This is a genomic window from Sphingobacterium sp. LRF_L2, from assembly GCF_965644235.1.
Taxonomy (GTDB): Bacteria; Bacteroidota; Bacteroidia; order Sphingobacteriales; family Sphingobacteriaceae; genus Sphingobacterium.
On the sequence record NZ_CBFFRI010000008.1, the window covers coordinates 230,687 to 288,357 of the forward strand.

Annotated in this window: 44 protein-coding genes and 1 tRNA gene (2 of these 45 running past the window's edge); 12 read left to right on the forward strand and 33 right to left on the reverse strand. The window is 39.4% G+C overall.

Features of this window, described 5'->3' with window-relative positions; translation table 11 throughout:
• A protein-coding gene (locus ACSZOX_RS17115; protein ID WP_437921371.1) for an alkaline phosphatase crosses the window boundary here: on the reverse strand, nucleotides 1–1,351 show its 5' portion. The gene continues 62 nt to the left of window position 1, outside the view; the window shows 1,351 of its 1,413 coding nt (coding positions 1–1,351); its start codon is at nucleotides 1,349–1,351; the stop codon falls past the left edge of the window.
• 340 nt (nucleotides 1,352–1,691) lie between these two features.
• On the opposite strand from ACSZOX_RS17115, the gene ACSZOX_RS17120 reads away from it, so the two are divergent.
• On the forward strand, nucleotides 1,692–1,997 hold the full coding sequence (locus ACSZOX_RS17120; RefSeq protein ID WP_437921372.1) for a hypothetical protein: 306 nt from the start codon (nucleotides 1,692–1,694) through the stop codon (nucleotides 1,995–1,997).
• Between the two features lie 12 nt (nucleotides 1,998–2,009).
• Nucleotides 2,010–2,083 (forward strand) — tRNA-Ala (locus ACSZOX_RS17125).
• Nucleotides 2,084–2,151: 68 nt separating this feature from the next.
• Here ACSZOX_RS17125 and ACSZOX_RS17130 read toward each other — a convergent pair.
• Nucleotides 2,152–2,688: a lipocalin family protein gene (locus ACSZOX_RS17130; protein WP_437921373.1), complete on the reverse strand. Its 537-nt coding sequence runs from the start codon at nucleotides 2,686–2,688 to the stop codon at nucleotides 2,152–2,154.
• Nucleotides 2,689–2,759: 71 nt separating this feature from the next.
• Here ACSZOX_RS17130 and ACSZOX_RS17135 point away from each other — a divergent pair, with 71 nt between their 5' ends.
• From ACSZOX_RS17135 to ACSZOX_RS17145, 3 genes are all read left to right on the forward strand, one after another.
• Complete coding sequence (locus tag ACSZOX_RS17135) at nucleotides 2,760–3,224, forward strand: DUF4268 domain-containing protein (RefSeq protein WP_437921374.1); 465 nt, start codon at nucleotides 2,760–2,762, stop codon at nucleotides 3,222–3,224.
• Between the two features lie 64 nt (nucleotides 3,225–3,288).
• Nucleotides 3,289–4,086: a S1/P1 nuclease gene (locus ACSZOX_RS17140; protein WP_437921375.1), complete on the forward strand. Its 798-nt coding sequence runs from the start codon at nucleotides 3,289–3,291 to the stop codon at nucleotides 4,084–4,086.
• 128 nt (nucleotides 4,087–4,214) lie between these two features.
• Nucleotides 4,215–5,420, forward strand: a complete 1,206-nt coding sequence (locus ACSZOX_RS17145; RefSeq protein WP_437921377.1) for a pyridoxal phosphate-dependent aminotransferase — start codon at nucleotides 4,215–4,217, stop codon at nucleotides 5,418–5,420.
• 68 nt (nucleotides 5,421–5,488) lie between these two features.
• On the opposite strand, the gene ACSZOX_RS17150 is transcribed toward ACSZOX_RS17145, so the two are convergent.
• The 5 genes from ACSZOX_RS17150 to ACSZOX_RS17170 form a co-directional block, all read right to left on the reverse strand.
• A complete protein-coding gene (locus tag ACSZOX_RS17150) occupies nucleotides 5,489–6,760 on the reverse strand; it encodes a glucose-1-phosphate adenylyltransferase (protein ID WP_437921378.1) in 1,272 nt (423 codons plus the stop codon).
• A gap of 7 nt (nucleotides 6,761–6,767) precedes the next feature.
• Nucleotides 6,768–8,180: a glycogen synthase gene (locus tag ACSZOX_RS17155; protein ID WP_437921379.1), complete on the reverse strand. Its 1,413-nt coding sequence runs from the start codon at nucleotides 8,178–8,180 to the stop codon at nucleotides 6,768–6,770.
• Nucleotides 8,181–8,188: 8 nt separating this feature from the next.
• The gene (glgB, locus tag ACSZOX_RS17160) at nucleotides 8,189–10,093 is read right to left on the reverse strand and encodes a 1,4-alpha-glucan branching protein GlgB (protein ID WP_437921380.1); all 1,905 of its coding nucleotides are present in this window, start codon (nucleotides 10,091–10,093) and stop codon (nucleotides 8,189–8,191) included.
• Nucleotides 10,094–10,102: 9 nt separating this feature from the next.
• The gene (locus ACSZOX_RS17165; RefSeq protein WP_437921381.1) at nucleotides 10,103–12,559 is read right to left on the reverse strand and encodes a glycoside hydrolase family 31 protein; all 2,457 of its coding nucleotides are present in this window, start codon (nucleotides 12,557–12,559) and stop codon (nucleotides 10,103–10,105) included.
• A gap of 109 nt (nucleotides 12,560–12,668) precedes the next feature.
• Nucleotides 12,669–13,916 carry an ABC transporter permease gene (locus ACSZOX_RS17170; RefSeq protein WP_437921382.1) on the reverse strand — a complete coding sequence of 416 codons (1,248 nt, stop codon included), beginning with the start codon at nucleotides 13,914–13,916 and terminating at the stop codon, nucleotides 12,669–12,671.
• A 160-nt stretch (nucleotides 13,917–14,076) separates the two neighbouring features.
• Here ACSZOX_RS17170 and queA point away from each other — a divergent pair, with 160 nt between their 5' ends.
• A complete protein-coding gene (queA, locus tag ACSZOX_RS17175; RefSeq protein WP_437921383.1) occupies nucleotides 14,077–15,126 on the forward strand; it encodes a tRNA preQ1(34) S-adenosylmethionine ribosyltransferase-isomerase QueA in 1,050 nt (349 codons plus the stop codon).
• A gap of 453 nt (nucleotides 15,127–15,579) precedes the next feature.
• On the opposite strand, the gene rpmA is transcribed toward queA, so the two are convergent.
• From rpmA to ACSZOX_RS17210, 7 genes are all read right to left on the reverse strand, one after another.
• Complete coding sequence (gene rpmA / locus ACSZOX_RS17180; protein WP_437921384.1) at nucleotides 15,580–15,846, reverse strand: 50S ribosomal protein L27; 267 nt, start codon at nucleotides 15,844–15,846, stop codon at nucleotides 15,580–15,582.
• A gap of 48 nt (nucleotides 15,847–15,894) precedes the next feature.
• Nucleotides 15,895–16,206 carry a 50S ribosomal protein L21 gene (gene rplU / locus ACSZOX_RS17185; RefSeq protein ID WP_437921385.1) on the reverse strand — a complete coding sequence of 104 codons (312 nt, stop codon included), beginning with the start codon at nucleotides 16,204–16,206 and terminating at the stop codon, nucleotides 15,895–15,897.
• A 150-nt stretch (nucleotides 16,207–16,356) separates the two neighbouring features.
• Nucleotides 16,357–18,267 carry an amidophosphoribosyltransferase gene (locus ACSZOX_RS17190; RefSeq protein ID WP_437921386.1) on the reverse strand — a complete coding sequence of 637 codons (1,911 nt, stop codon included), beginning with the start codon at nucleotides 18,265–18,267 and terminating at the stop codon, nucleotides 16,357–16,359.
• Between the two features lie 142 nt (nucleotides 18,268–18,409).
• Entirely contained in the window at nucleotides 18,410–20,368 is a 1,959-nt protein-coding gene (locus tag ACSZOX_RS17195; RefSeq protein ID WP_437921387.1) for a tetratricopeptide repeat-containing sensor histidine kinase, read from the reverse strand.
• A 58-nt stretch (nucleotides 20,369–20,426) separates the two neighbouring features.
• Nucleotides 20,427–21,071 carry a hypothetical protein gene (locus ACSZOX_RS17200; protein ID WP_437921388.1) on the reverse strand — a complete coding sequence of 215 codons (645 nt, stop codon included), beginning with the start codon at nucleotides 21,069–21,071 and terminating at the stop codon, nucleotides 20,427–20,429.
• A 243-nt stretch (nucleotides 21,072–21,314) separates the two neighbouring features.
• Nucleotides 21,315–22,106, reverse strand: a complete 792-nt coding sequence (locus tag ACSZOX_RS17205; RefSeq protein ID WP_437921389.1) for a GLPGLI family protein — start codon at nucleotides 22,104–22,106, stop codon at nucleotides 21,315–21,317.
• Nucleotides 22,107–22,117: 11 nt separating this feature from the next.
• On the reverse strand, nucleotides 22,118–24,829 hold the full coding sequence (locus ACSZOX_RS17210; RefSeq protein ID WP_437921390.1) for an outer membrane beta-barrel protein: 2,712 nt from the start codon (nucleotides 24,827–24,829) through the stop codon (nucleotides 22,118–22,120).
• 155 nt (nucleotides 24,830–24,984) lie between these two features.
• Here ACSZOX_RS17210 and ACSZOX_RS17215 point away from each other — a divergent pair, with 155 nt between their 5' ends.
• Entirely contained in the window at nucleotides 24,985–25,590 is a 606-nt protein-coding gene (locus ACSZOX_RS17215) for a Crp/Fnr family transcriptional regulator (RefSeq protein ID WP_437921391.1), read from the forward strand.
• A gap of 61 nt (nucleotides 25,591–25,651) precedes the next feature.
• Nucleotides 25,652–26,452: an SDR family NAD(P)-dependent oxidoreductase gene (locus ACSZOX_RS17220; RefSeq protein WP_437921392.1), complete on the forward strand. Its 801-nt coding sequence runs from the start codon at nucleotides 25,652–25,654 to the stop codon at nucleotides 26,450–26,452.
• A 101-nt stretch (nucleotides 26,453–26,553) separates the two neighbouring features.
• Here the strand turns inward: ACSZOX_RS17220 and metA are convergent, their stop codons facing one another.
• The 4 genes from metA to ACSZOX_RS17240 all read right to left on the reverse strand — a co-directional run bounded on the left by metA (nucleotide 26,554) and on the right by ACSZOX_RS17240 (nucleotide 31,394).
• On the reverse strand, nucleotides 26,554–27,498 hold the full coding sequence (metA, locus tag ACSZOX_RS17225; protein ID WP_437921393.1) for a homoserine O-acetyltransferase MetA: 945 nt from the start codon (nucleotides 27,496–27,498) through the stop codon (nucleotides 26,554–26,556).
• 180 nt (nucleotides 27,499–27,678) lie between these two features.
• Entirely contained in the window at nucleotides 27,679–28,911 is a 1,233-nt protein-coding gene (gene rocD, locus ACSZOX_RS17230) for an ornithine--oxo-acid transaminase (RefSeq protein ID WP_437921394.1), read from the reverse strand.
• A gap of 129 nt (nucleotides 28,912–29,040) precedes the next feature.
• Nucleotides 29,041–29,946 (reverse strand): citrulline utilization hydrolase CtlX, encoded by a 906-nt coding sequence (ctlX, locus tag ACSZOX_RS17235; protein ID WP_437921396.1) that lies wholly within the window; start codon nucleotides 29,944–29,946, stop codon nucleotides 29,041–29,043.
• A 2-nt stretch (nucleotides 29,947–29,948) separates the two neighbouring features.
• Nucleotides 29,949–31,394: an arginine deiminase family protein gene (locus ACSZOX_RS17240; RefSeq protein ID WP_437921398.1), complete on the reverse strand. Its 1,446-nt coding sequence runs from the start codon at nucleotides 31,392–31,394 to the stop codon at nucleotides 29,949–29,951.
• Between the two features lie 254 nt (nucleotides 31,395–31,648).
• Between ACSZOX_RS17240 and ACSZOX_RS17245 the strand changes: the two genes are divergently transcribed.
• On the forward strand, nucleotides 31,649–32,122 hold the full coding sequence (locus ACSZOX_RS17245; protein ID WP_437921399.1) for an NUDIX hydrolase: 474 nt from the start codon (nucleotides 31,649–31,651) through the stop codon (nucleotides 32,120–32,122).
• A gap of 302 nt (nucleotides 32,123–32,424) precedes the next feature.
• On the opposite strand, the gene ACSZOX_RS17250 is transcribed toward ACSZOX_RS17245, so the two are convergent.
• The 15 genes from ACSZOX_RS17250 to ACSZOX_RS17320 all read right to left on the reverse strand — a co-directional run bounded on the left by ACSZOX_RS17250 (nucleotide 32,425) and on the right by ACSZOX_RS17320 (nucleotide 54,783).
• On the reverse strand, nucleotides 32,425–33,402 hold the full coding sequence (locus tag ACSZOX_RS17250; RefSeq protein WP_437921400.1) for an alpha/beta hydrolase fold domain-containing protein: 978 nt from the start codon (nucleotides 33,400–33,402) through the stop codon (nucleotides 32,425–32,427).
• A gap of 137 nt (nucleotides 33,403–33,539) precedes the next feature.
• Nucleotides 33,540–34,751 (reverse strand): PepSY-associated TM helix domain-containing protein, encoded by a 1,212-nt coding sequence (locus ACSZOX_RS17255; RefSeq protein ID WP_437921401.1) that lies wholly within the window; start codon nucleotides 34,749–34,751, stop codon nucleotides 33,540–33,542.
• Between the two features lie 9 nt (nucleotides 34,752–34,760).
• The gene (locus ACSZOX_RS17260) at nucleotides 34,761–35,900 is read right to left on the reverse strand and encodes a hypothetical protein (RefSeq protein WP_437921402.1); all 1,140 of its coding nucleotides are present in this window, start codon (nucleotides 35,898–35,900) and stop codon (nucleotides 34,761–34,763) included.
• A 70-nt stretch (nucleotides 35,901–35,970) separates the two neighbouring features.
• On the reverse strand, nucleotides 35,971–38,352 hold the full coding sequence (locus ACSZOX_RS17265; RefSeq protein ID WP_437921403.1) for a TonB-dependent receptor plug domain-containing protein: 2,382 nt from the start codon (nucleotides 38,350–38,352) through the stop codon (nucleotides 35,971–35,973).
• A 101-nt stretch (nucleotides 38,353–38,453) separates the two neighbouring features.
• On the reverse strand, nucleotides 38,454–39,098 hold the full coding sequence (locus ACSZOX_RS17270) for a hypothetical protein (protein ID WP_437921404.1): 645 nt from the start codon (nucleotides 39,096–39,098) through the stop codon (nucleotides 38,454–38,456).
• Between the two features lie 61 nt (nucleotides 39,099–39,159).
• Entirely contained in the window at nucleotides 39,160–39,684 is a 525-nt protein-coding gene (locus tag ACSZOX_RS17275) for an RNA polymerase sigma-70 factor (RefSeq protein ID WP_437921405.1), read from the reverse strand.
• Nucleotides 39,685–39,753: 69 nt separating this feature from the next.
• Nucleotides 39,754–40,881: a hypothetical protein gene (locus ACSZOX_RS17280; protein ID WP_437921406.1), complete on the reverse strand. Its 1,128-nt coding sequence runs from the start codon at nucleotides 40,879–40,881 to the stop codon at nucleotides 39,754–39,756.
• Between the two features lie 341 nt (nucleotides 40,882–41,222).
• On the reverse strand, nucleotides 41,223–41,699 hold the full coding sequence (locus tag ACSZOX_RS17285; RefSeq protein WP_437921407.1) for a hypothetical protein: 477 nt from the start codon (nucleotides 41,697–41,699) through the stop codon (nucleotides 41,223–41,225).
• Between the two features lie 171 nt (nucleotides 41,700–41,870).
• Nucleotides 41,871–43,274: a sulfatase-like hydrolase/transferase gene (locus ACSZOX_RS17290; RefSeq protein ID WP_437921408.1), complete on the reverse strand. Its 1,404-nt coding sequence runs from the start codon at nucleotides 43,272–43,274 to the stop codon at nucleotides 41,871–41,873.
• Nucleotides 43,275–43,324: 50 nt separating this feature from the next.
• Nucleotides 43,325–44,758, reverse strand: coding sequence for a sulfatase family protein (locus ACSZOX_RS17295; protein ID WP_437921409.1), 1,434 nt, complete (start codon nucleotides 44,756–44,758; stop codon nucleotides 43,325–43,327).
• Nucleotides 44,730–46,358 (reverse strand): arylsulfatase, encoded by a 1,629-nt coding sequence (locus ACSZOX_RS17300; RefSeq protein WP_437921410.1) that lies wholly within the window; start codon nucleotides 46,356–46,358, stop codon nucleotides 44,730–44,732. The genes ACSZOX_RS17295 and ACSZOX_RS17300 overlap by 29 nt, the downstream gene beginning before the upstream one ends.
• A 46-nt stretch (nucleotides 46,359–46,404) precedes the next feature.
• Complete coding sequence (locus tag ACSZOX_RS17305; protein ID WP_437921411.1) at nucleotides 46,405–47,595, reverse strand: DUF5000 domain-containing lipoprotein; 1,191 nt, start codon at nucleotides 47,593–47,595, stop codon at nucleotides 46,405–46,407.
• A complete protein-coding gene (locus ACSZOX_RS17310) occupies nucleotides 47,589–49,496 on the reverse strand; it encodes a RagB/SusD family nutrient uptake outer membrane protein (RefSeq protein WP_437921412.1) in 1,908 nt (635 codons plus the stop codon). The genes ACSZOX_RS17305 and ACSZOX_RS17310 overlap by 7 nt, the downstream gene beginning before the upstream one ends.
• Nucleotides 49,497–49,507: 11 nt before the next feature.
• Nucleotides 49,508–52,624: a SusC/RagA family TonB-linked outer membrane protein gene (locus ACSZOX_RS17315; protein WP_437921414.1), complete on the reverse strand. Its 3,117-nt coding sequence runs from the start codon at nucleotides 52,622–52,624 to the stop codon at nucleotides 49,508–49,510.
• A 635-nt stretch (nucleotides 52,625–53,259) separates the two neighbouring features.
• Complete coding sequence (locus tag ACSZOX_RS17320) at nucleotides 53,260–54,783, reverse strand: sulfatase (protein ID WP_437921415.1); 1,524 nt, start codon at nucleotides 54,781–54,783, stop codon at nucleotides 53,260–53,262.
• A 369-nt stretch (nucleotides 54,784–55,152) separates the two neighbouring features.
• On the opposite strand from ACSZOX_RS17320, the gene ACSZOX_RS17325 reads away from it, so the two are divergent.
• The 3 genes from ACSZOX_RS17325 to ACSZOX_RS17335 form a co-directional block, all read left to right on the forward strand.
• Nucleotides 55,153–55,746, forward strand: coding sequence for an RNA polymerase sigma factor (locus ACSZOX_RS17325; protein WP_437921416.1), 594 nt, complete (start codon nucleotides 55,153–55,155; stop codon nucleotides 55,744–55,746).
• A 99-nt stretch (nucleotides 55,747–55,845) separates the two neighbouring features.
• Nucleotides 55,846–57,081, forward strand: a complete 1,236-nt coding sequence (locus ACSZOX_RS17330; RefSeq protein ID WP_437921417.1) for a FecR family protein — start codon at nucleotides 55,846–55,848, stop codon at nucleotides 57,079–57,081.
• A 258-nt stretch (nucleotides 57,082–57,339) separates the two neighbouring features.
• On the forward strand, nucleotides 57,340–57,671 hold the start of the coding sequence (locus tag ACSZOX_RS17335; protein ID WP_437921418.1) for a SusC/RagA family TonB-linked outer membrane protein. It continues 3,199 nt past the right edge of the window; 332 of the gene's 3,531 nt are visible here — the first part of the coding sequence; the start codon lies at nucleotides 57,340–57,342; the stop codon falls past the right edge of the window.

The following is a 57,671-nucleotide window of genomic DNA, read 5'->3' on the forward strand; positions in this document are numbered from 1 at the left end:
TATGCGTGAATTTATCAGCACCTACACCTATTGCAAATACTGGAATATAAGCTGCGGAATGATTACCCGATGCCCATGCGATGGACCCTGCTTTATTCAATAATTTAACAGCTTCGCTAGCCAATTTATCGTCCGTAGCATATAAGCTCTTGGATGTCTCAGACTCGTGATTAACGAAACTTTTCTTGTAAATTTCCATTAAAACGTCTTCGTCTTCCTTTGAAACCACCACTTTACTAAACAAGCCTAGATTATCGCTTAATACGTTCTTGACTTCGTCCCAGCTTACTTGCTTTTTGGAATCTCGTAAACCAGCTACAAGTTTAGAAAGCTCACCCTGTGAAATCACTTGATTTGCCAATAACTTTGTATTCAATCGACTACTTCCATTTCCGATAGCAATCCCACCCGTTTCATGGTCAGCTGTTACTATAATTAATGTTTCATCTGGATGCTGCTTGTAAAACTCATAAGCCCTTTTAACGGCCTTATTAAAATCAAGCATTTCACGAATGGTAGTTGTCGCATCATTCGCATGGGAAGCCCAATCTATTTTCCCGCCTTCTACCATCAAAAAGAATCCGCTATCATTCTTCTTCGACAACGATTCTATGGCCGCATCCGTAATTTGCTCTAAGGTTAGATCGCCTTCTTTCTGATCTATCGCATATTTTAACGACTCTTGATCTGCCGCTTTTTCATTCATCAAAATAATTCGATCTGCTGTTTGCTTTACAGACTGGTATTCCTTTAATCCACGAGCTAATTTATAGCCCGCTTTCTCAAATTGCGGATAGAGTGAGGTTACACTCTTTTTATCCGAATTCTTATCCGGGCTCAAGAAGCCTGATCCTGCAAAGAAATCGAAATTAGAAGAAATTAAGTCTAATCCTATCTCGTAATATCTTCCTCTGTTAGGTTGCTTTGCATAAAATGATGCCGGAGTCGCATGATCAATACTCACAGACGTGGTTATTCCAACTTTCATACCGGCCTCTTTTGCAGCATAGGCTACACTTTTATAGGAGATTGTACCTGTACTGTCCATCGCCAAAACACCATTTTTAGTTTTCTTTCCAACCGCTAAGGCGGTACCTCCAGCGGCAGAATCCGTAACTCCGTGAGACAAAGAATAGGAAGTAGCAAAAGTTGCATGCGGAAAAGTAGAAAAGACCAATGGGAATACCGTATTTCGATCTTGTTGCGCGGCTAGAAATACTTCCGTCAGATTAATTTGGTTCAAGCCCATGCCATCACCGATCATAAAAAAAATGTACTTCGGTTTCTGTTGGGCAAATAACCCTTGTGCAGCAAAAATAAAAAGTGTAAAAATTAAAAAAATCTTCTTCATTTCATCTGTAAATTATTATTTATAAGTATTATATTCCTATGGAATAAATGAGCTCGCGTTTCACTCCGTTTGTTCGTAATGGTCATATGGAATATTATTCGTGTTACTTTTGTTTTCACTGGCACTCATACTACTTCGTGGTCATATGTGTTTGTGTTTTGTCTAACATGAACATTTCATATAATTTTATCGAGCAAAGATAATATGTTAATGTAAACTCATTGTTAAGTTCGAGCTCTACAAACAAAACTCAATATACGATTATTTGTGTTATGCCCTACTCGTAAATCCAAAAAGACAGATTCTTCTATATTTCTAGCAAAAAGGTTATGTTTGCAACATGAATACAGGACAACAGGAGATGATCGTTGGCGATTTTGAAAAATTTATGCGCTATATGCTTGCGCAGCACAAGCCATTCTCCCTAGAAATATTTGTTTCCTTTGCGACTTCCTTAGTTAACTTTTACCAAGGGTCGAATTTAATCCGTGCGGAACAACGCCATGAAGCAGCATTTATCCTGGCACATTCCTTCAACGCAGGTATCGGACAGCAAATTTCTACAGAAGATTTACAGCAAATTGTTGAAATAATAATTACAGATCTGACGGTTGATTATTCCATATTAAATCCTATATTTGGATGATTTACAAAAAAGGGGGGATTAGCTCAGCTGGCTAGAGCGTTTGGCTGGCAGCCAAAAGGTCATCGGTTCGACTCCGATATTCTCCACTACAAAAAAAGAGACGTTATAACGTCTCTTTTTTGTATCTCCACAATGGGCACGCCTTGTATTTTATCTAATCCTGCTGTGTCCATACCAAATTATCTGTCGCATAGCCACATTGCACGGCATATCCTAAATAATCGTTCTTGATCGTTTCCGGTATGCTTTTCTCACGAGAAAGTATCCACATATAATCCAGATTCTCCCCGAATACCAAAGCATATTTATAATCTTCGTCTATCTTAACAACATTGTACCCCGAGTAAAAAGGTCCAAAAAAGGAAACTTTCAATGCGCCTTCATCCTCCGAACCGATAAATAATGCCTTCCCAATACTCTGCTTGTTCTTACCTGTCACGGTATTCACTCCTTGGTTATTAACCTTTATACTTCCATCCTTATTTAAGGAATAATGAGCCGTCACATTTTTCAGATTTTTCTCCCAATGAAAATCTAAACGCGCAATCTCAAACCATTTTCCTAAGTAACGTTCTTTATCAAATTTTTGGACAACTGAAACAGTTGATTTAATCGGTTTAAAAAGGTTATAAAGCGCAGTTCCCGCAGCTACCGCGGCAACCAATAGTAATGTTTTCTTTTTGTCCATCATACTTATAAAACAAAACTACATATACAAAAGTTTGCCTTTTAATCTTTAGTTTTGAGGAAAACACAACGACATTGTATTCACGCGACGAAGCTAAACAATTAAAAGAACGATTTTGGACAAGTTTTGGTCAATTCATGACCTTGGTTCCAAGTGAAGAAGGATTAAAGATCAATTGGATAAATTATAAAACAGGAATCAAACATCTGTTTTTCCGTATGGAAGCGGATAACAAGACTGCGCGCATCTTCATCGAAATCAGTCATCCCGATGAGGGAATCCGTGCATTAATGTATGAACAATTTCATAGTTATAAAACAGTGCTCGAGGGGGAATTGGAGGAAAAATGGATCTGGTTACCAACGGTTGATAACGATTTTGGAAAAAGCAGCGCTCAAATAATATGCACTTTTGAAGAACGTATATCGATCTTCAATCAAAACGATTGGCCAACATTAATATCGTTTTTTAAACCTCGGATAATAGCCCTAGATCGTTTTTGGTCAAATGCCAAATATGCTTTTGAGATATTTAAATAGGAAAAGTACAATTTAACGTATAAAGTTGACTAGCTTTGTGATAAAGTTTTAAAAATTAGAGCACATGAAAAATCTTTTAAAGCTTGCCTTATTCTGTATGTTGTTACTTCAATACGAATGGGCAAGTGCATGGGGCACGACCGGGCATAGGGTAATTGCAGAAATCGCCGAAAACCACCTCAACAAAAAGGCAAAGAAAAACATTCAAAAAATCATCGGTAACCAAAAATTGGCCTATTGGTCCAACTGGGCCGATTTCATCAAGTCAGATCCGGATCCAGCATTAAACAGTACAGGGTCATCCCATTTCATCAATACAGCTGCTAATCTTAGTTTCGATGACTTTACCCTTGCTTTAACCAATTCTCCGGCGAATAACCTGTACAAATCTTACTTGCGTATCAAGGAAAATGCGAAGCAAAAAAATCACCCGCTTAAGGAGCAACAGCAAGATCTGTATTTTATTATACACCTGCTTGCAGATGCACACCAACCTATGCATGTGAGTCGTGCAGAAGATTTGGGTGGAAATAAAATCAACGTAGATTTTTTTGGTAAGAAAGGGAATATACATCGCGTTTGGGATTCTGATTTAGTTGATAACGAAAAATATAGCTATACAGAATATGCTCGCGTACTCGATATTTATGATGCGTCTACCTATAAAAATTATGCATCGACAAATTTTGAACAATGGCTTTTTGAATCACATCAATTGGCTAATGTTATATACGCGGACGTTGCTCAAAATACGGATTTACGTTACGAATATATCTACCAGTTCAAATATAAAATGGAAGAATGCCTATTAAAAGGGGGAATACGTTTAGCTAAAGAACTTAACGAAATCTACGGTTATTAAACACAAATAAAAACTTTTCGTTATTATTCTTCTTTTATTAATAAATTTTCGATTTTTGAATCCATAAATTTCTTTTTTCTTAGCAATTAACGAATAATAATAGAGAGATATAATATCTTTACAAGATCATGAGTACGACATCATATTTATCAGATAGGATTAACAATTTATCCGAATCAGCGACTTTGAAAATGACAAAACTCGGTCGCGAGCTTGCCGCAAAAGGCATCAATGTTATCAGTTTAAGCGTAGGCGAACCTGACTTCAATACGCCTGATAATGTTAAAAATGCCGCTAAACTGGCTTTAGATGAAAACTACACACGTTATTCACCTGTACCAGGATATCCTGAGTTGCGCCAAGCTATAGTGAATAAACTCAAGTCAGAGAATGGACTTGACTACGAACCATCACAGATTGTCGTATCCACTGGAGCCAAACAGTCTCTTTCTAACGTTATCCTCACGTTGATCAACCCAGGTGACGAAGTCATTATTCCAACACCTTACTGGGTTTCTTATTCTGAAATGGTTGTTTTAGCAGAGGGAAAATCGGTATTTATCAATACAGATATTGAATCTGATTTCAAAATTACACCAGCGCAATTGGAAGAAGCTATCACACCGAAAACTAAATTATTCATGTTTTCATCCCCATGTAATCCAACAGGGTCGGTGTATAGCAAAACGGAATTAGAGGCTCTGGTTAAAGTCTTCGAAAAACATCCTGATATCTTCATTCTTTCGGATGAAATCTATGAACATATTAACTTCGTGGATAAACATGAATCTATCGCCCAATTCGACAGTGTAAAAGACCGTGTCATTATTGTCAATGGTTTTTCTAAAGCTTATGCAATGACTGGTTGGCGCTTGGGATATATCGCCGCTAATAAAGAGATTGCAGCTGCTAACGATAAACTCCAAGGACAAACGACTTCAGGTACATGTTCTATTGCACAACGCGCAGGTATTATTGCTTATCAAGACGGCTTAGAGAGTGTACAAAAAATGAAAGAGGCTTTCATACGTCGTCGTCAATTGGTATACGATTTATTGAATGATATTCCGGGTGTTAAGACGAACCTTCCTGAAGGAGCATTCTACTTTTTCCCAGAGATCAGTTCATTCTTTGGTAAAAAAGATGCACAAGGGAATGTGATTAAAGATTCCTCAGACTTGGCATTATATTTATTGAATGAAGGCCATATCGCTACCGTAGGAGGAGATTCATTTGGTAACAACAACTATATACGCCTGTCTTATGCTGCTTCGGACGAAAATCTAAAAGAAGCTTTGAGACGCATGAAAGTTGCTTTAGGAAACCTATCCTAAACGATACATTATAAAAAAACGGCTGTCAAAAATTGACAGCCGTTTTTTTATAATGTTATTTATGAAACTTAGCAGCCAATTGTTACGCCATTTGGTATTACCGCATTTTTCTTTACGACCACAATTCCGTCGCGAATGGTATGGGTATCGAAATCACCATCTGGTAAATGATCTCCCCCTTTAATACGAACATCATTACCTATGCGGCAGTTTTTATCCAAAATTGCGTTTTCAATATAACAACGTTCACCAACACCAACCGGAGGGGGTTGCTGGGTATTTCCCAAGGTCAACACATCTTCCAACGGTTCGTAATAATCTATTCCCATCATATAGGTTGATTTTATAACCGTCCCCTTCCCAATTCTGGAACGTATTCCGATGACGGAGCGTTCCAATTTATCACCGTTCAAAATACAGCCATCTGCAACAATAGTATTATTCAGCAGCGTTCCCGAGATTTTGGAGGGAGGCAACATACGCGCTCTTGTAAAGACCGTTTCATTAAATAAATTGAAATCCGGCACATCATCCGTTAAGCCTATATTGGCATCGAAGAAAGATTTAATCGTTCCAATATCTGTCCAATATCCGTCAAATTGATAGCTCAGTACACGTTTGGCCTCTATCGCATCTGGAATAATTTCCTTTCCAAAGTCCATTCCCGGATTGTCGGTCAACAAACTTTTAAGTACACCTTTGGTGAAGACATAAATCCCCATCGAAGCGAGATACCGACGACCTTTCACCTCCATATCGTCAGACACCTCTGAAGACCATTTAAGCACCTCTTCACTGTTAGGCTTTTCCGTAAAAGAAGTGACTTCATTATTCTCATTTGCCTTGAGAATACCAAAACCAGTGGCATCTTTCGCATTCACTGGAATAGTCGCAATGGTTACATCCCCACCATTCTCGACATGAAAATCGATCAGGGCCGAATAGTCCATCTGATAAAGCTGATCGCCCGAAAGAATAAGCACATACTCGTAATCAACATTCAGTAGATTCTTTTGCGTACGACGTACAGCGTCCGCAGTTCCCTCAAACCAACGGTCGCCTTCGATAGTTTGTTCAGCCGCAAGAATATCCACGAACCCTTTACTAAAAATGCTAAAATTGTACGAGTTTTTGATATGCTTATTCAGCGAAGCCGAATTAAACTGCGTTAAGACGAAAATCTTATTATAACCGGAGTTTAAACAATTCGAAATAGGAATATCCACCAATCGATACTTTCCTGCAATAGGAACAGCTGGTTTTGATCGCTGTTCTGTCAGAGGAGAAAGACGTGTTCCACGTCCGCCCCCTAATACAATGGAGACTACTTTATGTGCCATAATGAACCTATAATTGGTTATACAATTTTATATATTGTTGCGCTGACTTATCCCATGAAAAATCCAGTTCCATTTCCCTCTGCCGAATCTTATGCAGTGCTTTTGGATCCTCGATAACTTGTAAAGCTCGTTCTACCGCTTCCGTTGCTTCGTTAACCTCTGCATTTAGAAAGACAAAGCCATAACCGCCATCCTCCGTTATGTCTAGTACCGTATCTTTCAATCCACCTATTTTTCTGACAATAGGAATAGTACCATATTTCATCGCGTATAATTGATTTAAACCACAGGGTTCAACACGAGAAGGCATCAACAGCAAATCTGCAGCGGCGTAAACCTGATGCGCTAGGGTTTCATTATATCCAAAGAATACAGCGAAACGGTCTTCGTATCGATCGAGCAGAGCGGAAAGACTTTCCTGAATTCTTTCGTCTCCCGATCCTAAAATAAATATACTGATTTTGTTATCCTGATTCGTAAAAATATGTTCTAAAATCTGCGGTAATAAATCAGCTCCTTTTTCCAGTGCAAAACGTCCTATAAAAGCAAGTAGCGGGACGGTAGAATCAATTTTATATCGTTCACAAAATTCTTTTTTATTCGTTTTTTTACCTGACTTTACGGTAGATCTCCGATAGGTCTTATCGATCAACGTATCCAATTCTGGATTCCAGTAAAGATCATCTATGCCATTAACTATGCCGTATCCTTTTGCTTGTTCAGCCTGTATGAGGTCTTCTAATCCATTTGCTTGTTCAAATAGCTCTTGTAAATAACCTTCGCTTACTGTACTAAAAGCATCACAACATTTAATCGCGGCAGCGAATGGATTAATCACCCCTGCCCAATCCAACAACCCCCATTTCCAAGTATCAAATTTGGGAAGAAGAATGCCCTTGTTCCAGTTCATCCATCCTTGGTATTGTCCATTATGAATGGTGAACAATGTCTTGACTTCCGAAAACCCCTTGTATTCCAAAGAATGACGCATAAAAAACGGGAGCAGACCTACGTGATGGTCATGGCAGTTGACGACATCGGGCATGATTTCCGCAGATTTCATCCAATGCAAAAAAGCATGTTGAAAAGCGATCCATTGCTCCGCCTCGTCTGGATAACAATAAACTTCCTCCCGATCAAGTTTTCCTGGTATACGAATAAGATATAACGGGAATCCCAAAGGGTCTCCTTCTTCTTTTAAAACTTCATATCGCAGGTGCTCTGACCCTTGCATAAAGTCACCTTCGTGAATCAACGATAGCGATCGATCTTGTGTAAAGGGTTTATCATAAAAAGGCGATACAACCCAGGCGTCTACACCGAACTTCCTTTGATAACGAGGGAGAGCCCCTAAAACATCTGCTAAACCGCCTACTTTAGCTAAAGGAAAACATTCTACACTAACATGTATTACCAGCATATATCTATCTAAATTCGTTTCAAAACTAACCCTCCTAAAGGGGGTAATTCTATCGGTATTGAGTCTCCGCAATTCATCCAATAAATTGGTTCAGAAGTGACATCGATCGGATTCACACCACTACCATAATAACTGACATCATCAGAATTCAAAATCACTTTCCAACGTCCAGCGGTCGGTACACCTATACGATAGTTTCGAACGACCGGCGTTAAGTTGAGAACAATCAAAACATCATCTTCGATCCGATAGCCTTTACGTAGGTAAACGAAAATACTGTTTTCATGATCGCCCAATTCTATCCATTGAAAGCCCTCTGCACTAAAGCCTTTTTCGTATAATGCAGGTTCAGCACGATAAAGTCTATTTAAATCCTTGACGAACCTCTGCATTCCCTTATGTGGTTCATATTGTGTAAGATGCCAGTCTAGAGACTGATTGACATTCCATTCTGAGGTTTGCGCAAACTCGCCTCCCATAAAAAGCAATTTCGTACCAATAAAGGTATACATGTATAGATACAACGCTCTTAAATTGGCAAATCGTTGCCAATCGTCACCGGGCATCTTATAAATCAGCGCTTGTTTTCCATAAACAACCTCATCGTGAGATAAAGGCAACATAAAATTTTCATGAAACCCATATACGGTGGCAAAGGTCATTTGATCATGGTGATACTTCCGATGGATAGCATCCTCTTTAAAATAATTCAACGTATCATGCATCCATCCCATCATCCACTTCATTCCAAAACCAAGTCCACCTTCAAAAGTTGGTCGACTGACCCCTGGCCAAGAAGTAGATTCCTCAGCAATAGTCTGCACATCTGGAAAATGGGCATAGACAGCCTCGTTAAGTTCCTTTAGAAAATGAACAGCATCAAGATTTTCTCTTCCTCCAAATCCATTCGGTACCCATTCGCCTTCGTTACGCGAATAATCAAGATAGAGCATAGATGCAACGGCATCAACACGCAGCCCATCAATATGATAACGCTCTAACCAAAAGAAAGCATTCGATATCAGAAAAGAACGGATCTCATTTCTTCCGTAGTTAAAGATGTAAGATTTCCAATCCGGATGGTATCCTTTCCTTGGATCCTCATGTTCAAACAGATGTGATCCATCAAAACGATACAGACCATGTGCGTCTCCAGGAAAATGAGATGGAACCCAATCTAAGATTACACCTATACCGGCAACATGAAAACACTCGATAAGGTACATCAAATCTTGTGCATTGCCGTATCGCGATGATGCGGCAAAATAACCTGTGATCTGATACCCCCATGAAGGGTAATATGGATGTTCCATAATGGGCATTAATTCCACATGTGTGAACCCCATATCCTTTACATAAGGTACGAGTCGATCGGCTATTTCACGGTAAGTTAGAAACCGTTCACTGTCTTCCGAATCTCTCGCCCAAGAACCGATATGAACCTCATAAACAGAAAAAGGTTTATCTAATGCATTTTTATCAGGTCGGGACAACATCCAAGCATCATCCTGCCAGGCGTACCAGGTCGTAGCGACGACGGAAGCTGTACGAGGCGGCGTTTCGTGAAGTAGTGCAAATGGATCTGCCTTCTCCAATTGCTCGCCCGTTGCCGTGCGAATATGGTATTTATAGACTTCCCCCATTTCCAGACCTTCTATAAAACCTTCCCATATTCCGCTGCTATCCCATCTTACAAACAGCTGATGGCTGTGAGGATTCCAACCGTTAAAATTTCCAATCACAGATACGGCTTCCGCATTCGGAGCCCAAACTGCAAAATACACGCCTTGTTTTTCGTTCTGAATTAGTGCATGTGATCCTAGTTTCTCATAAAGTTTATAGTGTTTGCCTGAACGAAACAGGTCAATATCAAACTCCGTAAATAAAGAATAAACGCTTACCGCTTGGCCCATTATTATTTTCTATTCTATCGTTAATTTTCTGAATTCTTTTTCTACAGAGACATAAGGCAATTTTTCCTCGTCTAATAACACTTGAATTATAACACCATCCACTTCAACTTTGTTCACTGTAAATGGCAATCCGATAAAATAAATTTTATAGGTGTCAAACCTTTCATTGTACAGTCCTTCTTGGTGCTGCATAACGGTTAAACAGTCCGTTTTACTTTCCACAATGAAATGTTTTTCATTATACACACTTTGTTCATAGGCGAATGTATCCCCGTGATCTATATAAACATCCGAATCTTGTCGCCCATTTCCCCAATAGATATTCAATCGTAAGGATTCAATATTTTTCTCACTCGAATGTTGCATTACAGGATATTCTGGAATAACACTTCCTCCACGGATAAAAACAGGCATCTCATCCAACGGTGTATCGACTTGGTGTTCTTGGCTGCCTTCATACATGGTATTATCAAAATAATAGTACCAGCTTCCTTCGGGCAAATACACAATTTTAGATTGTTGCCCTGGATGCAAAATAGGAGAAACTAAAATATGATTTCCAAATGCAAACTCCTCCTCTCGCTGAAGGTTCTGAGGTTTATGCTGTTCTAGCAGTGATATGGGGCGTAGTATAGGTTCACGGTACTTATGTTGCCGCCAAAAGATCGTATAGATATATGGTAGTAACTTATAACGAAGCTCTATAAATTTCTTACAGATGGCCTCCCACTCTGGCCCAAAGCTCCAAGGCTCTCTGTCGCGCGTGTCGCCCGCAGAATGCACCCTCATGAATGGAGAAAAAACACCAAACTGCATCCATCTTGTATACAGTTCCCCATCAGGCTCTCCCGTGAAACCGCCGATATCTGTACCACAGAAAGACAAACCAGAAACCGATAAACGCTGCAATTGTAAAACACCAATACGCAAGTGCTCCCATGTTGCTATATTATCACCTGTCCATACCGATGAATAACGCTGTGTACCAGCATAGGCCGCTCTCGTAATGGTGAATGGTCTTTTGTTCTTTTGTAATTTCTTAAGCCCATCGTAAGTGGACCTTACCATCTGCATTCCGTAAATATTATGGGCTTTTCGATGCGAACCTCTAAAGCTTTCGTAATAATGCCTCACATCATCAGGAAAAGTTCCCCTACCGAAAACTGCAGGCTCATTCATATCATTCCAAACTCCAGCTACCCCATCTTCAACCAAACCTTTATACAATGTGCCCCACCACTCGCGAACCTTAGGATTGGTATAATCCGGAAATTGACAGCGGCCAGGCCAAACATAGCCCTCCATAAAATAATCGTCTCCTCGACGGCAGAAATAACGATTTTCCTTTCCCTCTTTGAAAACCCAGTAGTCTTCGTCCACCTTAATTCCCGGATCAATCATTACAACCGTCTTAAAACCTTCGGCAGCCAAATCGGAAATCATCTTCCTAGGATCTGGAAAATACCGCTTATTCCATGTAAAACAGCGGTAGCCATCCATATAATCAATGTCCAAGTAGATTGCATCACAAGGAATTTGGCGTTGACGAAATTGACGAGCGACTTCCCGTACATTTGACTCTGGATAATAACTCCAACGGCATTGATGATAACCTATCGCCCAAAGTGGTGGCATAAAATGTGTTCCCGTTAACTCATGATAGCGTTTGACCACATCCATAATTAACGGCCCATGTATATAATAATATTGCATCTCTCCACCTTCTGACCAGTAACTTGTACGATCATTTTTTTCGGCGGCAAAGTCAAAATAGGTTTTAAAAGTATTGTCGAAGAAGATTCCGTACGCATCACCTCCCGTTACACCAATATAAAAAGGGATGGTTTTATAGAGCGGATCCTGATTGAATCCAAATCCGTAAGTATCCGAGTTCCAGTTTTTATAGCGGCGACCTCTTAAATTGAGATTAGCTGATTTGTCTCCCAATCCATAAAATACTTCATCTTCCGTTGTTTTTTTGGTACAGTAAACATAATATCCCCCAAAATCTGGATTTTCCTCCCAGTGCATAGGTACTTGATCGGCGTTGAAGACCTTGCCTTGGATGTTTTCAAATGATACCAAAAAGTTCTCCTTTTGTATACGACATACAACTGCACTCGTTTTAATCAAAAATGCCACATCGGTTTCCTCAAAGAAAAAAGAAGTCGGACGAACATCCAAATCCTTTTTTATCGCATAGGAAAAATCGTCTAAAAATGAACTTTGAGGAGCTAAACGTACACGAATGATTTCGTCGGTAAATACCTTAACTTCTACCGTCGCTTTACCATCGGTGAAGAAAAAAGAATTTCCATCTTTTGTATAAGAAAAAGCGCTTGACAAATACTTCTTTTCGATAATAGGAACATCAAGAACAGGATTATTAACGTGATGTATGTTGTCTAATGTATCTCCAGCAACCAACTCATTCGCAAACTCTTCTTTTTTTTCAGATTCGGCCATAATCTTCTCTTTTTAAATCTACAATCATTTTAGTTGCAATTAAATTACAACTATTTTCCAACAATAGCTACCAAGAAAGAAATAAAAAAAGAAAATAGTCAGCGAACTGCTACTTGCTACGAATAGCCTCAACAGGATCTAATTTTGCCGCATTGATAGCGGGAACAATTCCTGCGATTAAACCAATAAGTGTAGACAGAATACTGGTAAGCATAACCATCTTAATACTCACCAATACAGCAAAACCCAACATGAGTTTAACAATTGCAGCCAAACCATAGACAATAAGTAAACCGATCCCACCGCCTATTAAGCAAAGAAAAATGCTCTCAAAAAGAAATTGAGATAATATAAAAAATTGTTTCGCACCAAGCGCTTTCTGTATCCCTATTAAATTCGTTCGTTCTTTCACGCTAACAAACATAATATTGGCTATTCCAAAACCGCCGACTAGGATAGAAAAAACACCAATACAGGCTCCTGCAAGGTTGATAACCACAAACATTTGATCCAATTGTTTGGTGATAAGTGTAGTCTTATTAACCGAAAAATTGTCTTCCCGTTGTGGAGGAATTCTTCTCACAGATCGCATAATACCGATCAATTCGCTTTCCGCCTCTTCCAGTGTGACTTCCGGCTTAACTTCTATGGATATACTTGGCTGATAGTTTTCATAATTTACCATATTACGTGCCAAAGTAAAAGGGATATAAGCAACATCATCATTCGAAACATTGATCAACATACCCGAGCCCTCCTTTTTTAAAACCCCGATCACCTGCAACTTCCGTCCCATCAAAGTAATATATTTACCCACCGCATTCTCCGAGGGAAACAACCCTTCCGCAATCGTCGCACCGAGTATGACACTGTTGCCGCCAGAACGAGACTCTTGCTCTGTAAAATACCGACCTTCAACAATATCCAAATTCCTTATGCTATAAACTTCATGTGTAGCAGCCGCTACCGTAATATTGGACGCCGAATTATTCTTGTATTTAGCCGTGCTATTGGAGATGTTAATCGAGTAAGCCACATCGAGTGCTGTAGTCATACGATCTTTCACCGATTCGAAATCTAGATATTTTGGTTCTGGACGACTTTCGTATTTCCAAAATGGAAAATCCGGACCACCATCCCAAGGCCATTTCTCGACATACAGCGTACGACTCCCTATTTTTCGTACGGATTCTTCCAAGTTATTGCGGAGGGTGTCCACAGCTGAGAAAACGCCAATGATCGTCATAATACCAATGGTCACTCCAAGCAACGACAAAACCGTTCTTGTACGATTATCGCGCAATGCCGAAATTGCAAATGCAAAACTCTCTTTAACCAGTCTGAGAAACAAAAACATATCCGCCTATAAATATAGAATAATAATTGACTTCTACGAATTAATAAGGCTAAAAATAGTATTTTTTAGATTAATAATACGTAACTTTGTAAGCCTTTTTGAAACCTTAACTTTCTTTATTTGTTAAGGTTTCGATAGAACAAAACATACGTAGAATAAGATGAAATTATCACAGTTTAAATTCAATTTACCAGAATCACTGTTGGCATCCGAACCTTCGGAACAACGAGACGAGTCCCGCCTTATGGTATTACACCGTGATTCAGGAAAAATAGAACACAAGATCTTCAAAGATGTCTTGGATTATTTTGATGACAAAGATGTTATGATCTTGAATAACACTAAAGTTTTCCCTGCCCGTATGTACGGCAATAAGGAGAAAACAGGTGCAACTATTGAAGTGTTTCTTCTAAGAGAATTAAACAAAGAGTTACGCCTATGGGATGTATTAGTTGACCCGGCGCGGAAAATACGTGTAGGAAATAAATTATATTTCGGTGATGACGATTTATTAGTTGCTGAGGTTGTTGACAATACCACTTCTAGAGGTCGTACCATCCGTTTCCTATTCGATGGCACCGATGAGGAGTTCCGTCGTAATATCGAAATTTTAGGCGAAACGCCTCTTCCAAAATACATTAAACGCAAAGCGACACCAGAAGATAAATTCAGGTATCAGACAATTTATGCGAAAAATGAAGGTGCTGTTGCTGCACCTACGGCTGGTCTACATTTCTCGCGCGAACTCATGAAGCGTTTAGAACTGAAAGGTGTTGACTTCGCCGAAGTAACATTACACGTTGGTTTAGGCACGTTCCGCACTGTGGAAGTAGAGGATTTAACTAAACACAAAATGGATTCAGAACAATTCATCATCACCGATGAGGCTGCTCGTACAGTAAACAAGGGGATCGATGCAAAAAGACGCATTTGTGCCGTAGGAACTACTTCGATGAGAGCCATAGAATCTTCTGTATCTGCCGACAGACACCTGAAAGCAGCAAACGATTGGACAAGTAAATTCATTTATCCGCCATACGATTTCAGTATTGCGAACTCGATGATTACGAACTTTCACACACCAGAGTCTACGCTATTGGTTATGATTGCAGCATTTGCAGGATATGAAAACACAATGAATGCGTACGAAGTGGCTGTAAAAGAAAAATACCGCTTCTATTCTTACGGCGACGCGATGTTGATCATCTAATCAGATCAATACTTTATAAAAAACAAGGCCAAATCTTTTGATTTGGCCTTGTTTTTTATAAACAAACCAACTTTTTTAAAAATATTTTATATTTTTAAAAAAAACAACTTGAAATCATGAGCAATATTGGAAAATTACTGATGGCAACCGCCATAATAATGTGCTTCGTTTGGATTTCTCAATTAGACAGCTCCGTATTTATCGCTTTTGATAAACTTACACACTTTTATCTTTTTACGGCATTCCCTTTATTTACTGTTGGGATTTACCTCTATCTGAAAGCAAAAAACAGGAGCGTTAATTAAGCCTTCATCCTATTATACAACACACAATAATCCTACCCCTATACAGGCTCTATCTATCCAATAGAATTACCCAACTCATCCAAAGTCTCTTAAACAAAAAAACGTGAAGAGAATGACCCCTTCACGTTTTTCTTAAAACTTTATTGTCTTAGTTCTGCTCTACAGCAGGAACTACAGATACATAAGATTTGTTGTTTGCTTTCTTACGAAAAACAACAGTACCATCAGTCAAAGCATACAATGTATGATCTTTACCAATACCAACATTTGCATCAGCATTATGTTGTGTACCACGTTGACGAACGATGATGTTTCCAGCGATAGCTTTCTGACCACCGAAAATTTTGATACCTAATCTCTTACTATGTGACTCACGGCCGTTCTTGGAACTACCCGCACCTTTTTTATGTGCCATTTCTTTATATTAATTTATGACTATGAAAAAGTCAGATTAAAAATTCAATTATAAACTGATTCCTGTAATAAGAATCTTAGTGAACTGTTGACGGTGACCGTTTTTCTTCTTGTAACCTTTACGGCGTTTCTTTTTGAAAACGATAACTTTATCACCTTTCAAATGAGACAAAATCGTAGCTGAAATTTTAGCACCAGCAATACTTGGTGTGCCTACAGTGAATTTACCACCGTCTTCTGCTAACAATACATTGTCAAATTCAATACTAGCGCCCTCATCTCCTTGTAAGCGGTGCACAAAAAGATATTGGTCTTTTGCAACCTTAAATTGCTGTCCTGCTATATTTACTATTGCGTACATTGTTATATAATATATGTTAATTATTAAATGAGTTGCAAAGGTATGAAATAAATTAAAAAATAAAAATATAAAAGCTAAAATAATAGGATCATTGCTGTAAATAAAAAACCGTTTCTAAGACAAATTCTCCTACCATAGCCTTTTAGCTATTTAGTTGCTAAAATAGGCTCTTACATTTTTACCTTCCACCCAATTCATAAATGCTTTATTCACGACCTTATTTCCTCCTGGAGTTGGATAATCACCAGAGAAATACCAATCACCTAAATGATTCGGACAAGCTGCATGAAGATTATCTAACGTCTGATAAACCACTTCAAGCTCAGCTTTTAAACTATGAGGTCGTACGATACGGGCTATTTCCGCAGAAATCTCTTCATCTGTAAATGGCTCATAAATAGCCTTCACATAATTTTCAACTTCATCTTTCGGTTTTGTCACAGAAGCCAGACAACGCTGGTAAACTTCGTCAACGACGTGTGCCAAGCCCCTTTGTTTTAATAAGGAGATCGCAGCCTCGAATGCAACAAATTCGCCCATTCTAGACATATCAATACCATAACAATCTGGATAACGAATCTGAGGCGCAGAAGAAACAATAACAATTTTCTTCGGGTTCAGTCTATCCAAAATTGTTAATATACTCTGTTTCAACGTAGTTCCACGAACGATTGAATCATCTATAGCAACAATAGTATCTTCATGATCCTTCACAATACCATAGGTGGTATCGTACACATGCTGTACCATATCTGTACGATCCGCATCTTGCGTAATAAACGTACGAAGTTTTGCATCCTTCACATTTAACTTCTCAAAGCGAGGTGAAATGTTAATCATTTCTTCCAATTCCGCGTCGGAAATTTTGTCGGCTCTATTCAAAAGAACATCCTTTTGATACTTTCTTACGTAGGTATTGATCCCATCCATTACTCCGTAATACGACACTTCTGCTGTATTCGGGATAAAAGAGAACACCGTATTTTTAATATCGCTATTGACAGCTTTCAAAATCTGCGGACAAAGCAAACGACCTAGCTCTTTCCGTTCTTTATAAATATCGGCATCTGATCCTCTAGAAAAGTAAATTCGTTCAAAAGAACAAGATTTTTGTTCTACAGGTTGACGGAACATCTCTTGCGTAATCGTACCATCTTTCTTTGCAATCAACGCATGTCCTGGCTTAATCTCCTGAACAGAGTCTAATGGAACGTTAAAAGCCGTCTGGATTACCGGACGTTCAGAAGCTACGACCAAGACTTCGTCATCCTGGTAATAGAAAGCTGGGCGAATACCGGCTGGATCTCTCATTACAAATGCATCGCCGTGACCAAAAATTCCGGCTATAGTATATCCACCATCCCAAGTCTTTGCCGAGCGCGTCAAAATCTTAGGAACATCTAGATTTTTTGCTATAAGCGCACTAATCTCCACATTAGAATAGCCTTCTTTCTTAAATTGATCAAAAAGATCTTGATTTTCGTCATCTAAGAAATGGCCTATTTTTTCCAAAACAGTCACCGTATCTGCCTGTTCTTTTGGATGTTGCCCTAGTTCATAAAGCTGCTGCAAAAGTTCATCAACATTTGTCATGTTGAAGTTACCCGCAACGACTAAATTCCGCGTCATCCAGTTATTTTGGCGTAAAAAAGGATGACAGCTTTCAATACTGTTTTTCCCATGCGTACCATAGCGCAAATGTCCTAGAAGCACCTCACCTGTAAAGCTCACATGCTCTTTCAACCATTCCGTATCTTTAGATTCTACCGGATAGGCCTTGTTTACCGCCGCAAATTTTTTCTGAACATATTCAAAAATATCCGCAACAGCAGATGAGCCCATCGCACGGTAACGGGAAATATACCGGTTTCCAGGCTTTACATCGAACTTAATCGTTGCAATACCTGCTCCGTCCTGGCCTCTATTATGCTGTTTCTCCATAAGAAGATACAACTTATTGATCCCATAATAGGCCGTACCGTATTTTTCCTGATAATAAGATAGGGGTTTCAGTAATCGAACGAGTGCTATACCGCACTCATGTTTTATAGCGTCACTCATAGCTTGAATTGATGGAGGCAAATGTAAACATTATTTACAGAATACGAGGTAAGAAAAATACCGCACCGCATTTTTTATTACAAAGAAAAAACAATCATATCCTCTCGTAACCAACGAAAAGGGGGACCACCGAAAAAACGTATTAGCGTTTTGGAATACAGACAAAAAACACACTTCCAAATCCCAGCTTACTTTCCATCCGAATATACCATCCCATGCGATTAGCAAACTCGTGGCAAAGCATCAACCCTATCCCAGCTCCCTTTTCCTGCAACGTACCTAAGTAACTTTCTTGCATATCCTGCCGCTGAAGGCTAGCTAATTTCTTTTCGTCCATTCCTGCCCCCTCATCGGCGATCGCAATGATAATTTCTTTTTCTGACTCTTCGCTTGATACAGTGATATGCTTTCCAAGGAAACTAAATTTGATTGCGTTGCTCAAAATATTTCGCAATATAAATTCAAATCGCTTCATATCACCTAACACTGTCAATTGCGGAGAAATTAGATTCTCAATCGTTAATTTCTTTAGTAATAACCGACTTTCGAACAGCGAACGACAATCTTCTACAACAGTCGATACATGAATAACCGTCATTTCCAATGTTTCATTGCTCATTTGTTGGGACGACCACACAAGTAGTTCGTCGAGCATCTTAGAAGCCATCTCGACCTCTTGGCCAATGATTAGCAGGTTCTTTTTCACTTCTTCTGCGGGCAGATCCATGAGTTTGGAAATGGACAAAAGCACTTGAAAGTTCGCTATTGGCGCCCGTAAATCATGCGATACAACAGAAAATATACGAGAACGAAACCTATCGGCCTGTACAAGTTCCGTATGCTGTTGCCGAATTTGATCGGCCTGCTCTTCTATTTCGTCGCGAGCTTTCTCCACTTTACGCTTCTCTTCTCGAAGGAGTTGATTTTTCTTTCGCAGTAAAAAAAACATGAGTACAAAGGTCAGCAATAAGGTCGAGGTCCCCCCCCATAGTAGTTTTATACCATTAGATTCCCGTTCTATTGCTTGATTTTCCAACAATAGATTTTTATTCTCTAATTCTTTTTTCTCCGTATCATATTTTTCCCGCAGCTCCTCTCTAATTTTTACGCGAAGCGTCTCCGCATCCTCATCCAGTTGACGCTGAGCACTGTCTTTATCCGACAGAATCACGTTGGTATCCCCCTCTTTAACCGCTTTTGCTATCTTCTCAAAGTCTCCATTCAACTCTTCCGTCAGAAAAGAAAACTCCGGTTTCTTTCGGATGATACTTTTTATTCGTTCAACTTCTTGTTCCGCCTCTTTGAATTGCCCCCGTAGAACCATCACATTTGCACGATTTACACGGGCATAGCAGAGTGGAACCGGAAGATTATTTTTATCAGTATGGTCGATAGCGAGATCGGTATAATAGGCCGCTTTATTGACATCACCTTGTTTTATGTAGAGATTACCCAACAAGATTTGCGAATTGTAAATTTCTTCCTCTGGGAGATTCTTTTTATAAAAATCAATGGTTTTCAAAATATAAGATATCGCTGTCGCCACATCCTTCTGTTTTCCATCATTTAATCCCCGTTGTGCGAGAACATTCCCAATATTGGTTACAATATTAGCGTGATTTCTTACATCTTTAATTTCTTTTGCTATAACTAGTGATTTTTCATAGTAAATCAGAGCCTGCTCGGGATCATAACTCATGTTGAACACATTGCCTATATTCAGAAGAGAAAGCATCATCCCTTTTTTATCTCCTCTTTTCTCGCGCATTTTTAATACTTTAAAATGCGTAGCAATACTTTCGTTAAAATTCTGAAGTTTCGAATCAATAACCCCTAACAGATTCAGCAAATCTATTTTAACTTCCTCTATATCTTTCTCTTGTGCAAGTTCATACCCTTTTAACGCAATTTCTTTTGCTTCCTTAGGTGTGCTCCTGTAGATACTTGCCGCCGTCTTGTAATACGCAAGCACCTGTGTGGAATCATTTGAAGCATGGCTAAGTTCCTCCTTTAACTTATCCCAACCTGCATTTTGTGAAAAAGCCGCTATAACAGCAAATACAAAAGCCAAGCTTAACACGCATTTTTTGAAGTTAAACATCAATATATTAATATTAGTAGGTAGAGCGAACAAAGATAATAAATTGTTGGAGCAGTACTTAATAGAAAATAAACTGATCAATCAAGTACATAAGAATCTCTTCATCGTTGTGGTACCTGCGCATCAATTTTTCCCAGGAATTGGCACCAAACTGAAATCTATTACCTAAACTATCTTCATAAATCCACTTATTAAATATATCCTTTTTCAAAGAAGCGCTCATCTCACCATCGGTAAATTCCAGTCCACCATTTAAGTTTCGTTTTACAGATGTTTTCCTTCCGTCCACCTGCTCTTCGATATGATCGTGCCCAAAAATATCCGTTCCCTTTTCCAACTTGTAACCTCTATTATCTTCCACAATTAAACTTCCAAAAATATCAATAGCATACCTAGCTTGGTATCCTTCATCCCTCCGGTTTTCACGAATTAGCTCTTCCAGCAACCTTTGTTGACGCACCTTATCTCCCAGAATTCCAGCATACTCTTTGGCTAAATATTTATTTTCCAACGTCACTTTATTTTGTTTGCTATCAGAAAATACCAAATCGTTAAAAATATTTTTTTCCAGGGTCGCCGTATACTTACCATCTCTACTGGTATAATCCAAATTTCCAAAAATATCGGTTTCTATACGATTATGCTGTGCACATAGCATAACAACCTGAAAAATAGAGGCAAAAAAAAGTAACAGTCTTTTCATGAACAATCCGCTTAAAAACAAAAAATAAATAATGCTAAATATCACCATCTAAGAAAGCAAGTACCAACCTGCCTCTTATTATCTATTGGACAAGCGAAGGAATATCCGGTTTAACCAGCCTTAAAAAGATTTCATTAGCATACGAAGCGGAGACCTTTCTTGAAAAGAAAAAAAGTGTACAGACAGCACATCATAGGCTCCCTATACACTTTTCCAATATTTTATTCCATCTGTAGCTCCAACTTAGAGCAATGCCAATTTCATAATGTATTTTACCGTTTCTTTATTCAGCCATCCCGACAATGAAGAAGTAAACTGATCCACCATTTGTTGACGAGTCATTATCTTGTTTTTCTTGGCTTCGAAAATTTTCGTTTCAAAAACCTGAGGTGCACTACGTTCTACTTTCGATGCAAAATAAGACACATGTTGACTTGGTACAACCAGCCCCAAAATCATCCCCGGCAATCCACTAATAGATTCTGGTCCCCCACTTACAGGAAGTTCAGCGGTAAAATAGCCAATTACATAAGTAGAATCAGGCGTAAGTCCATTTGCCCGACGACAGGAGTAGCCAGCGATATCTCTATATTCATTTGTAATTCGCCACTTTATCTGCTTCACCGTGTCTTGGATCAACACCCTTTCCCCCACAAGATCATTAAATCGCTTATATTCTCTGGTTTTTAAATTAGAGAGCGTTACTGCATCAAAGTCCAATGCAAACATCATGATAAGTTGCTGTGTTTGGGGGTCCAACTCTTGCTTTACAGGCTCAAAAAGCGTTTCTCCATCTTTAAATTTTAATACTTTCTTCAAAACTACTTGTTGAGGAATTGATGGCAACATACTTTCAAATTGACCTCGAGACCGCTCATCCGCCTTATCAATAAATTGCTTTGTAACGATATTTTTCATATACATCGTCTTATCATAGGTAATGGTTCCCGATTTTGAAAACAAGGTGTACTGTGCTTTTAGTCCTGACGAACATATCAAGAGACAGAGTATAGCGATATATTTAACTATTTTCATTTGCATAGATCTTAAATAAACATTTTAGCAAAATCCCAAGAGATTTTGAGCATATAATAGCGACGAATAGTGTCAAAACGACGTTGTGTAAATACCGAATTCACTGCAGAACGACTGAATCCTTTGTTCTGGTTCAACACGTCATTAATCATGAAATCCACAACCAATGATTCATTTTTTAGGAACTTCTTGCTTATACCAGGATGTACCAAAAACTGTTCAAATTTCTGATTAAACGCTTCCGTAGGAGCCTCGTAAGTATAATTATAATTCGCATATACCTTCAACGTTTTGGAGAAGAAATACTCTATATTTCCATTAGAGCCAAATACAAAACCATTACTATTGATGTCTTTTTGCAAGCTTGAATTCATCACACGGTATTGAGGACTAAAATTGACATTAAAATTCAATCCGGTCTTGGTATCGCGTACCACATTGTATGTAAAATTGTAGTTCGTCGTATTTACATTATTCAATTCGCCATTGAAATAATTATAACCTTGATTCAGGGATAATGAAAACTGCGGAGAATTACCAAGTCCCAAATCCTTATCAATTTTAAAATAATTCCCTGCCCATATACTTGCATTTGTATTTGTTTTTCCTTCGATATTGCTCCATTCGTAATAATTTACCCCATCGGCAATTCGAATATTCTGCGTTATCGGATCCTTTTGGAAAACGAAGTTTCCACCAATATAAAAATAACTTCCTGTAAGCAGTTTGAAGGTATTATACCCTAAATTAAATGAATTGTTAAAAGAGGGCTGTAGATCCTCATTTCCTACGTATTGATTAAGCAAGTCCGAGTTATCTAAAATCGGTTGAATCTGATTCAAGGAAGGCAACTGATTCTTTCCATTATAGTTAAACCACAACACCTTAGCCTTAGTAAATGAGTAATGTCCGCCAATTGAAGGATTATAAGTCAGAAAGCTTCGCGACAGACGATCATTTGAGCGATTATTATACTGATTTAGTTCGTCGTTGTTTAGGCTATTACTGAAATTCACACGGAACTTATCGGTATTATAATTTAAGGCCAACTTGTAGTTTGTACTCAATCGATCAAAATCATAATTGTTACTGAAACGAAGATCCAATTCATCGTATTCCCCTTCTGCGGACTTATTAAAGGATTCAACTAAAGAGGCATTTTTGTTGCGTTCTATACCCGCCCCAAACGACAAGTTAAGCGCCTTGGTCAACGGTTCTGTATACGTTAAAGACGCACGTTGATTTTCCGTTGTTTGGAGACGGTTTTTTAATTGATCGGTGGGAGAAATTCCTCCCATACTATCCAATAGCTCAGATTTTAAGGATCCTCCGCCTTTATTTTCATCACGGCTTACTTGTCCGTTAAAGGTAATCGATCGGCCTTTTTTCAGAAACTTATGCGTATATAGTGCATTAAGCGTATAAGATGTCAACGTAGAGGAATTGATTTCATCACTGTTATTACGCAATACAGAATCCAGATTGGTATTCAACTGGTAAGATTTCACACGGTTGTTGGTCCACAGATTCTTTTTCGTTGCATTTCCGGCTATTGTAAGCACATTTAATGAATCAGGACTCAGATCGTACTTCAAATTGATTCGATGTTGATCGTTCTCTGTACGCACATTTTTCAATGTACCGTTATTGATGATACCACTACTCACCGTTTCATCTTGACCATCGCTGTTTAATTTTCCGTACTTATAATTTATATTTACCTTGTGTTTGTCTTTATCAAATTTATCCGAAAACGTAACACCGGTGTTTATCGCCCTTGGAATACCAATCACACCTTGTCCAGAAAAAGGGTCTTCCACATTCGTAAACCAAGTGCTACCATCGTCGCCATAGCTTACACCGCTATCTCCTCCAAATCTTTCTGCATCTTCTCGTCCTAAACTCGTGGTTGCATTATTGCCAAATAAACCGTAAGCAGAAATCTTTTGACTTCCCTTAAATTTATTGAGCATGACTTGGCCCATATAATAATCGTTTGTTCCTCCGCCCAACAACGCTTTACCAAACATTCCATTCTTTGCGTCCTCTTTTAACTTCACATTGATAGTTTGTTCGCGTTGTCCATCATCTACCCCCGTTCGTTCCGCCTGCTCAGATTTCTTCTCATACACTTGCACTTTATCAACCATATCAGACCTAATATTCCGTGTTACTAGCGTTGGATCGTCACCAAAAAACTCTTCTCCATCCACCAACACTTTCTTTACCGTTTTACCCTGTGCGGTAATATTTCCCGATGCATCCACTGTAATTCCTGGCAGGACTTTCAGCAAGTCCTCTACCTTCGCATTCTTTTCCACCTTAAAGCTTCCAGCATCATATTCCGTCGTATCGCCATTAATCTTAATTGGAATACGTCCTGTTACCACAACTTCTTCTAAAATTTGAGCCGCACTCGTCAGAGCTACAGACAAATTATCATAGTCCAAGGCTGGATCAATAGTTGTAAAGAACTCACCATACTTCGGATAGGTAGCAATTAACAAGTAAAGCCCTGTATCGGGTTTGTTCAACGAAAAAAAACCATCTTCGTTTGTATAACTAAAATCCGTCAACATAGAATCCTTCGCCGTAATCAACATCAACGTGGCATTGGTCAACCTCATGTTATCTTTAATATCAGTCACATGGCCTTCAATCTTTTTTTGGGCATAGCCACTCGTTGATAACACACAAAAAAAGAAGAACAAAAATCTCTTCATAAGAAAATAGGTAATCTTGATAAATTTCACAATAACCAATCAGTCGTCAAAAAACACAAAATGTTACAGCCAATTTGAAAATTATTTTCCAATATTATAGAAAACTACCTCGAAATTAATAGCCTATATTTAGGGAAAAGGCTTTATTTTTGAGTATGTCGAATAATAAACTTGCAGCAACACCAAATAAGTACGAGCAGTTGACTAAGGTCATTTCGAACTATATCACATTAGATGATCGAGACATTCTACAAATAAAAGAAAACTTTGAACCTATTTTTTTAAAGAAGAATAGTCTTTTAGAATCCGAAAACAAAAAGACAATCTATCTTTATTTTATTTCCACAGGCTACGTACGTGTTTACTTAGTCGACGACGGAGAAGAACGCACAACACAAATTAATTGTCCATCTCGTTTTATCACCTCATTTCAAAGCTTCATTAACGGAACAAAGGCTAACGATAATGTACAAACGGTTACCGATTGTGAACTGTTAAGGATCAGCAAAAGCCAATTAGAAAACCTCAACGAAAAAATTAAGGATTGGTCTATCTTTGCCGAACGTATCTACGAACAAGCACTTATCTTTAATGAAGAACGGACGCGAAATATGATCGTGCATACAGCAGAGGAGCGCTACCTCGCCCTTCTTCATCAATACCCCGATATTATCCAAAATGTACCGCTTCAGTATATAGCTTCCTATATCGGCATAAAGCCAGAAAGTCTAAGTAGAATCCGGAAACAGCTGTTTTCCTAACAAATGTTAAGTGCACAAAGGACCTGGGATTATCATCTTTGTTGAAACAAAAAATAACAAAATGAAAAAAATCCCTTTTCAAACCGCGCTCATTACTGGCGCATCATCTGGCATTGGCAAAGCTTTCGCCTATCAGTTAGCAAGTCGGTCTGTTGATCTCGTACTAACGGCACGATCAGAAGATAAATTGCGATCCATTTGCGAAGACATTAAAAGCAAATATGCTGTAAAAGTATCCTATATAGTTGCTGATCTCTCCCTTTCACAGAGTAGCGGTCAGATCATTAAAAGTATAAGGGATAAAAAGATAGAAATTGATCTTCTTATTAACAATGCGGGAGTAGGCAAATGGAGTAATTTTTTAGAACAAGAGCCAGATACTTATGCGAGAATGATACAACTCAACGTACAGTCATTGGTCGATCTGACCCATCAGATTCTACCTGGTATGCTTGCAAATAAAAAAGGAGGAATTATTAATATTGCGTCAACAGGAGCATTACAACCTTGTCCCTATATCGCCGTTTATTGTGCAAGTAAAGCCTTTGTCCTTTCTTTTTCCGAAGCTTTACACGGCGAATACTCCAACAAAGGAATTTCTATCACGGCCATTTGCCCTGGAAATACACGTACAGATTTTCAAACCAACGCTTCTGCTAATACAGAAGGTATGACATTCGAGAGCCCCGATGAAGTTGCAAAACAAGCGCTGAAGGCACTTTTAAAAAACAAAAACAACAAAATTATTGGTTGCGCTAATTACATACAGTCTTTTATTCCCCGGCTACTTCCGCGAAAAATGGTCATTGGTATCGTAAAAAAAATGATGTACAGTCGTGTCAATGGCAACATGGTATCTTAAAACATAACCAGTGCCTGAAACTTATTTCAGGCACTGGTTTATACGTAGTGCGTATTTTTTCTGTAGAGCTATTAAGACCTGCAGACCTATTCTATTGTCTATTAGCCATTAATCTTGATTTCCCCAAGCAAAGGAACCTCGTTCAAATCAAAAGGTGTTTCTTGGTAGACGAAATAGTTCAACCAGTTGTTGAACAAAAGATTGGCATGACCAGTCCATCTTACGACAGGTCCATTCTCAGGCTTATCTCCAGCATAGTAATTCTCTGGAATATCGACTTCCAACCCCTTTTCTGTATCTCTTGTATATTCATCATGCAGCGTCAAAGGAGCATACTCAGAGTGTCCCGTGAGATAAAACTCTCTTCCTCCGCGAGAAGAAAGAATTGCAACACCTGCATCATCTGATTCAGATAGAATTGTAATGTCTTTTTTATTTTCAAGATCACTTTTCAAAATAGTCGTGTGCCGACTATGGGGAATAAAGAATTCATCATCGAAACCTCTAAACAAAGGATTGACCTTTTCAGTTGCAGTATGTTTAAATACACCGAACAACTTCTCATTCAATGGCACTTTCTCGACACCATAGAAATGATATAGTGCTGCCTGGGAAGCCCAACAAATATAGAGCGTAGAGGTAACATGTATCTTTGCCCAATCAAAAATTTTGGTAATTTCTTCCCAATAGGAAACCTCCTCAAATTTCATCATTTCTACAGGCGCTCCTGTGATAATCATACCATCGTAGAAATTCCCCTGAATCTCGCTGAAACCTTTATAGAACATCTCTAAATGTTCTTGTGATGTATTTTTAGGTGTATGTGTATCTAAGCGTAGGAAATCTATTTCCACCTGTAAAGGTGTGTTTGACAGCAATCTCACAAAATCAGTTTCCGTCGAAATCTTTAAGGGCATAAGGTTTAAGATAAGCATGCGCATCGCACGGATATCCTGTGCATTCGCCCTCAGATCACTCATCACAAATATATTTTCCTTTTTTAACAGCTCAATTGCTGGCAAATTATTCGGTATTTTGACTGGCATTTGCTCTTCTCTCTTAGTTGATTAACACAAATTTAAAAAGAATATGGCGAAGTTCTAACACAAAAGCATTTTATAACATCCGTAGACTATCGATTTTTTACATAAAAAAGAGATAAGCAGCCTTTGCCCATCTATCCCAGGCGAGTTTACCAGTCTCAATTATGCCGCATTATCGATCGATTACAACACAGCTAAACTGTCCTTAATAATTGCTAATGCTTCCGTAAGTTGCTCTTTGCTGATCACCAAAGGTGGTGCGAAGCGAATCTTATCACCATGAGTTGGCTTTGCTAAAAGTCCTTTCTTCATCAGTTCTACACACAAAAGATATGCTGCTTCCGCATTAGGATGTTTGACCACAATGGCGTTCAACAACCCTTTCCCGCGTACTTCTTGTATAGCAGGATGTGCAATTTTTCTCAGCTCATCACGAAAATATTCCCCCAATTCGGCGGCTTTATCCGCTAATCCTTCGTCTTTTAAAACAGATAATGATGCAATAGCAACAGCACATGCCAATGGATTTCCGCCGTAAGTAGATCCGTGTTCACCTGGCTGAATTGTTAACATAATATCGTCATCGGCTAACACGGCCGAGATAGGAAGCACTCCTCCACTTAGCGCTTTACCTAAAATCAAGATATCAGGACGTACATTTTCGTGGTCGCAGGCTAACATTTTCCCCGTTCTTGCCAAACCCGTTTGAATTTCATCTCCGATGAATAAGACATTATTCTCTCTGCACAAGCGATAAGCTTCAGCAAGGTACCCCTCATCAGGAACAAAAACGCCAGCTTCACCTTGAATAGGTTCAACCAGAAATGCCACGACATCATCATCTTGTAGTGCAGCCTTCAATGCATCTAAATTGTTGTAGGGAATGCTGATATACCCCGGTACAAAAGGTCCAAACCCATCCCTAGCAGTAGCATCCGTGCTGAACGAAATGACATTAACAGTACGACCATGGAAATTACCTTCAACGGTAACGATTTTCGCACGCCCTTCTGCAACACCTTTAACCCCATATCCCCATTTTCGGGCCAGTTTTATTGCAGTCTCCACGGCTTCAACACCGGTATTCATAGGCAAAACCTTATCATATCCAAAATAACGGGTAATATATGCGGTGTAATCTGCCATCTTATCACTATGGAATGCACGTGATGTTAAAGTCAGCTGTTGTGATTGTTCCACAAGTGCAGCTATAATCTTGGGATGACAATGACCTTGATTCACTGCCGAATAGCCCGACAAGAAATCAAAGTATTTTTTTCCTTCCACATCCCAGACAAATGGACCTTCACCTTTTTTTAACACTACAGGAAGCGGATGATAATTATGTGCTCCGTATTTCTCTTCGATTTCGATCAGTTTCGCAGATTCTACAGGAATCGTATAGTCTATTTTCATTTATGTATATTATTTATTTCAATTAAGTTTATACCAAAAGGACACAATTCGCTGTATCCGCCTCACAAGTAAAGTTAACTGCCAAATATCGTAGAAGATCAGGCTGTTTTCCCATATCACATCATTAAACTAGAAATTACTTTGCAAAAAAACTTCGGCCATCATACAACGGGCGCTGCCTCCTCCATTTCTCTCGATAGTAGCCAAATCGCTATGAATAATCGGATTACGACCTTTCAGAAGTTGTTTCTGTACTTCGTCCAATGTTTCCCATGCCTGTGTAGACATAATTAAATAAGGAATCCCCCTACTATTTCGCACCTGCAGCATATTTCCCGCAAAATGATCCATTTGTTCATGAGTTATTGCAATTATATCCTTTCCAGATTCCTCAATTTTTGTTTTTATCCCCTCACGTTCATCTTCCGGTATACTGTCTAAATTAATCACGGCATAACTATCTGCGATACACATCATCACATTTGTATGGTATATTGCTGCTCCATTTTTATCGTAGGCGTGGAAAACCACAGCTTGATATCCTAACAAATCACATACCTCCGTAAACAATCCCGCATCTGTCCTTGGAGACAAACAGGCGTAAGCTATTTTCCTATCTCGGTCCAGTACAAAACTCCCCGTTCCTTCCAGAAAAATCCCCTGTTGCTCGTAAGCGCTCAAATCAAGTAGTTCATTCACCTTAAATTTTTCGTAGACAGTCGATAACACCGTTTCTTTTCTTTCCAAACGTCTATTTTCCGCATACATAGGATACAGTACAACCTTTCCATCTTCGTGAAACGATATCCAATTATTCGGAAACAAACTATCTGGTGTATGCGGTTCTTCCGTATCCTCGATCACCAACACATCTATATCAGCGCATTTAAGTTTATCCACAAAGTTGTCAAACTCCTCAATGGCCTTCGTTTTTACCTGCACTATATTCTCATCCTGTTGCTGAAAAGCATTGTTTACAGCTGTTTGGGCATTAAATCCAAAAGCTACAGGTCGTATCATCAATAAACTTGTCATAACTAATCTCTCAATAAAGGCATACTCATACAATGAAACCCTCCACGTGCACGCGACAATTCCGCCGACGGCATCAAAATCAATGTACGTTCAATAGCGTCGGTAATCAGTGTTCCTTCTTCAAGTCCATCAATTAGTTCTTGTGCTTTGATTATAGCGAACCCAGCTTGACGAAAAGCTTCAACGGTCATATCATTACGATCATAACCTAGAACGACACCATCTTTTAATGCCAATAAATTACAACTATCCGTCCACTGCTCCCGAGCATCATAAGGAAATATCGCATTTCCAGACAGTATGATTTTAACATCTTCCTTTTTTTGATCGAGATCAAGCACACTGATATCTATTAGAAGTTCTTCCAATGAAGTAAAAGTTCGAGGCTTATCCTCGTTTCCTTTCTCAAATTGGGTAATACGAAGCTGATCTGCCACATGCGATCGCAAGTCCAATGTACGATCCACCGCATCCAACTCACGTCCCTTTATTCGTGCGGTGCAAAAGTCCCCTAGCATGACCCAAACCTCTTTGGCCACTTGTGTGAAAACCGTATCAATATGCATGTAATCCCTCTTACTCGGTATTTGAACAACAGTGACTTTACGAACCACATTCCGTTCGAAGAGCAACTTTGTTACTTGTGCTGCAGCCTCCTTACTCGTACGTTCACTTACTCCCACCAATACGTGATCAGCAGAGACTACCATTACATCTCCACCTTCGAGCGTCACACGTCCGCCCAATTCATCCGACGATCGCAAAAATTGGTGCGGCGATTCCGTGAGTTCGAGCACGTTATCACGGTAATGGATAAATAAAGGATGGTGAAAAAAGATATATTTAGCAAGCAATGCTTCACGTTTTCGAGCTTCTTTCATCGGCTTGTTTAGTAAAATAAAATCATTGATCACAATACCGATATCGCGCGTAAAAATAAAATTTGGGATCGGCGCAAAAATAAGCTGATCATTTTGTAGCGCTCCTGTAAAGAATAACCTTGCTAAATCGGCTGCGGAATAAGCCAACATCTCCTGTTGTAACTCAAATGTGCATGCTTCGATGGCACAAACAGAAGAAACCAATTGTTGTTTTATACTTTCATTCTGAAGCACATCAATCAACAATTCTTGAAGCTCTACCACCCGATCGGAACTAAAAAATTCGGCCATCCCTGGTTTATAAAACCTGCGGTCCTCATGTTCCGAATCAATCTGTGCAAGCCTACCCTTAATTTTATCCGGATCGAGGAAATAAAGTAAGATCTTCGTGTAGAGATCGTATTCATTTTTTCGGATAGTATCCAAGTGTACAATATCTTCAAATAACCAGTCTTGAGCTTTTGAGGGTACCACTTTTCCCAATCCGCTATCTGGGCTATGCACCAATACTCTGCGTAATCGACCTGTTTCGGAGCTGACAAAAACAGCCTTGTTTTGATTTATCATAAAAAGCTTACTTTTAACAAAAATGGTCAATACCAAACAATAAACAAAAAGATATAATAATTTCGAAAAAACGAACGAATTTTAATTTAAAAAACGAAAAAAATTCGGCAACAGCAAAACAAATCTTTTTAATCTAGAATTTACATTTTTCTATCTGCCCTATTCTCTTACTTAAGTTTGCATTAACTTTTTCATTTTTCTTTTGTTAGGTTTGCTATAACAGCTATCATTTTGCAAAAAAATCCGACATCCTGATGAAAGCGAGCGCAGGCATTCTGCTCTACAAACAAAAAAAAGGGCATTTTTATTACTTTCTAGTCCATCCTGGTGGTCCTTTTTGGCGAAACAAAGATTTCGGCGCATGGTCTATACCTAAGGGAGAAATTGAGGGTAATGAAGTCGCGTTAGACCGGGCCATTGCAGAATTCAAAGAAGAAACAGGACAATCAATTCAAGGAAACTTTAGCGCATTATCACCTATCCGCCAAAAATCCGGAAAAACAGTGTATGCCTGGGCTGTTGAAGGCGATCTTGATAACACCGAATTATTTAGTAATTCTTTTGATTTAGAATGGCCACCAAAATCCGGCAAAATAATACAAATACCTGAGGTAGATCGTTGGGAATGGTTTCCCTCTGACGAAGCGAAAAAGAAGGTGAACCCAGCACAGATTGCATTCATCAATGAAGTAGAACAGACATACTCTTCTAGATCAGAAACGAAGTAAACTTATATTTTGGCAAAAAAAGATTAACAATCGATTAACACTATATTAATGAATGAATAACAACAGGTTATTACCTTCGCGACCATGTTGCCTATCATTCTAATCATCATAAGCCTAGCTGGGCTACTTGCACTTTTTCGCATGGATTCGGTTAAAAAAGCCATACTTTTTTAGTACTCATTTTTTGTGCACATATTTTTGTCTACTGCTGTATTAGTTTTCCTGGCTACACGTCATTACTTGTTGTGTTCGGATTGTTCGGGGTAATCCGATTTGGAAACATGCATTAGCAATGCCGTTTATCATTTCGTTTGTTTTTTTGCAAACTCGATAGACAACCCTATTAATTCATCCATTTTATCCGATGAAATTTTATTAAAACCATGATCACCATCCTCAACAAGGATCAGGTTGTTTGGAACAGCGCATTTATCTAATTGTTGTTTTAACTGTTCGGATTGGCGTACAGAAACTATTCGATCTTTGGTTCCATGTAAAATCAATGTCGGCACCGCCCCCTTTTCCACAAAATTTAAGGGAGAATACAAGGCATTCGTTTCCTTAACCAGCGTCTTATTTTCATCAAATTGATAACCAGTAATTGCAAACGTAAGTTTTTGTCTTATATCGTATATTTTTCGTATAAAAACCTTAAACATCAACGTGGATACGCCTCCCAAATCCACTTTAAAAAGTTCATTTAAATCTGTAGGTCCAAAATTATCGATCACGTAGTTTAAGTGGCTAGGATAAGCTTTCAGAAGAGAATCTCCCTGAAATGTTTCCTTATCAGAATAAGCTATTAACAACGCCAAGTGAGCGCCTGCAGACCCACCCCAGATACCATAGTTATGCGTATCAAAATTGTATTCCTCAGCATGCGCGTACAACCAGCGAACAGCATCTTTGCAATCTTCAATCGGCGTCGGGAGATGTACCTCTTTAGAAACAAGACTGTAACTAATACTAGCCACAGCAAAACCATTCTGCAATAAGCCTTGCTTAAGCTTTCTCATATAGGTGATCGTATCCATATCTTTATTTCCAAAGGCCCATCCTCCTCCATGTACCACCACAACCAATGGCACCTTTCGTTCTTTAGCGACTGCGGGGAGAAACACATCAAGCTTCAACGAATCCGCTCCGCGAACCTTATAGGTCACATTCATAAAAGACTGAAAGTTAAAATGCGAGGAATCGACCTGCGCATTGGTGATAGAAAAAGAAAAGATACCTATGATAAAAATCAAGAGGATCGGAATGCCCGATTTTAAATTCATACGAAAAAGCTTGAAAAGACCTAATATCAGAGTGCTGTACAACGAACCATCCACTCTCTTATATTAACCAACAAACCTGTTAAAAGTTTTCAGAGGTAGCTTCTATAATCGAATGCTACCTCTCAAACTTTTAATACCTAAGCTTTCCTTTTACTACTTTTTTTATTACGTCTTCCCCACCAAATGTAAACTCCTGTGATCGGTAAAGAAGCACTAATCAAACTTGCAAAGAAGGCCAAAAATTTAGTAGAAAGTCCGCCGATAGATCCTTCGTGAATCGGCAGATATAAATGTTCCAATTGATGTGCCAGAGAAGCTTCATGCTCATCTTCATCCATTCCAATACGTTTATTAGTATAACGGTCGTAGTAAGAACGATAATCATCACTTCCCACATAAGCGACGGTCATACTTGTAGCCTCGGGATCTTTTGGGGATGGAAATGCCCAATACATAGAATAGGTATGCGCCTCGGGATACAAAAACTCTTCTTGAGCAAAAACACTATCCAATAAAGTGATATAAGATATTGCACGCTTACCATCCTGAGGAGGTACTGATTTAAAAGTCGTGGCATCCTCCTCACTGTGTCCCTCTAATAGATAATGTACCCCCTCTTGCATCCATTCCAAGCCTATACATAGTCCAGTGAACGCGATTAACAGCAAAAAAATAAAAACATAGAACCCATTTACATTATGCAGATCGTAATTCTTTCTGCGCCATTTAGTACTCTTTTTCCAACGAAACCAATAACGCTGTTTTGCGGCGGCTTTACTTTTGGGCCACCATAAAACGATACCACTAATCAAAAGTACAACAAATCCCAATGTACAATAACAGACTATAGGATTGCCAATAGCAGGAGGTAACCATAAATTAAGATGCCCATCTAGAATAAAAGGAAAAAATTCAAACGCTTTTAAATTATCTTTAATAATTTGTCCTTTCTGCACAATAAACAATCCATTCTTATTCTCTATCTTTTGCTCCAAAACTTCACCCGTATAAGGATCAAATGTATACCAAGTACGATCTCCCTGGTTATCACCTGTTAACAAAATCGATCCCTTATCCCTAAAATAACGAATCATAAATGGTGTGAGAGCAACAGAATCACCGTGTTCTCGCGTCTGTACATGTTCAACAATTTCTGAAGGTTTGAGGAACCTCCTTCCATCTGCAGGAATTTGGTGAACGACTGCCGTAGGATCTCCCTTCGTTGGAAACCATTCTAAAAACTCCTCGTGAAAAACGTGAATACCCCCTGTGATCGAAACCACAAAAACAACAATTCCTGTCAACAATCCTAACCACAAATGCAACCAGGCAAAGACTTTTTTTAGCATAAGTTCCTCCTAGTACATTTTATCTATTCGCAATAACCAAGTGTATCCCAACGGAATCCGCATACCTTTTTGTAATTGTCCAGAGGATATCATATAGGTATAGATATATCCATCTTCATTTCCTTCGTGATTAGTTAGAATATAAGCTCTATCCGATTCTACAATCACACTCTGTATAGATCCAGAGCTACAGGCAGGTACTTCCAAGGCGCTTAGCGCTCTCGTTTCAAGATCAAGTAGGCCAAAAGCGTACACATGATTTCCACTTAATTCCGAATTTCTGTAACGAATAATCGCTTTTCCATTCCGAAGATCCCAAATACCTGATATGAAATAGGCATTGTCAGAAAAATTCGAATACGTATCATCAATCTGTGTATCTTCCTTCTTTATGCGTAAAAGCATAGAATTGTCTCCTGTTGTTTGAAATCCTCCAGCAGAGAAGTAAATATTCTCGTTTTTGTCGAGAAAGGAATACATTTGAAAAAGATTATTATTGCCGGAGCTATTTGCCCTACGATCTGTCAATACCTGTTCGGTTACAAAGCTTTCCGAATTAATAACCGCTACATTAACCTGTCCATCGTTCTTTGTCCAATCGCTACTTAACTTATAATTGAAACCTAAGAATATCTTTTTGTCAGAGGGTCTATATTGTAGAAAACCTATAGCATAAGTGTCAAAACCTTCGGGAATAGTCGGCAAAGTAATTTCTCCCAACGTCATACGCAATTGAATTGTATCCATCGACGCATAGAGCACCTTTTTATTATCGCCACTTGTGCCAACCAGCAACAAGCGGTCATCTTGCCAAGTATGCGCATATTCCGTACTTAGGTGTGTAAAAGGCACCTCTTGAACCACTTGTAAGCGGCTATCCTTTACCCTATATTTCCCAAACCGGCCCTTACCCAGCGTTTCGTAATAATAGCCGTCTTTCGCTACCAATCCATAATGTAGCTTTTCGTCAACCTCAACGCCACTTTTGATATAATTTAGAGTTCCGGTGTCCAAGGACGCAATATCGACTACAAAAGTAGATGAGTTCGGATAATTGCCAATTCTTGCCCAAACGGCATATTTACCTTGTTCTCCACTACCATAGGCCTTCGCTTCGTCATTCTTTTTACACGCAAAAAAGAATGTCATGCTGATTAGCGAAAAGAAGAACAAAGAAGACCTTCTATAAGTATAATTATTTAACATTTTGATGTTCGTTTTAACGTATGAAATATCTGAATTTTATATAGAAAGCCCTACCAGGCTTTTGAAGTCGAAAATTGTCGTAAGCAGTCTCATTGGTGAGGTTTCTGCATTCAACGGAAACATTATACTTTCCTTGCTGCATCGCGTAACTAAGCATAAGATTATGCACCAACTGTGTCGGGATTGTTGCTTTACCATCCGGGTCTCCAATAATTTCCCAAGTCTTGTAAAACCAATGCACGTACTGTGTATACCAATTCAGCTGCACGCGCGTATCCTTCTCAAGAAAATTATCCTTACCGATATTTAATTCCATATTTCCAAAAAACCAAGGTTGGTTTGGAATACGGTTACCAAAGGAAATATCTCTTTTACCCTCATATTCCAAGGTGTTATTTACAGCATCCTGATAACTTACATTGAGCATCAATCCACCCAAATTACCATACGTGTATCGCCCTTCTGCCTCCCATCCTTTTACTTTCACAGCTGAAACATTTTTATACTGACTTTGGTTTGTCAAGAGTACGACAGGATAAATAAAATCTTGTACATCCCGGTAAAACCACCCTCCTTCCAAAAAAAGATGGTGTGAAAATCCGAATTCATGAGATAGAAAAGCTCCCGCGTTTATATTCCGACTATTTTCAGGTCGCAAAGTATAATTGGGAATCGTATTCATTCCATCACCAAGCATCTCCAATGCACTTTGTAAACGGTATGCCTTTTCCATGGACGCTTTTATCCCGATTTTATTTGTTAGCAGAAATCGCGAAGCCACTCCGTAACCCCAATCGCCATTTGCTCCTGTACCATCTTCAGCACTCCCAGAATAATAACCGATTTCCTGTTCAATAGCGAAGTCAGTACCATAATATTTTGTAAAAAAGGTATTCGATAGGCGTTTCTTAAAAAATGTTTGCTGATAGGACAACCCGATAATCTGCTTAGTCATCACATCCTTCGTTGTATCACTGACAGCATACTTATCAAACATCTTATTTGTCGTACGATCTAGCGTGTAGTTTGCATTAATGGCATGGTTATCTGTAATCTCGTACGCTAGGTTCGCACGGGCAAAAAGCACTGGACGCCAGATATTATTTATAGAGCGTTGATTTCCCAACTCTGCCGTAGTAGAAGACACCCAAGTACCATCCCATTCATAACGACGCAAAACTGTATCAACGATTTCAGATCTATCATTTGTGTACGATCCAAAAACACTAAAGTTTAATCCATTGATAAACAAATTATCCTTACGATAGCGTATCGTAGAATTCCAAGCTTCCCCTTTCGAAAACGCATTTCCAAATACGGCTTCCTGCGAAGCTCCGGTCTGTATATCTTTTCGATTACCAGAATAAGAACCCCCTATAAATAAAACATCTGCCCATTTCTTGTTCGATACCCCCAATTCCATTTGTAGCATAGCAGATTGGTATTTATCGTGGAAACGTTTCACCCTACTTGGCAAATAAGCATACGCCTCTTCATTCCACACTTCGATATTTTCCATGGTATAATTATTTTTAGCGTAATTATGAAAAGCGTTCAGGCGAAGTGTCAATCCTGATTTTGCATCCATAAATTGTCCAACTGCAGCTGTTCGGTGCGTGTTAAACGAACCGTAGCTGTAACTGAGGTCCAAATAATTTCTCACTTGTTGATCGGTTATGACATTTACCGCTCCCCCTAAAGCATCGGAGCCCAAATCAACAGGGACAACGCCCTTGTATACTTCCACACGTTGTGCTAAATTCACCGGAATATTATTTAGAGACATCGAGGTTCCCATTGTCTCCAATGGTATCCCATCGATGAAGAACCGAACTGCCTTCCCCGAAAGTCCATTCACAGAAAAGTTAAAATCAGATCCCAGCCCGCCAGACTCGCGTACTCTGACCCCCGTACTACGGTTAAGAATTTGGTTCAAGTCGACGTTAGAATTCGCATAAAGCTTGGTATCAATTGCATTTACGGTGAAAGCCTCTTCTTTCTTTTTCTGAACTTCACTTTTACCAATTACTTCGACGTCTGCAATCTGCTTATCATCAGAACGGAGTTTAATCCATATCGAAGAGGTATCGCCAACAGTTAATACAAGTTTCTGTTCATTAGGGATAAAATTCAATAGAGAAACTTTCAAGGTATACTCTCCAGGGCTTAAGTTTTCTATTGAAAAAAAACCGTCAGCCGACGTGACAGTTCCAAGCCTACCAGGCAGCAATTGGACGGATACATTCTCCAAAGGGAGCCCTTGGTGATCGGTTACTTTACCAGTTAAAACCGTTAAGTTTTGCTCCACACGCGTCTGCGACCAAGTGGCCATCGAAAAGAGTGTACATACAAAAAGACATAAGAATTTTGTATGCAAAAAATTGTTAATTTGCATTGCTTTTAAAATGGTACATTTTTAAGGTAATAGCCTGAATGTTGCGTCAACAACACGAAGGCCTGTAGGAGTCATACAGTTAGCGCTGTATGGCTCCTTGATTAAATACTAAATTCTTCGCGTAGGTCAGCTGGAACCATATCAGCGAATTCGATCAAATTTTCCTTCTTCAAAATAACAAGTTCATCAGTTTTATAGTAATTATGCATGGCAATATATGTTTTACCTTTTTTTAGTGTAACATTCTTCGTGGCAAAAGTAGAATTTGCACATTGAAGGTTCAGTTTGTATTCCATATCCTTCTCACTCGTATTGGAAATCTCTATAGCACCACAAAATGTTAAATTTCCGACTGTCCCATTCTTATCTGCCACCAACTGTGCATCGCCTCCACTCAACATTCTAAAATTAACACCATGAACCATCAACTCCCTCATCTCCTTCCCTTTCAACGTATAAAATTGCGGAGCATGGTGATCGTTATAATTCCACAACAAACTAAACAATAGCAATAAACAAGCGGCCACACCCACAAAACGATAAATAACAATTGTATTCCTCTTCTCTTTATAAGGTTTTATGGTTTGCCAAAGACGGGCTTCCATGTTATTCATTTCATCGGAAGACAGGAAAAGCTGTTCATCGTCACCCATTTCAAGCCATTGAAACACCAACTTTCGTTCAGCATCACTACAGTTACCTTGATGAAATCGTTCTAATAATTCTTTATTCACTATGGGTTTCACAGACTTCGTTTTATATATATCCGTATCAGAAACGGTTTACCCTAGTAAATTATTTGTTTTTTTAAACTTTATATTCTTGCAAATTGGTTTTAAGAAATTTTAATGCGCGACAAAGATGGTATTCTACGGTTTTTATGGAGATCGAGAGATGTGCTGCAATCTCCCTGTTCTTCATTCCGCGCACCCGACTATATTGATAAATCTCACGGCAGGAATGCGGCAGTTGGTAGAGAAGCTGCTCCACATGCTTTTGAAGGTCTTTCTCAAATATAGATTGTTCGGTACTATCATCAATCTCTGAAAATGAAGAAAGAGCATTTTGTTGTATAGAACTTCGTCGACTTCCCGTTCTATAAAAATCTAAAACCTCCAATTTTGCCGCCCGAACAAGATATCCTTCAATAGGTCCATTCATAACAAAACGTTCTCTTCTTTCCCAAAGAGAATGAAAAATATCTTGCACAATTTCTTCTGCAATATGTTCGTCTCCGATACGATAGAAACAAATCCCAAAAATCTTTTTCCAGTATTTGCGATAAATTTGCTCAAAGGTTTCTTTGTCTATAGTATGTAAAGTCTCACTCATGGTATTAGGCAGTAGCTGTGCTAATAGCACCTTACAAATCTATATCTTATTTAGACTAATCGCAAACAACTAAGGCATTTTATTTAACATGAGCAATTCACCTTCTACATGTAACCCTTTATCAGCCTGACGACTAGACAAATCGTAGAGCCATACATCTGATTCTCCTAGCGTATCCCTAATCCCGATATAAAGTGTATTTCCCTGTTGACAGACGTTTGAATGAAAGTCAAGAACATCCTTGGGAAGAGGCATTTTCATTGTCAGCATATGTTCCAAATCCAACAAGTAATAATCCACGATATTGCGAGTAAAATAGTCAGAAAACTCCTGTACCAATCTATTGTCTACAGCTTTTGTTAATACTCTTCCTTCACCAATATCGAACAACCCATAATATTCCATCATTGCATTATCCGAAAGTTGAAAAAAATAATCGCGGTCAATATACTCATCACCTATTTTAATACGCATAATTGCTGGTCGATGCGTAGGATGGAAACGCAGTCTATTTCCAGGTTGGGCAATAAAATATAAGTATCCATTGTGTACCGCCGAAACCTGCCAAAACAAATTGTATCCACCAGGAAAAGTAGATCGAGCATCCACTGTAATATTTTTAGTTCTCATCGACGGATAATCAATAGAGGCCAAATAAATCGTATCACCTGCAGGTTCTTCCATTTTCGTATAAGGATAAAGCATGTAGGCGATATACAGCGTAGAATCAACCAACCGGCCCATAACCCCACCATAATTCATTTCTTCATCAGGAAGCGGTATGTCCAATTTGCCATACCGTACTACCTCCATCTTGTCCACATCGATCAAAACATACATAAACTGTTTACCAGAGCAGCTACTACCCAATAAAATCTCGTGATCTGAAACCCAACTATGCCAGCTAGCAACTGCTCTCCATGAAGTAGATTGAACAAATTCAAACGCAGATTCTTTTTTTAGCCCCTCTTTTTCAATGCGATATTTAACAAATTCACCACGATCTTGATTAATAGCATAATAATAACCAGCTCTTTCCGTAAAAAAAATTTCGTCTTCTGTTTTACTTGCCTGATGAAGCTTCATATTTCCCTTTTTTAGATCAGCGGTCGAAGCAAATACAATGGCATCATCCTTATCATAAGCCAAAATGCCGTACTTCAAATCCTCAGCCGTATTTTGACACGATACCACCATAAGAAAAAATACAGATATGCAAACAAAAAAACAATAACACTTCATAGCTAAGTAACATCAGAATTCTTCGTCAAATCGATTAGCTAAGTTAATCGAAACAACGTAAACTTTGAAAAGATTACGTTCTGTATTTAAAAAATTATAAGATGGCTTACTTATCAAAAAAACATGTTTTAAATAAGTGGTATATTCCGTAAATCCACGACACAAATCTCGTATATAGCTGCTGAAAATACAGATCTACAATCGTTATTTTCAATCTCGACAAGCCAACCTTTATATAAACCATTAGATTTGGCTCATAACAGCAGAAAATCAGCTTTTGTATATTCCATACCCCGCTACATCACCTTAAAATGTCGCAGCAAATGTCCTCCCCCAAATCCAAGCGAAATAAAAGGATATCCTCGTTTCAAAGGTAACATATAGTCAAAACCAACTTTGATAGCGACAAACTTGATCTCCGCATACAGATGTGGACTCACGCGAAATTGATTGTCAAACTCTTTATTTAAATCCAGTACATAGCCAGCTGTTAATCCTGTAAATAGCAAATAATCTCTAGCAGGTCTTTCCACCAAAAAGTAACCATATGTTACTTGTGGCGCTATTCCCGAAGGCATTTGGTTATTCTTCGAGGAATAGTCTAATCCGACCATCAATTCGTAAGCCTTATATTTAGAAAAGAAAAAAGGATAATTTAACGTTGCGTTGAACATCAGTTTTTTATCCAGTTTTGTCCCTAATTGTAAAACCTGCGCTGGAGAATACCCTATTCCCATAAAAAGAATAGATAATAACAATTGATGGAGCCTCATCCTAGTTTCCTTTTTCTAATCACGCTATGACACTACAACGTAAGATTACACGAATATCGAATGAATACGAAAAGAAAACAACCCCTGAAAACAGGTAAATAATTGTTCGAGAGAGAGAGAAAATACTCACATTACATGATATATATCCTAACTTCCCCTTAACTTATAGACTTAATTATCGGATATAAATTGTGGTAGTGACCGCCACCAGTTCGATAAATATTTCTTCAGGTCCTGCACCAACCTAGGCTGTTCATTCGCAAGATTCAGCGTCTCACGTGGATCCTTTTCCAAGTCGTACAATTCTGTCTTTCCTCCGTCTGCATCCATCAGTAACTTCCAACGTCCTTCGCGCAATGCTAACGCAGGACTTTTATTTTCTTCCTTCGGAAAACCGAAATGACTATTACGTCCATATTCCCAAACCAATGGTCTACTACGATCTGCCTTTTGGCCAAACCATAGCATGCTTCTATCTTCACCATCAAGAATAGGTACATTATGTTTAGGAGTACCTGCAAGTGCTAAAAAAGAAGGTAACAAGTCCACAGCAGCCAGCAGTGATACACTATCCACCCTGTTCGATTGAATATGCGAAGGCCACCGTACAATAAAAGGCAAGCGTATTCCCCCTTCATACAAAGAGAGTTTACTCCCCCGTAATCCTGCAGAACGATCCTGCCTGAAATTTGGCAAAGGCCCATTATCGCTCGTAAAAATAACCAACGTATTCTCGTCTAAGCCAAGTTCCTTCAAACCATCCATCAATCGACCAATCTGTTTATCAAATTGCATTAATACAGCTTTAAAACTTTCCTCATCTTGTGGCTTCCCTGGATATCTTCCATTTTCATCGTCACCCGCTACCCAAGGTGTATGCACATCGTCAGTCCAAAGGTTAACATAACAAGGTCGTTCTTTATTTTCTTTCAAAAATTCTAATGTACGATCTACAAAGTATGCTGTACGGTTCCACCGCTTGATACTATCCTGATCACTCCAAATCCATTTTGTTGCAGTTATTGCTGGGTCAGGATCTGGGCTTTCATAAGTACTTGCCCAAACATCAAATCCATAACGGTCAAAGTTAGGCGCGTTGTCAACATCGCGCCCCCCCCCTAGGTGCCACTTACCAAAATGTCCCGTAGTGTATCCCCGTTCTTTAAGCAATTTCGCTACCGAGGGTACATTTGGATCCAAAAAATCAACCTGTTCTTTTCTTTTGTTGTCCGCCTTCGTATTCAAAAATGTCGTAAAATGTAGGGCTGCAGGAAATCTCCCTGTCAAAATACCAGCCCTAGAAGGCGAGCAAATAGGCGACGCACTATAATAATCCGTAAATCGCATTCCTTCTTCAGCTATTCGATCAATGTTGGGCGTTTCATATTTTCCAGCATAACAACCGATATCACCAAGGCCAAGATCATCAGCCAAAATCAGAATAATATTAGGATGACGATCTTGCTGCGCATTTAAACAACAAAAGGGGATAAAAGACAATGCAATTAGCAGCACCAGCCCGTAAAGTATCCTTGATAGCCCAAAGTGACGTTTACTCATTGGGAATAAATACATATTTTTTCTATTTAAAATCAATATCTTGAACATTAAAGAGGTTATGCCTCTTATTTTTTCTTTAGCGGTACATCCATACTTACTCCCAAATCTCCCTGCTCCTCCATCCAAGCGGACAACTCCTTCCTCAGGCCATGAATCACTTTACTGTAATGGGTATCCTCCGCCAGATTTTTCAATTCATAGGGATCATTTTCCAGATCATAAAACTCAAGAGTAGGGCGTTTGGCTATACGTTGTGTCAAGAATTTTGCATAATCATCTGTCTCCGCTTTCTTTAGCCATGACGAATAAGCCAAGTCTGTATTATTAGGATTCATCATGTATTTAATATAGTAGTTGCTGTCCGCATTTAGGTTCCAAATCAATTTATAGCGATCACTTCGAATACTCCTTATCGGATAAGATGGTCCTTCTGGACGATTATTATGTATACCAAAAGCGTATTGTCGGAAAGATTTCGCCGGATTCCTTATCACAGGAAGAAAACTCTTTCCATCAAGGGTTTTGATCGGGCTTCCTCCTGCTAATGCAATTAAAGTCGGTGTAATATCCTCATATTGCACAATAGCATCTGTTTCTAAGGCCTTAGCAATTTCTTTGGGCCAACGTATAAGCATAGAACTTCGTTGTCCGTTATCATACAAATTCCATTTTCCACCTGGAAATTGCGCTCCTTGCTCACCTAAAAATATCACGATAGTATGATCCAATTCTCCAGTGCTTTCTAAGAGCTGAAGCACATCCCCAACCTGGTTGTCCAATCGTCTTACTTCGGCCAAGTATTTCGTGAAATGCTTCCTTGTAATCTCTGTATCTACCCAATGAGCAGGTAGTACTAATTTTTGAGGATCGAATTCATCAGGATCACCAACAGTCCAGGGAGCATGCGGATTTATACTCATTACAAAAAGGCAATAAGGTTCTCTATCTTGACTGATAAAACCTGCAATACTATCCAAAAAATAATCATCCGTAGTTGCGACACAATTTTTTTCAAAACCGGGAACAATCTCAAAAGGAAAAGTCGCAGCCGGCTTGGTCACATGATCTTTTCCACTCAACCCAACGCGATAGCCTAACGCCTGAAGATAATGGGCTACACTTTTCAGATCATTGTAAACCGGTTTATGATTCTGGAAAGCACCATGTCTAGCTGGGTATAATCCAGTAAATAGAGAAGCACGGGTAGGGACACACATCGCCTCCGAAGCAATTAAGTTGTTAAATTTTAATCCCTCTTTCGCTAATCGATCGATATGAGGTGTTTGCATGTTGACTCCACCATAGCAGCTCAATTGTTTACTGTCCAAGTCATCCGCCATAATAATGACAATATTTGGTTTAGTCGCCCTTCCTTTACCAACATTATTTTTATTCGATGTTTGCGCAATTATGGAATGAGAGAACGTCATTTCCAACGCTATAAAAACCACATACCACAAATAGAAAGTACTACTCTTTTGTTGTCTTATTATTTTCATCTTTTGCTTGTTCATAATCATAAAACCATTTCACGCCACTTGTCCAAGGCTCCACGTTTACACGCTGCGCCCAACCGGCATACTGTGCAATCAAACGGGACGCAATCTCCGGTTGTTCGTTGATCACATTATGAATTTCGGTTCTATCCGTTTCCAAATTGTACAATTGCCAACTTTCTTTCCATTCAGCAACCAGTTTCCATTTTCCATCCAGCACACCCCTGTTACCTTCATGTTCCCAAAAGATTGGCTGTTTGCGTTCCAGATGTTTCCCTTGGATCAACGGTGTAAGACTAACCCCTTCTGTTGGTTTAATTTCATTTCCAGCAAAGTTCGTCGGATACTGACCACCACCAAGATCGACTACTGTAGCCAATATATCCGTAATATGCGCTGGTTGGCGTTCAAAAACACCTCTTCGAGATGCAGGAATGCCCGCCGGCCAAGAAATAATACCAGGAGAGGAAATTCCTCCCTCATGCGTATGGTGTTTATATGCCCAAAAAGGTGTACAACCTACCTCAGCCCAACCCTGCCCTAAGAATACGGTTGATGCAGCATCGCCTGGGTTCGCACCTTCGTAACGTCCAGCGGCACCAGGCTCTGGATTTCCGCCATTATCCGAAATAAAAACAATAACGGTATTGTCAAATACCCCTCGCTTTTTCAGACCAGCAACCAATTCGCCCACACTTTGATCCAGATGAGATACTACTGCCGCATAAATAGCCATCATATGGTCGTATCTATCTTTCTCCACACTGCTTAACGAATCCCATTTTGGCACATTGGGGTTAAAAGGAGGTAACTTCCACGACTTGTCAATCAACCCTAATTCTTGTTGTTTCTCATACCTACGTTGACGAAAAACCTCCCATCCCTCCAGATACTTTCCACGGAAAACATCTATTTCTTCTTGAGGAGCCTGGAGTGGAAAATGAGGCGCATTATGCGCTAAATACAATAGAAAAGGCTTCTGTTCGTCTATTGCTTCATCGATAAACTTCAAACCGTATTGAGTCCATAAATCAGTGCTATACCAATCTTTAGGTAATTCTGGGGCATCATTATCCAATAACCTCCCATCTAAAAAAACCTTAGCATTGTTTCCCGATCCGTAATAAAATCCTCCCGCAGGAGCATTTAATGAACGGTCAAATCCTCGCTTCGACGGGATTACGCCAGCTGCCTGACCTACATGCCATTTGCCTGTCATCGCTGTAAAGTATCCAGCATCTTTCAAAACCTCGGCAAAGGTGACCGTTTCTGTATTCAGGTGCCCTCGGTACGCAGGGTGATTCTCACCACGATCATTCATCATATGACCTATTCCAGCTTGATGTGGATAAACTCCCGTTAGCAAAGCGGCACGCGATGGACAACAACGAGCCGTATTATAAAAATTAGTTAATCGAACACCTTCTTGGGCTAATTTGTCGATGTTTGGCGTCGGAATCTCTCCCCCATAACAGCCTAAATCAGAAAATCCGAGATCATCTACCAAAATAACAACGATATTTGGCTTCTCTTGAGCATGTCCTTGCAAGATTATCAACACAAGGAACAAATGTACCAGCAGCAGTTTCATTTTGTTTTTCATATCATACCAGTATTAATGTTTAAAATTCGATTTTGTTTACATTTCACTATTCGCTTCCCCAAAACGTCAATTCATAAATGGCTATATTACCAGAAGACCACACCGACAGCGTCTTAAACCGTATATAGCGATAGGCGGGAGTACCCACTGGGATTTCATAGTCTATACCGCTTTCAACATAAGCCACATCCACGGAATTATATTCCCCATCCGGCAACCCAGAAGGTTTTAACATTTCGCAGTCTACAATTTTCGTCCAATTACTCCAATCGCCGTCTGCTACATTCGAGCCCCATATCTCAAAATAACGGGGAGAATTTTTATAAGCACAACAACTCTCCGATCGGGGATAATATTTAAACCGGCTCAACGTCGCTGTCACTCCCATATCAAAGGAGAAAGTCTGGGGAAATCCGGCTCCATTTACCGTAGCAAAGAAATCATCATTTGTACCATTGGCTGTTATGCCATCCCATATATTTGACAAACGTGAACGCGAACTGTTATTCGGTGTATTAAAATCTCCTTGCAATGTTAGTTCAGCAAATTTGCTTTTGTCCAATTGTTTCTCATACAATGGCGTGAGACTTGTGTAAATTGTATCCGAGTAATTATCGTAACGATCGCGCACAAAGAGACCAAATTTTCGTTCAGCACTTTCAAATCCTCTAGACAATAAACGTCCAGATTTGGATGTCACCCCAAATGATTCCACCAATTTTTCGGCCCCTCCTTCTTCCGTCAATAGAACGACTTTTAGCGCTGCCGTATCAGGATTATCATAGGAGACAATCACCCCTCCAAATGTAGATTCGATCACCAAAGATTCCAACATACGCTTGTAGGGCGGTTCCAAAGGCGAAACGGTAATTTTTAATGGATCTGAACGTACATCACCATCATTGACCGCATACAATGTCACCTCGTAGCTACCCGCCGCGGCAAATCCGTCGACCTTGAGCGAATCTTTAAAGCGAGAGGACTTGATAGACCTTAACACACCTGACCTACTCTCATATTCAGCTAATACATAAGCCGTATTTTCGTCCGGTATATTATATCGTAATACTGCAGCGCCATTCACATTGCGAATCGAAACATCGGTAATAACTGCAGGCTTCGTCCCCTCACCACTGGGACCTAATTTTTCTTCTTTACACGCTGCGATTAACAACATCAAACTCAGCACACCAGCCATTGCATAAAGCAATCCTTGGATTTTATATTTCTTTACCATCCTGTATTCTGCACTAAATTTCTATTAACGATAATACTATTCTCCTTAATTGGCCACAAATACTCCTTCTTTTGGAATTTTTGACTAAATAGAACCACAGGCTGGTAGTATTCCTGTTGCGTTCCTTTCTGAACCGACCAACCTACAATATCCTTATTCAACTCCGCCTCTGCTTCTTTCCACCGTCGCAGATCCCAAAAACGATGTCCTTCAAAAAGCAATTCCACCAACCGTTCCCGATGAATAATCTGACGAAGTCCATCTTGTGAAAGATACTTATCCGGGATATTGGAGTAATTTGTCCAAGACGATTCCACCGTTTCCAAGCCGGCTCTTGCCCGGATCTTATTTAGATAGTTTAATGCCTCTTCATTTGCCCCGTAATACTCATTAGAAGCTTCTGCATACAATAGATAGAGATCAGCCAACCGAATAACAGGCCAAGGATACCACTCAGACACATAAGAAGAAGCTTCCGTAAGATTATTGATATTGATCAATTTCTTCGGCCAATAGCCCGTCACATTGTAGTTATTCGAAAAAATACCCGTATACTGTCCATTTTTTGCTTCCAGATGCCAAGCACTATTATCATCCCATTTTCCTTGCCCGTACCAAATACCTCCATCAAACCCTAAATTGGCGTAGAACCTGTTCTCACGGTCAAAATTCTGCAAGGCCGTTGTGTATCCAGTTGATATATTATATCTATCGGCATTTGTCGCCGTTTTTAGTGTGTAGCGACTGGCGTAATCCCAAGTTTTATCTTCGTCTATAGGCACACCATGAGCTGTATAAAACAGGTCCACAACCTTAAAAGGCACACCATATCGACCCGATTGACCGTCATTACTTTTCGCTGGATCCCAGCTTCTTGGCGTTAAGTAATTTTGTGGTATCACACTGTTCGGATCAGCCCAAATCACTTCCTTATTCCATCGTTCGGTAACCACGTTCCGTATACTAGTCTGTATACGTGTCGTATCTGAAATCCCCGCCTGCAAGCTGCCCGGTTGATACTCATACAGCGCTACGCCCTGCTCTTCTGCAAAAGAGATAGCTTCTCCTATAGCGGCAAGCGCGCGTCCCCATTTCTCTACATCGTTCGTCTGGGAAATCAAAGTTGTCCCATCCCTATTTAAAAGACTAGCATAATCTGTATTTCCATTAAACAAAGGACTCGCTGCCCAAGTGAGTGCATATGCTTTTACAGCAAGATTAATAGTCTTCGTAATTCGTCCCAATTCAGAAGATTCATTCGTTATCACATCAGGCAAGTTCGTATATGCTTCATCGAAAAGGCGGACCACATAATTTATGCACGAATCTAACGGTATCCTAGCCTGCCGAACTTCCGAGACACCAGCATCGATATCCAGATTTTGATCTACCAATACGATGGGACCGTACATGCGAATCAACCAAAAATGGAAATATCCTTTTAGAAATTTAACTTCGGCAGTCCAACGTTGTTTTTCATCCTCAGTCATATCTGGCACCTGATTAATATTTTCTAGAAAAACATTGCAGTCACGAATAGCTTGATAGAGTGAAGGAGCGGCATTTTCACCATCCCAATAATTTAACAACGGGCTCGATACCCCCTGTTCTCCCCGGGCAATACGCCAAGAAATCTGGGCGTTTACACCATAAGTCCCCCAAAATTCATCACCGGCCAAAAGCGCAGGGTTCACTTTGCCATTGTCTAACGTCGCAAAATTGGGTAGCCAAGAATAGCAGGTGAATAAGTACTTTTCCGCCGTGTTACGCATAGCAAATGCATTTTCTAATGTCGCCACATTATCAGGCACAACATCGAGGTAATTACAGCCCTGAAATAATCCAAGGAATAATGCGAACACCAAAAAAATAATAGATTTTATTTGTTTAAAAAACTTCATGATCATATCCGTTAAAAACTTGCCAATATACCAAGGTTAAAAACCCGTTGAATAGGATAACCTAATCCGTTTCCAGCCATTTCCACGTCCCATAATTTAAAACTGCTCCACGTGACCAAGTTGGTCGCGTTTCCATAAACCCGCACTTTCTCCATTCGAATTTTTTTCGAAACCGAAGGAGACAAGGTATACCCCAATTCCACTTGCTTCAGACGAAGAAAGGCACCGTTGCGCATGAACCAGGAATTATCCTGTTGATTATTTTGATTCTGATTAATTCCTAATCGTGGCCATAATGCATATAGATTTTGGTTATCTTCCGACCAGTGATCGTCGGCATAGGCCTTCAATAATTGATTTTGAAGTACCGTTCCCGAAGTAAATGATTCTCCATCATATGTGTAAGATGCAAATGGACTAGTCGCTGCCGTATTTATCCAAAAAGACTCCCGTGCCAATCCTTGGAAAAAGGCTGATACATCCCAATTTTGGTTTCCAAGTGAAACACCAAACCCATAATTGATTTCTGGGGTGGTAGGGTACCCCAATGGCACTCTATCCAACGCGGTGATCTGCCCATCTCCATTGACATCTTTATATTTCAAATCCCCACCACGCACTTCGCCAAAACTCTGCAAAGGTGAATTAGCCACTTCCTCGTCGTCAATAAAAAGCCGTTCAGCAATATAGCCCCATCGTTGTGTTAGCGGTTGTCCAACACGAGAGAGCCACGATTCATTATACGATGGTTCTTCATAAACTTCAAACCTACTTTTGGCAAATGTAAAATTTGCACGAGATTGCAACCATATTGAAGAACTTAAATTGGTATTATAATCGAGCGAAATATCAACCCCTCTACTACTTGCTTCACCTACATTTGCATAGACTGTGGACGCTAATCCTACGGTAGTAGGAACATCTGTCCTTGCCATTAAAATATTAGAACGATAATCGTGAAAGAAATCCGCCTGTAACTGCAATTTATTAAACAAACCCAATTCTAGAGCTAAATTAGTCTTGCGCGATGTTTCCCATGAAATGTTAGGATTGGAATATCTTGAAATTGCAATCCCTGTTCTAGAATAAGCACGGTTTAAACCGAAAGTAGCAGAGCGATCAGAATTATTCATATCGACATTCGACAAATAGAAAAAACGTGTAGAAGCATCTCCTATATCGTCATTGCCCACCAGACCATATGTTGCACGTAGGCGAAGGTTGCTAACAACCTCCTTAAATGGTTCCCAGAAACGTTCGTTGGAAATACTCCAAGCTAAACCTGCAGAGGGGAAAAAGCCAAACCGATTGGTTTCATAAAAACGCTCCGATCCATTATATCCAAAATTGAATTCCACAAAGTAACGACTGTCATGCGCATAAGTAAAACGCCCAGACACCCCCACATTGCGATAGGGTAAGGATTTTTGGAGGTCTCCAGCATTTCCGGCCAATCTATTCCGCAAGATTCCAACCAAAAGAGCACTAATCGTATGTTTTTCGAAGGTTTGGTTGTAATTTAAGGCGGTTTCTAGGTATGTGGTAGATTCCACCGTTTTTGTTCCTTCACTATAATTCAAGTATTCCGTTCCAGAAGCCTCATTTAACAACGTTAAATTATAGTCTCCATTTTCCTTCAACCCGTTAATGCTGTAGTAAAAAGGAGTGTAATTTCGCTTCACGTCAAAATAAGAATAACGTCCCGTATTGAATAAAGTCCGGAATGACAACCCTTTTGTCAAAATGCTAAGATCTTGCTTAAATTCCAATTGGGCCAAAATATTCGAACTGGAATACTCTTTATAGCCTTTAACCATATCCGCATAGGGATTTAAATAATTGGCTTCCCCATAATTACCAAATAAAATATGTTTTACATATTGCGTACTTTCCTGCACTGGGTAGAAAGGCGAAAAGAGAACAGGATTCGTTCGCATAATGTCCCGGTACACTTTTGTCCCCCCATCAATGGGTCCAATATAATCGTCAAAAGATCCATGCAAACGTATACCTAACTCGGATCCTTTAAAAATGTTTATATTCACATTACTCCTTAAAGAATAACTCTTTAAATCAATATTGCTATTAAAATTACTTACACTTGGCACTTTAAGTACACCATTATCCCGATTAACAGCACCCGAAACGAAATACCGAGCCACGGCCCCACCTCCGCTAACACTCAAATTTGCACGTTGATTTACCGTATAATTTTTTAGCAAGACCTGTTGCCAATCCGTTTGCGGATATAAATAGGGATCGTTGCCAGCAATTGTTTGATCAATCTTATTATCGGAGTAAGGCAGTATACCAATGGGATCCCGCGTGAGTACTGCTTCATTATTTAAGCGCATATAGGTTATAGGATCGGCAAGTTCCACCGATCTTGTAGGCCTTGAGAATGAATTTTCCAGGCGAAAAGATATAGCCGCTTTACCCTCTTTTCCCTCCTTAGTTGTCACCAAGATGACACCATTAGCTCCTCTTGCTCCATAAATAGCCGTTGCTGTAGCATCTTTCATAATAGAAAAACTGGCAATATCGTCTACCTGCAATCGCGCCAAATCCGTTTTGGTCACCTCAATATTATCGACCAATATCAATGGATCTACTTTATAGCCAAAAGTAGTAACACCCCGGATAAAAAAGTCCGCATTATCAGCTCCAGGTTCGCCGCTGCGCTGATAGCCAATAATCCCAGCAATTCGTCCGGCTAATGCTGTAGTTAGGTTACTGGAAGGAACTTTCAACTGGCTAGGATTAACAGAAGACACTGATCCCACCATATCGGTCCGTTTTTGCCGTCCAAATCCGACAACAACAACCTCATCCAGATCATTATCGGCAGGAGCAAGTAGAATATTCGTCGGCGAGATTTTTGCTTGGATCCGTTTTGTTTGATAACCCACAAAAGACACTACTATAGGATAAGGCAAGCTTTGCCCCGTAATCAGTTCAAAGTGCCCATCTTCGTCAGTTTGTGTTTGGTTGGTCACGCCTTCAATTTTTACAGAAACCCCAACCAAAGGCCTTCCTGATATGGAGTCACGAACCTGTCCCGATAGGGTAGAATTGATCAGTGGATCCTTCTGTGCAAAGGCATCTGGAGCTTCTAATAATAGCCCCATTAAGCACAAAAGGACATAAAAAGGCCTTGGGAAATGCCGTACACGCCGACATTTCGATACATAAAATATCATTCAAAAATAAGTTTAGGTTGCGAGGTCCTCGCTAATTACTATCTACTACTATTCGTCCCATTTAGGCATAATATACCCATGTGTGTTTTAAGCCAATAAGAAATCTTATCGGTTATCAAGACATACAAAAACGGGGATCAAAACAGCTTCACATTCGATGTTGCAAGCACATCTGCAGCTTGAAGATTACAAAACGTGAGGAAATAGACAATTCAAACCTCGGCCTAGTAGCCGGAATCGTTAGATGGTTTTTCATGATGGTTAATAGCTTTAACATGTATTACTTTATTCGTTACCAACGCCAATTGCTTAACGATTAAACAAATATAAAAATAATCTACTAAATAAATAGACTATTCGAATAAAAAAGCAAAACCAATTAACAGCTGAGAGCAGGACAGGCTATTTTCATTCCATAAAACAGCATAACTCCAATGTCAATTTCATACGTAGCTTCCTATAAAAATCAAAGAGAAGGTAACTAAAGTTGGTTACCTTCTCTTATCTTCTTCGCAAAACAAACACTCCCTGCAAAAGCAGCTCTAAAAAACAGATGTGCAACTTTAATATTCACTATCTTCCCGAACAGGACTTGCCGGTAACGGTAGATGATAAGCAGGTTGATTTTTTAACAATTGTAAGGTTTCCTGAAAATCTTTATTTTTCAGGTCTGCTTCATTTTTATGTTCTAACAGATCCGCTCCGTAAGTATAAAATTCATATTGAGGTGGCAGGTTCTTGTTTTTGATATTGGTCCATTCTACCAAACGGTAGCGGTCCGTGCGAATGGCACGTCCCATCCAACCATCTCGAGGATAACAGTGATATGCATAATCAACTTTGTGCTCCTTTTTCGTTAGCAAAGGGAGAAGACTCTCCCCATCAAATGGAACAGGATTATCTGCAGGTAACTTTAAACCTGCCAATTGGATCAAAGTCGGATAAATATCTACAGTCTCCACGATGGAGGAAGTAGCATATCCTTCTAGAATCGCCTTCGGATACGAAATGATCAATGGAACCCTGTTTGCCAACTCATAATTCACATGTTTTGTCCACATCCCCATATCCCCCAGTAAATAACCATGATCTCCCCAAAGTACCACAATTGTATTTTTATCCAATCCGGTTTTCTTTAGTTCATCAAGAACCTTCCCTATCTGCGTATCTACATAGCTGACACCAGCGTAATATCCATGAATCAGTTTTCTTTTCAAAGAATCTGGATATCGTTCATTTTCTTTATAGCCTGGAATTCCCTCATACTGTTCAATTTCTCCAAATCGTTTAATAGCAAAATCTGGAGCTCCAACTGGATGATCCTCTGTTTTTGGCAAAGGGATTTTCGCCTCCTCATATAAATCCCAATACTTCTTAGGAACCGAAAACGGCAAATGTGGGCGAGCAAAACCAACGGCAAGAAAAAACGGTTGCTCATTTCCTTTTAGCGAATCCAGAACCTGCACAGCCTTTTTTGCCACGCGACCATCGCCATAAGCCTCATCTGGCACATCCGGCGATTCCCACGGAATACCCTTTATCTGCTTTAGTGCATACTCCCAAGAGTGGTTTTCAAACAATGCAGCCTCGATCGTCATCTCCGACTCGGACTTATCCATAGTCAAGTATTCAATGATTTTCTCATGAAAATGCGGTACCGACCAGGATTGCGGATCATTATACGTATTGTGTCCGATATGAAAAACTTTACCCACCGCCTGCGTAAAATAACCCTGATTCTTGAATGCCTGGGGCAATGTTACTAGATTTGGATAATACTGCCGAATATCTCTTCCGAAGTCATACAAACCGGTCGATGTCGAACGGCTACCCAACAATAGATTATTTCGCGAGGCTACACAAACAGCCTGATTCGTATACGCTCGATCAAAACGTACTCCCCGATCGATCAGCGCATCAATATTCGGCGTTACAGCTGCCTGATCGCCAAAGCCATGAATCGCAGGCTTTAGGTCATCAATAAAAATAAAAAGAACATTGGGTTTTCCTTTCTCCGATTGGGCTTTCAGTTCCGATGTAACACCTAGCCCAACCCAAGCAAGTAGTGTAAATAAATATACCTTCATTTCAAAATAAGTTTTTCAATCTACTGAAAGCAATACACTTGCAGTAGCATGGCATTTGTTCGTTGTTCACAAATATAATAACATCGAATAAATATCCTAGTAAATAAGTAGACTTTAATTGAGCCGTGTACTATTCCTAAAAAACAAAAAACCATTTCACGACACAGCTTAATCCACTTTTACATCGATTGAATAACAATAATAAAAAAATATATCCTCCGGTATTAGATTATAGCTTTATCGTAAAAAAATTGCAACGATTGTTCAATTTTTTTAATAAAAAAGTATATTTGCCTACTTCTAACGTAAAATTCATCAAATCTGACCACGTTAATATCATATTATTCTTTAATTTAAGGAATATACAGAATGCGAAATAGCGAATACGGCATATTATCCGACGAAATATTAGTCGATTTGATCCGTCAAGACGATCAGAAAGCATTTGCTGTTATCTACCAACGTTACAGTGGCCCGCTTTACGCGCATACTTATCGTTTTATTCGTGATCGAGAGGAAGCAAAAGACATCCTACAACGTGTATTCACAAAAATTTGGGACATCCGCACCCAACTCCCATCAGAAATCAATCTTTCTGCTTATCTGTATCAAGTTGTCAAAAACGTATTAATCAATCATATCGCAAAAGGCAAAGTTGTGGACAAATACTTAGACAGTCTTTCCAATTACGCCAAAACGTATATTGCAGATACCGATCACCAGATCCGGGAGAAACAATTACAGGAAATCATTCAAGAAGAGATTCAACGATTGCCTCCAAAAATGAGAGAGGTATTCGAATTGAGCAGAACGCAATACCTAACCCATCGCCAAATCGCAGAAAAACTAGGTATCAGTGAAAAAACAGTAAAAAACCAAATTACAAACGCTCTCCATATTTTGCGCTCTAGACTTCCGGAAGTTCTGTTTTTATTGGCTTTTTTTCGACAAGGCTCCAATTAGATGCCGCTTGTCATTTCCCATTTTTAAAAAAAATAAAATTTCTTCTGGGACTATAGGCCTCCTTACCTGTTATACTCCTATAACTTAGAAACGAAAGGCTTGCAAAACAACTATAAAATAGATCCAGAATTGCTCGATAGATACGCGAGAGGCATTTGTACCGAAGAGGAAGAGGCTCTGGTTAGTTCCTGGTATATTGCCTTCCGACAAACATCACCGCAATTCGATTTAGAAGAATCCCAATGGGAACCTGATCTCGCCGACGTATGGTCAAATCTTGAGCCGCACATACAAGTCGAAGAAGACAAAACCGTAGAAACCAATTGGAAAAAATGGCTTTCGATAGCCGCATCAGCAATCTTAGTTGGTTTTTCAGCATATTACTTCATTTCGCGCCCAATAGAAGAAAATTATACAACATCAACTATCGGGATACAACAACAAGCTTATAAGCAAAAGGGTCACTCGATAAAAAATGCTTCAATAGATATTCATCCTGCCCAAAGTGGTGCAGTACTTATCCTCTCCAATGGTGAAAAAGTCTACCTCAACGGTGTAACTGAAACCAATAATAGAGTGGATCACGAAGTAGAAATTGATCTACGAGATCAGGAGCAGATCGTCTATCAGGAAAACAACAGTCCTCATCATAGTGACCAAGCCTTAACGAATACGTTAATCGTTCCTAAAGGTCATATTTACAAAATTACGTTAGCTGATGGTAGCAAGGTATCGCTCAATGCAGATAGCAAACTCACCTTCCCTATCCAATTTCAAGGAAAAAAGCGTGAAGTATACCTCGAAGGCGAAGCCTATTTCGAAGTTAGCAAACGATTTGTCCCAGCTACTTCCACAAAAGAAAAACAAGAATTCATTGTTCATGCCGGTGGATCAGCAGTGCAAGTCTTAGGTACAAAATTCAACGTTCAGGCATACAAGACGGATAACAAGACTAGTTTTCTGCTGGAGGAAGGCTCCATCTCGTTGAGTAATATCGACAATCCGGCACCACTTTTACTCCAACCTGGTCAAAAAGCAACACAGGTAGGTAAGGTTCTGACCGTACAGGAAGCGGATGTAGAGCGAGAACTATCCTGGAAAAATGGTGATTTCTACTTTGGAGGCATTTCTATTCGCGAAATCATGGATCAGATTTCCCGTTGGTATGATATCGACATCCAATACCTGGGGCCTGTTGAAGAGCAGCAGTACATCAGTACGATCTCGCGTAAAAAGTCCCTCAAAGAAGTATTGGAAATATTAGAGACAACCACCGGTCTTCGTTTTGACATTCAGCAACAAGGAAAAGAAAGGAGGCTGATGGTTATACCGTAAACACTACAGAACAAGTTTCAGGTGTTTAAGGAAAAAGCTAGGAGCGCTGCCACGCCCCTAGTTAGCGATTTTCCGAACACACAATCATTAATTACTACAAATTATGAATTACATGACCTTTTCAATGTCAAGAGGAAGGTTCATGTCCAAAAAATCAGCAAACAAATGTATCAATATTTTTTAGCTAAAGAAAAGCAAAAGGCAAATCAACTAACCTTAGAAGGCCAATTCTTTTCGAGATTTCTAATCAAATTAATCATGCGGTTTCAATTATTTTGCATATTGTTTTTGGCCTTGTTTTTACAGACAGCCACTGCATTGCACGCCCAAAATAAAATAAACCTGAACGTAAAGCAAGCCACCCTCGAGGATGTCTTGCAACATATTCGTTCCCAAAGTGGCTATGACTACGTTATTCGCCCTGAGCACGTGAAAAAGTTCACTCCCATAACCATGAGTTTAACAGAAATGGATTTGAACACCTTACTTCAACTCTGTTTTCAGGGTCAATCGCTCGGATTTACTATACGCAATAACACCATTATAGTGACCGACTCCCAACAAGAGCGTACTATAACAGGCGTAGTAAC

Coding starts and splice junctions, on each gene's coding strand:
- ACSZOX_RS17120 (WP_437921372.1), top strand. CDS start 1,692: ATGAATACAGGACAACAGGAGATGATCGTTGGCGATTTTGAAAAATTT.
- ACSZOX_RS17130 (WP_437921373.1), bottom strand. CDS start 2,688: ATGATGGACAAAAAGAAAACATTACTATTGGTTGCCGCGGTAGCTGCG.
- ACSZOX_RS17140 (WP_437921375.1), top strand. CDS start 3,289: ATGAAAAATCTTTTAAAGCTTGCCTTATTCTGTATGTTGTTACTTCAA.
- ACSZOX_RS17145 (WP_437921377.1), top strand. CDS start 4,215: ATGAGTACGACATCATATTTATCAGATAGGATTAACAATTTATCCGAA.
- ACSZOX_RS17150 (WP_437921378.1), bottom strand. CDS start 6,760: ATGGCACATAAAGTAGTCTCCATTGTATTAGGGGGCGGACGTGGAACA.
- ACSZOX_RS17155 (WP_437921379.1), bottom strand. CDS start 8,180: ATGCTGGTAATACATGTTAGTGTAGAATGTTTTCCTTTAGCTAAAGTA.
- glgB (WP_437921380.1), bottom strand. CDS start 10,093: ATGGGCCAAGCGGTAAGCGTTTATTCTTTATTTACGGAGTTTGATATT.
- ACSZOX_RS17165 (WP_437921381.1), bottom strand. CDS start 12,559: ATGGCCGAATCTGAAAAAAAAGAAGAGTTTGCGAATGAGTTGGTTGCT.
- ACSZOX_RS17170 (WP_437921382.1), bottom strand. CDS start 13,916: ATGTTTTTGTTTCTCAGACTGGTTAAAGAGAGTTTTGCATTTGCAATT.
- queA (WP_437921383.1), top strand. CDS start 14,077: ATGAAATTATCACAGTTTAAATTCAATTTACCAGAATCACTGTTGGCA.
- rpmA (WP_437921384.1), bottom strand. CDS start 15,846: ATGGCACATAAAAAAGGTGCGGGTAGTTCCAAGAACGGCCGTGAGTCA.
- rplU (WP_437921385.1), bottom strand. CDS start 16,206: ATGTACGCAATAGTAAATATAGCAGGACAGCAATTTAAGGTTGCAAAA.
- ACSZOX_RS17190 (WP_437921386.1), bottom strand. CDS start 18,267: ATGAGTGACGCTATAAAACATGAGTGCGGTATAGCACTCGTTCGATTA.
- ACSZOX_RS17195 (WP_437921387.1), bottom strand. CDS start 20,368: ATGTTTAACTTCAAAAAATGCGTGTTAAGCTTGGCTTTTGTATTTGCT.
- ACSZOX_RS17200 (WP_437921388.1), bottom strand. CDS start 21,071: ATGAAAAGACTGTTACTTTTTTTTGCCTCTATTTTTCAGGTTGTTATG.
- ACSZOX_RS17205 (WP_437921389.1), bottom strand. CDS start 22,106: ATGAAAATAGTTAAATATATCGCTATACTCTGTCTCTTGATATGTTCG.
- ACSZOX_RS17210 (WP_437921390.1), bottom strand. CDS start 24,829: ATGAAGAGATTTTTGTTCTTCTTTTTTTGTGTGTTATCAACGAGTGGC.
- ACSZOX_RS17215 (WP_437921391.1), top strand. CDS start 24,985: ATGTCGAATAATAAACTTGCAGCAACACCAAATAAGTACGAGCAGTTG.
- ACSZOX_RS17220 (WP_437921392.1), top strand. CDS start 25,652: ATGAAAAAAATCCCTTTTCAAACCGCGCTCATTACTGGCGCATCATCT.
- metA (WP_437921393.1), bottom strand. CDS start 27,498: ATGCCAGTCAAAATACCGAATAATTTGCCAGCAATTGAGCTGTTAAAA.
- rocD (WP_437921394.1), bottom strand. CDS start 28,911: ATGAAAATAGACTATACGATTCCTGTAGAATCTGCGAAACTGATCGAA.
- ctlX (WP_437921396.1), bottom strand. CDS start 29,946: ATGACAAGTTTATTGATGATACGACCTGTAGCTTTTGGATTTAATGCC.
- ACSZOX_RS17240 (WP_437921398.1), bottom strand. CDS start 31,394: ATGATAAATCAAAACAAGGCTGTTTTTGTCAGCTCCGAAACAGGTCGA.
- ACSZOX_RS17245 (WP_437921399.1), top strand. CDS start 31,649: ATGAAAGCGAGCGCAGGCATTCTGCTCTACAAACAAAAAAAAGGGCAT.
- ACSZOX_RS17250 (WP_437921400.1), bottom strand. CDS start 33,402: ATGAATTTAAAATCGGGCATTCCGATCCTCTTGATTTTTATCATAGGT.
- ACSZOX_RS17255 (WP_437921401.1), bottom strand. CDS start 34,751: ATGCTAAAAAAAGTCTTTGCCTGGTTGCATTTGTGGTTAGGATTGTTG.
- ACSZOX_RS17260 (WP_437921402.1), bottom strand. CDS start 35,900: ATGACATTCTTTTTTGCGTGTAAAAAGAATGACGAAGCGAAGGCCTAT.
- ACSZOX_RS17265 (WP_437921403.1), bottom strand. CDS start 38,352: ATGCAAATTAACAATTTTTTGCATACAAAATTCTTATGTCTTTTTGTA.
- ACSZOX_RS17275 (WP_437921405.1), bottom strand. CDS start 39,684: ATGAGTGAGACTTTACATACTATAGACAAAGAAACCTTTGAGCAAATT.
- ACSZOX_RS17280 (WP_437921406.1), bottom strand. CDS start 40,881: ATGGTGGTATCGTGTCAAAATACGGCTGAGGATTTGAAGTACGGCATT.
- ACSZOX_RS17285 (WP_437921407.1), bottom strand. CDS start 41,699: ATGAGGCTCCATCAATTGTTATTATCTATTCTTTTTATGGGAATAGGG.
- ACSZOX_RS17290 (WP_437921408.1), bottom strand. CDS start 43,274: ATGTATTTATTCCCAATGAGTAAACGTCACTTTGGGCTATCAAGGATA.
- ACSZOX_RS17295 (WP_437921409.1), bottom strand. CDS start 44,758: ATGAAAATAATAAGACAACAAAAGAGTAGTACTTTCTATTTGTGGTAT.
- ACSZOX_RS17300 (WP_437921410.1), bottom strand. CDS start 46,358: ATGAAAAACAAAATGAAACTGCTGCTGGTACATTTGTTCCTTGTGTTG.
- ACSZOX_RS17305 (WP_437921411.1), bottom strand. CDS start 47,595: ATGGTAAAGAAATATAAAATCCAAGGATTGCTTTATGCAATGGCTGGT.
- ACSZOX_RS17310 (WP_437921412.1), bottom strand. CDS start 49,496: ATGAAGTTTTTTAAACAAATAAAATCTATTATTTTTTTGGTGTTCGCA.
- ACSZOX_RS17315 (WP_437921414.1), bottom strand. CDS start 52,624: ATGGGGCTATTATTAGAAGCTCCAGATGCCTTTGCACAGAAGGATCCA.
- ACSZOX_RS17320 (WP_437921415.1), bottom strand. CDS start 54,783: ATGAAGGTATATTTATTTACACTACTTGCTTGGGTTGGGCTAGGTGTT.
- ACSZOX_RS17325 (WP_437921416.1), top strand. CDS start 55,153: ATGCGAAATAGCGAATACGGCATATTATCCGACGAAATATTAGTCGAT.